Raw genomic sequence first — 56,043 nt, 5'->3', positions numbered from 1 at the left:
TCACACGCCTGCTGGAGCTGCGCACGCAGCTGTACGCCGAGTACTTGATCGCGATGGAGGAGACGGGAAGAGACCTCCTGCGCGTGCTGCGGACCACGCCCGGCGAGGAACGCGCGACGGCCGCAGACGTGGCGTTCACCGGCTTCAACCTTGGCGGCACACGCCAGCGGATCCACGTCCTGGCTCCGCTCGACGTCGTCCGGGCGGCGGACGACGTCTTTCGGGCTCTGCGACGTGCTCGTGACTACGTCGTGACTGCGGACCAGCGGGACACCCCAGGGCTCCTCGCTATGAAGGACGAGGTCGGAACCCTGCGCGACAGGTTCCAGATGGCTGTCCGGCGCGACGTCCGCGGGCTGCTGGCCGGCAGCGCTTCGTGGTCCGCCTGAACTATCGATCAATCTTGTTCGAGCATCCGGTCGGTGATCGCCTGCACACGTGCGACCGCTCGCTGGACGGCCGAAACGACGGCGTCGAGTTCTGCGGGCTGTCCGCCGCTGTTAATGGCACGAGCAACCTGGTTCAGATTGTTGCCGACTTGCCCTAGATGACGGCGCGCGGCGAACAACTCGGCTATCAGGTCTCGGTGGCCGGCGATGACCGCTGCGGTGTTTTCGGAGTCATCGGCGGCGGCGAGACCGGCACGCACGAGGTAGGCCGGCAGGCTCTTGCGCGACGTACGGGCTGCGGCGGTCAGCCGACTCCACTCGTCGTCGTTGAGACGGATGTTGCAGATGCGCGCGCGCTTGTTCTGCTGGGGGGAGCGCTTACGCGCGGTGGATGGGGGAACGGCGTTGGCGTGGCTTCGCTGCTGCTTCTCCACCCCTGGCTGCGATCCGCCCTCGGTCGCCGCCTGACGGTCCAGCACCCCCCGGTGCTGGCCCGCTCCCGCCACCCCTGGGGCGGGAGATGGCCAAGCTGCCTTCCCCAACGGGGAAGAGTAGCTTGGCCGATAACTTGCTCGCCCCGAGACCGAGTTGGAGCCGGGAGCAGGTTCCGCGGTGGTGCCGTTCTGGGCGGGGTTCGTCATCGGGTTTCGGGCCTCGTGGAGCGGGTGCGGTGCTGGATGGTCGCGGCCAGCGCGAGGACATCGGCCGGTCCCGCAAGGATGCGGACAGGGCCGGCAGGGTAGTCCTGGACGAGCCACTGGCCGGTCGGCGTGAGGACGGCGGCGTGCAGGAGTCCCCGGTGGACCAAGACGTGTGCCCAGGCCATGGCCTCGGCAGTGGTTGGTTCGGAGGGGAGAGGGGGATGCGGAATCACGGCGTGTCTCCTTGAGGGGGGGTGGGTGGCCCGGCACAGAGCTGGGCCACCGGTTGCAATGAGGGCGGTTGAGCTGGGGCTTTGCCGGTTCAGCCGCATTCGAGGCAGCGCTCGACGTGTCTGCTGAGCGCCCGGGCCATCCGCTGCTTCGTCGAGGTGGCGGTCTTCGCGCTGGACTTCGCCGCGGGCCTGCCCTCGTGCCGCTGGGAGTGGGCGAGCATGAAGCCGATCTCCCGCACGTACTCCGCGCGGACGGTGTCGAACTGGTGGCAGGTCTTCATCGGTCGGTGCTCCTCGTGGTCGTGATGTCCTCGTTCCGCAGCTCCTGGAGGACGAGGCCGAGTCGGTCGTTCCCGACACCCGTCAGGCCCTGGCGGCGGATGATTTCGCGCAGCTGGACCCGGGTGATCGCTCCGTTGCCGTCCCTTTCGAGCAGGGCGGCAACATGGGGGCGCACTTCGTGGACAAGCTGGCGCTCGGACTCGCCCAGTTCGCGTGCCTGGCGCTCGGTCTGCGGAGAGCGGGACCGAGCACGCTTGCCCTTGTTCTGAGTCCGGGACTTCCTGGCCGGCTTCCTGGGGAGTGGGATCTTGTGTCCTCGGTCCTGGGTGGGCTCGGTCCCGGACTGGTTGGTGGTCGGTCCTCGGTCCTCGGCGCTCTCGGTCCCCGACTTCGCGAGGCCCGGTCCCCGACGAGAATCTCGGCCCTGAGCTGCTACTTCTCGCGCCTTGCTGTCGGTCCTCGTGGCCCTAGCGCCTCGCGCTGCGGCTTCTGGATCGGCGTGTTCGGTCCCCGGGACCGCGCCGTCTCCAAGCGGCCTGGTCCCCGCGGGCGTTCCCGTTCCGTCGCCCTCGGTCCCCGAGCCGACCTTGGCTTCCGGGGCCGCCTCATCGGGGACCGGTCCCCAAGGAGTCCTTGGTCCGCGGTCCGGGACCGGCCCGTCGGAACCGTCGGGACCGGGGACGGGGACCGGCACATTCGATGTCGGCTGGGCGGGGACCGTGGCCGCCGATGTGCTGCTGTGCGCAGGGGACCAGGGAGAAGGGAGCGGGACCGTGGCGAGCGCGAGCGCGTGTCGACGGGCGGCGAGCTGGTCGAGCAACTGTGCCCGCTGGAGGGGGTCGGTGCCGACCGAGGCCCTGCCGACCGCCTTCGACAGGCGTCGGGTCAGCCGCCGGCCGCGACGGTTTTGCTGCTGCTCGGGTGTGCGCTCGGCGAGGCGGGCGGCGAGGGTGACCGCGCGGGCAGTGGCCCGGTCCCGGGTGATCTGAGCGGCGTCGCGGTCACGCGCGGCGATGCCGAGGCGGGACAGCAGCCGTTCGCGTGCCTCCCGGCCCAGGACGGCGATCAGTCCGTTCGAGGCGGCGCCGGGAGTACGCAGGCGCAGTTCGATGCCCATGGCCAGGTGCCACAGCATCGCCGCCATGACCGGTCCGACGAAGGCCCGGACCGTGCCGCCGACGGGGCCGCTCTCGGCGTAGGCGGGGATCACCTGCACCGTGGTGATCACCCAGACCAGCGTGCCCGGCAGGCCAGGGGCGCCCTGGACGGCAAGGTTCTGCCGTGCCATCAGCGCGGTCGCGAACAGGGCGAGTTCGGCTGCGGCGAACATGCTGGCGCGCTCGGCGGTGCCGGCCATGTCGAGGTAGTCGGCGGCGAACCGCCACGAGGTGTCGGCGCTGTAGGCGGTGCAGCCCAGGGCGGCGACGGCGGCGACCTTGACCGCCGGGCCGCCGAGACGTTTCTGCGGGCGGGTTCCCCGGCGCCGGATGGTCCAGGCGGTCAGCACGAGCGCGAGGGCGGCGGGCACGACGGCGGCCAGGAGGAGAGGGAGGTCCGAAGTGGCACCGAAGGCGAGGACTGGGTGGGTCATGCTGCCTTTCCGAGAGGGGCGTGCGCCGGGGGCGACGCTGCCGTGCGGCCTGTCGGCTGCTGAGTGCCGGGAGCTGTGGGCGTGGGGGTGCCCTTGGTCCTGGAGGTCTTCTTTCGCTTCTTCTTGGGGCGGGGCACGCCGTAGTTACGATCGCGGTCGAGGATCTTGTTGGCGGCTTGCCGGAGCAGGTCGCGGGCGTGCTTGTGGCTGATCTGCAGGGCGGCGGCGAGCCGGTCGGGCCGCCAGCCGCGGACATAAGCGTGGTCGATGACGACCTGCCGCTCGGCCTCGGTCAGGTGCACGTCGCGTCCCTGGAAGAAGGCGGTCACGCGCCGGTAGTCCAGGCGCTGGTGCAGGTTGTCGTGCAGCGGGCGCCGCTCGGCTTCGGTCAGGCCGCCCCAGACGCCCTCCTTGAGGACGTTCTCCAGGGCGAAGTCCAGGCACTCGCGGCGTACGGGGCACCAGCCGCACAGCTCCTTCGCCTCCGCGATCTCCTCGTGATCCCGAGGCCCTGGGAAGAACACCGCGTCGGCGTCCTCGACGTCCATGCCGTGGCACGCTCCGTGGGTGTGCCAGCTGGTGTCTCCGATGCCGCGCAGGCCGGTGGCCAGCGCGTCGTGGGTGGTGATGTGGCGCAAGGCGGGTCTCCGATGTGCTGCCGCGCCGACCGGCGGGCGCGGTGCTCGGCGGGTTCGGCGTCGGGTGCCGGCTGCGGCGCGTGGGCGTGCGCCGCAGCCGGTGCGGGACAGGGATGTCGGGTGGCGGTGCAGCGGACGGGGTGCACGCACCGAGTGCGCCGGTCAGGCCAGGGCGGGCTGCTAGGCCTGCTCGGCGCGCTGGGCCTGCCGGGTGGTGGCGAGGTCGAGGCGGCCGGGGTGCGGGGTGGCGCGCGCGGTGGTCGCACGGACCCCGTCGTCGGGGCCGATCCGCCGGCGACGGCAGGGCTCGCCGGGCTGGGCCTTGCACCACTCGCAGCGCACGCTCAGGGCGTCGGGCTGCCCCTGGACGATGGCCGCCTCCCGTGCTGCCCGAGCGGGTCGGTAGGGCGCGAGGGCGGCTCGGGCGGCGGGCGGGATGCAGGAGCCGACCTGGTCCAGCATCGCCTCCAGCCTCGGGTCGGTCCCCTCGCGCCCGCTGGTGATCGCCCGGGCCTGTGCAGGCTCCGCGAGACCGGCGGCGACGGCGCGGCGGGTTCCGGCCAGCTCGGCGGTCCAGGCGGCCTGGTCGTCCGGATCGGCGGACGGCGTCGGATCGGAGTGCCGGGCCAGGCGGTCGCGCCGGTAGCTCTCCCAGGGACGGGCCAGGTCTGCGGGCAGGATCTGGTACGGCGAGGTGCGGATGTGCTGGCGGGCGGCGACGCGGACGTCCCAGCTGTGCGGGGTGGCCATCGGCACGTCGCCGAGCAGCTCGTGCCACTGGGCGAGCTGGTCGCGCGCCTCGCCCTGGTCGGTGCGGATGGTGCGGGGGTCGAGTCGGCCGATGTAGGCCAGCAGGGCGGCGATTTCGCGGCGGTCCACGCTCAGCCCTCCGTTCCGGTCGGCTCGTCCAGGGCGGCCAGCAGGGCGGCGGTGTGGGCCTGCGTCCGCGTCATGCCCCCTGGTGCGGCGGTGTTCTTGCCGGGCACGGCGTACAGGTTCGGGCGGCTGGGGGTGTGCTCCCGCGCGACCCAGGAGCGCCAGTCGGCAGCCCAGGCTTCTGCTGGCCTTGGGGTGTGGGCCGCCCGGTGGGCACGCCACTTCGCGTCAGCGGCTCGCAGACCTTCTTCGCCGAGGCGGTCGAGGTGCCCTTGCTGGCGGGTCCAGGTGTGGGTGGCGGGGTCGACCTGCCACTCGGCAGCCGAGAGGACGGCAGCACCACTACTGCTGTACCTCCGGTTCAAATCCGGTTCACTACGGTTCTGTGTGCCGGTTTCCGGTACATCGCTGTGCCGGTTTCCGGTACGTCGAGGTGCCGGTTTCCGTCGGGACCTGCCGGTTTCCGGTACTGCCGGTTTCCGGCCCCCCACGGGGGATTCCGGCACCTCACGCGGGCGGATTCCGCACCGCCGCAAGGCCGAGATCCGGAGCGTCGAGACGGCCTCGGGCTCTTCCTGGGACGCGTGGCCGGCGTTCTCGTCGCCCTCGGCGGTCTCTGCCACCGCCTTGGCGGCGAGGGGGAGACGGTAGACCGTGCTGCGCTGCGGGCCGGTGAGGTCGTCGAGCTGCTCCAGTTCACCGGCATCGACCAGGCGGTCGATGGCCTCGCGCACCGTGGAGACGGAGGCGTGCGTGCGCTTGGCCAGGCTGGACAGTGAGGCCCAGGAAACGCACTGATCGTCGGCCACCCGGTCGGCGATCGACAGCAGGACCAGGCGCGCGGTGCCCCGGCTGGAGCTGTGCTCCCATACCCACTCGCGGGCTTCGCTGCTCATCGGCCGCTCCCGGAGAACGGGCCGGGTCGGCGGCCCGCCGGGGCCGGGATGGTGTGGTCCGGCTCGGGGCGCTGAGGCGCCGAGGCGGAGGTGGCTGCCGCGCAGGCCAGGCGGAAGGGCCTTTTGCGCAGGGCAGGAGGCATGCGATACTCCCCTTCGCAGTGTTGCCACGCTGACGCGCCCCTCGGAAGGACTCAGCGTGGTGATGGTGGGCAATCTCCGCCCTTGCCGGGGCGGGTATGCCGCTTAGCGTTCGGCGCCCGTGAGTTACCGCTCTCGGGCGCCATCGCTGTATGGGGACCGTCTCGGTCCGGTGGGTGCCTGCTTACTCCTCACGTCCGTCATCCGGGGCGGGCCGCCCGGGGACCACGAACATATGCGCGGAGCCGCGACAAGATCCAGAGTTGGTTCTCAAACTCTGTAGTAGTCGCAGAACGTGACCCCGACAGGGCGCAACGTCACTCTTGTCGCCGTCGGCCTCATGCCGGTGGCCGAGGATCCAAAACGATCCGCGCCTCCGGCATCGTGCGTGATGCAGGTGCCGCGGTGTACGTCAGGCCGGACGGCGTAAGAACTGGTGCGACATCGTGCGGACTTCCTGATGAGGGCGAGGGGGGCACCCGGCGTGGGGCGGGTTTCACCGCCGCCCGGCGGAACTGCGGGCGACTCGACAGGCCGCTGACGTGCAGGGCTGTCGCGTTATCGCTAAGCTGAAGCTATTCTTAGAAGAAGCGAAAGTCAACACGATGTTCCCGCTTCATTTTGGAGAGAATGCGAGGTCAGATGTCTGCCCGCCGCTTCGACCGGAACCTCGCCCGCCGCGTGCGGCGAGCTGCCGACCGCCACCAGAGCGAGGTGGCGACAGAGCTGGGTATGACCGACTCCGCGGTGGCGAACTGGGAGGCCGGCCACACCTCACCCGACCCGGAGAAGCTCCCCGCCTATGCCGCGGCTCTCGGGAGCGATCTCGACGATCTGTTCCCCCGCACCGGCCTTCCTGATCTCGCCGATCTGCGCTGTGATGCCGGCATCTACCAGAAAGAGACGGCGGCGGTGATCGGCACCAAGAGCGCCAGCCCCGTCGCGGGAGCTGAACGTGGGGAGCGCCGGCTCCAGGCCAAGTACATCCCTGTCCTGGCTGCGAAGTACGGCGTCAGCGAGACGGAGCTGCGCCGGGCGGAGGATCGTTCCTTCGTCGCCGCAGAGGCGAGGAAGAACGGCACAGAGCCAGAGCCCGGTACCCAGGCCGCGGCTGGGGACTCGGGTCGGCCGCCGGAGTCCCTCAGCGAGAAAATCACCTTGATCTTGCAGCGCTCCTACCCCGGCTCGCAGGGGCCTCCCTCGGATGAGGAGATGGCGGCCGCGGTGAACGCCCACGCGGGTGCGGATGTCATCACGCAGAACGACTTCGAGGATCTGCGGACCGGTGTCAAGGACGCGGCGGCTCCGGTGGTCCTGGACGCGCTGGCCGCCGTGTTCGGTGTGTCGCGGATGTACTTCGAGCCGGACGAGGCCGTGGCTGCCCAGGTCTATGAAGGTCTGCAGCTGCTGGCCAGCGCGAGGCAAGGCGCTGTGGGCCGGGTGAGGGCCCGTGGCCTGGGCGGGCAGGGTCTGCCGCCCAAGACGCTGGCGCTGATCAACCAGCTGGCGGCGGAGATGGCGGAGCAGGAGGGCGGCTCCCTGTAGTCCGGCCTGCACCCCCGCAAGGGTGCAGGCCGGAAACGGGCTACGACTGCTGCTCGGGCCGCGACCCCAGATCGTGCACCTGCCCTGCGGCGACGACAGCGCGGATTTCCTTGAGCGCACTCAGGTCGGACAGTGGGTCGCCGTCGACGACCAGCAGGTCCGCGCTGAGGCCCGGCTTGATGCGGCCGGTCGACCCGCCGATTCCGAGAGCGTCGGCGGCGTCGGCGGTCGCCATGTCGAGGACCTGGTCGTTCGGCATGCCCAGGTGCGCGTAGAAGCCGAGCGCACCGGCCAGCGTGCCGTCGAACCCGGTGCGCTGCACCCCGGCGTCGGTTCCGGCGATCAGGCGTACACCGGCCTCGGCCATCTCCCGGACTTGCCCAAACAGGACCTTCGTGCGCTCCTCGCCGAAGATGCGAGCTGCCATCTGCCAGTGCGGGCTGACAGCCGGGCAGACGGCGATACCCTGCTCGACGATCTTTTTGAGGACCTCCTGGCGCAGGGCGAACCCGTCCTCCGTCATCCAGGTGCAGTGTTCGATGGTGTCCACGCCCGCGTCCACGGCCGCCGCGATGCCGGCCGCGCTGTGGGCGTGCGCGGCCACTGGCACGTCGGCCTGGTGGGCCTCGTCCACCAGGGCCCGCAGCTCGCCCGCGGAGAACTGGGGCTGCCAGCTCTTCGGCCCGTCCTGGGTCAGACCACCCCCGCTCGCCATGACCTTGATCACGCGGGCGCCGGCCATCAGGTTGCGGCGTACCAGGTCACGGACCGCGGCCTCGCCGGAGACCACGCCACCCAGGAAGTGGCAATGCCCGCCGGGCACCGTCAACGGCGTGCCCGCCGACACGATCTGCGGTCCCCACGTGCGCCGCTGTTCGATCTCCTCGTTCAGGCGCAGGGCCAGGTGGTTGCGATCACCCAGGTCCCGGACGGTTGTAACGCCGCTGGAGACAAGCTGTTCTGCGCGCTGGCGCATGCCCGCGAGAAGGGCATCGTCGTCGGACTCGCGGAACGCGGCCAGCGGATCGGCGCTGCCGTCGAACACCAGGTGGACGTGGGCGTCGATGAGTCCCGGCACGACGGTCGCGTCGGGAAACGCGAGGTGCACCCCGTCCGTTCCTGCGCGCTCGGCGAGCTGCGCGCGCGGGCCCACATCTGCGATCGAATCGCCCTCGACCAGGACGGCACCGTCCTCCAGGTACGTCCCGGAACCGGTCAGGACCCTGCCGGCCGTAATCAGCATGTGTTCTCGTCTCCTTGCTCTGCCCAGGTCACGCGGCCCGCCGGAGGTTCTCCGACACCGCAAGCAGCTGGCGGACGTCTGCGTCCGTGCCGTCCCCCCTCGGTACCGCCAGCGCGACCGCCGGCCCGGGAGCCGGCACCCCCTGCTTGACCATGTCGGCCGCGGTGCGCAGACGCTCGGCCAACTGCGCCGGCCCGAGGTCCAGCACGTTGATACCTTCCCACTCGTGCACCACGTAAGGGCTGATATCCACCAGTCCGTCACGGCACTCCACGATCCGCCGGTGATACCGGCGATGCACACCACGCGAGCGCCACCGGTCCCACGTCCCCTGTGAGGCCGGACGCAGCTCGTTCTCGGGATAGACCTCGATCAGCAACTGCCACAGGGGCGCCAGCCGGCGGTGATCCCGACGCCGGCGCAGCCACAGCTTCGTGGCGGTGATCCTCGCGCTGGCCACGGAGTAGGTGACGCCCGCGGCGAAAGCCAGGCTGGAGACCACCAGCAGCACCGACACGTAGGCGTTGACCCGGATCGGCACAAGACCGCCGGTCCACCGGATGGTGACGAAGACGGCGCGGATCGCGCAGGCCAACGCCATCCCGCCCAGGCCGATCGCCGTCATCCACAACCCGGTGGCGTACGGCCGGCCGGACATGCGGGCGTAGCGGGCAGACCACCACCCCGCCGCACCGACCGCGTACATCATGTACAGGCCGGCGACGGTGTAGAACAAGAAGATCGGCAGCGCGGTCATGTCCACCGTCGCGTACGGCGCGCCCAGCTCCTGATCCGGCACGCTCACCGCCGCCACAGTGATCGCCACCGCGACCAGGCCCATGACCAGGGCCTCACGCCGGGCGCGACTGTACGCGGCCGGCCCGTCGGCTGAGTACAGGTAGAAGCACATCAGGAAGTACATGGCCAGCAGCAGAAGCAGATTCTGGACGAGCCGCGCCATCCCGTGGCCGGCCAGGGTGTCGATGCCGTGGGCACCGCCCGGCATGGCCACCGGGTACGAGAGGCCCATGCTCAGCAGAGCCAGCGCCACCGACCGGGTCGGAGCATCGTGCGGAGCACGCCACCACAGGTAGAGCCGCCACACGACAGCACCCGCGATGATCAGCAGAAGGTATTTAGCCACGGTCTACAACCACCCTCGCCGGTCGCCCAGAGCAGCTTGCACCCGACGCACGCGTGGATCCTCCGACAGCGCCGGGAGCGCGTCGACCACCGAGGACCACTCCAGGATGATGGTGGCCGCCAGCTCGACCGAGCACTCCTCCGCGTCGTCGTACGAACAGCGTGCAGCCACCCGCCGAATCAGCTTGGGATCCAGGACTGGAGTGAGGTCGGACCAGGCCTCGACGAACTCGTCCGTAGGTACCTCTGGAACTTCCTCCCGCTTCTCTCCCCACTCGTCGACGAGGACGTGGAGGACCTCGTGGAGGATGATCTGCCGCTGGTGAAGCCGGGTCGTCTCCTCCTGGTAGAGGATCACGTCCATCTGCGGGTAATCGATCCACAGCCCCGAAGGCCCAGGCTTCTCCAGCGCCCAGGGGCGAAGGACCATAGGCCGGCCCCGCCGTTCGCTGAGCGCCTTGACCAGCTTGTCCACGTCCAGCGGAGGGACGACGCCCAGGCTGCGTAGCTCTTGGCGCAGCCGACGGTGGAGATCGCGTTCCACGGTGCGTCGCTCAGCAGTACGCCACCGTCCCAGCCGACGCAGACTCACCCGAGCTCTCGCCGGCACGGCTGGTTCCGGGCCGCCACGGCGGCTTCCTCCGGGAGACATTGAGCAATCCCTTCGTACCGACTGGGACATGGCTCGCGGTCCGAGCCCTGTGCCAGCCACCACGGGTCAACGTTGTCTGGCACCCCGGCGGTACGCACGAGGGTGATCACAGAGCCCAGGCCGGCACCGGAAGAAGTGTCCGTGTCCGCCTTCGCGAGCGAGTCACGAGGACGCGGAAGCTCCACCCCGTACACCATCGGTCACTGGAGCGAACAGCAATCACCCCGCTAGGAATCCTTCGACGAGGTCCCCGGGGGCCACTCGGACCTTACGTGAAGCCCGTTGGAGACTAAGGCTGGAAAGTACCCTTCGGTAGCTAACCCAAGGGTGCCGACCGAAGTGTAGAAAAGTGTCAAATCTACTTATCGCTACAACGATCATGAGTGTGACCTGGTGCTTCGCCTTGTGTTCATAGTGGTCACACTCCTCTCGCGGACGCACACTTCTGTTACCTCTTCGAGATCTTCATGGGAGAGGTAATCGGGCATGGCGGTAATAACTGCCAAGTTGGCGCCTGCTGTCGATGGAGATGGTGTGGATGTGGGGGTGGTCACCTTCGTGTGGCATGTGCTGGACGGCGCATCGCCATGTCGGTCGCGCGGTGGTGATGTTTTCAGCCACCCTGGCGCGGACTCTGGGTGACTTGGCGAGTGAAGGTATGTCCAGTGCTAGTCGTTTTATCTGGTCATGGTTTGGAGATGGTGGGGGGTCCGCACGGGTCGGTGTGATCGCTCTGACATTTCTCAATCGCAAATAGAGCCAGGGGTAACGGGCGAACGGGTCACATGGGTGGTGTTCGGGCGGCGAGTTACCTCCGGGGCGGCTGGGGCAAGTCGGGTCGGGATGTCCTAGACGGGTGCCCGGTCGGCTCCCAGGCCAAGGCGCATGACGTCGACTAGCCGGCCGAGAGCAGCCTCGTATTCGGTGCGGCCGTGGGCGTAGGACCCGTCGTCCGCGCGGGTGCCGGCCGCGGCGAGGTCACGTACATCGCGGAGGCGGCGGAACGCGTGCTCGGAGGCTGCGAAGACGTCCGGCGTGGCCGTGACTGCCATCTGGTACCGCATGCCGTAACACGGTGCGAAGCTGTCGCGGGCGGCGTGCTCCCGCTCGGCCGGACCCAGGTCATCGGTCCGGGCGAGACTGCGGAAGGCGTTGCGGGCCTGGGAAAGGCTGGCAAGGTACTCGCTGTACAGGATGCGGCGTGCAGCAAGCAGGCGCTCATCTTTGTCCCGGCGCCATCGGGCGCGGTCGAGCAGGGCGGCGGAGGCGGTCGCGATCAGGGCGCCGACGACGGCGCCGGCCAGCGTTATCCACGGCATGGGGCAGACGGTAAAGCGGGGCGTCACGGTCGGTAAATGCGCACTGTTCGGCCATCGGTCCCATAGGGGGCCGTGCGTCGCTTCCCGAATGTCGGGTGAGTTGCTTATGCGCTCTACCTGTGTCATCCGGCTGCCCTGCGCCCGCTCGGCTGCTGGAAGCCGCCGAGCGGTCTCTACTCCTCCTCCTTGGCGGCGTCGTGCTCTCGAATCGCGGTGTCGGGGGCGCCGAGAAAGCCGCGCAGCAGCTCCACAGCCCGGTCCCCGTGCTCGCTCAGCGCCCAGGAGAGGACCTCAATGTGGCCGGCAACCGGCGCGCCGCCGTCGGAGGCGGTCTTGAGGATCTGCGCCACCCGGCCGCGGTTGACGGGCCTGCCCTTCTCTATCAGCGAGGCCAGGTCGGCGGTCGCGGTGCGCAGCCAACCGAGGCCATCGGCAGCGGTCACGGGAGCCGCCTTGCGGGCGGGCGAACGAAGGACGGCCTGGTCCAGGACCTCCAGCTCCAGCCCAGCCGCTTCGCACAGTTCTCGCGCGGCGTCCCGGACTTCCTGTCCGACCGGGCTGACCGAGGCGAGCAGGTGGATGTCGGCTCCGAGCCGCCGGCTCAGCGCGACGTCCCGTCGGAGCTGTGCCTCGTCGAACTCCGAGGCTGAGGTCTTCACCTCTCCGGAGAGGACCTTCCCGTCCCAGATCCCGAAGATGTCCACCTCCTCCTGGCGGCCGTCGTCGAAGGTGACATCAGTACCGGGGAGGAAGTGGGAGCGCGGCTTGCGCCGGCACAGCTCGGCGATGACGAGCAGATGCGGCAGCAGGCCGTTGTCGCTGGCTCGGTCGGTGAAGCTGTTGAGCCGGTAGTGCACGGCGGTCGGCACGCTGTCGGACTGGTAGGCGGACATGGCCCCACAGCCGGGGCACCGAGGGGAGCCGCTGGTCTGGTTGAGCGGCACGAAGGAGCGGCTGGCGCACGAGGGGCAGGTGCTTTCCAGGCCGCGCTCGGCCCAGCCCAGGGCGCACAGCCGTTCCAGAGCAGCTGCCCGGTCCTCTGCCCGGACGTTGGGCAGTTTGTCGGCGGGTAGATAGCGGCGCTCGGAGCGGCCGCCCCATGTGGCGGCCAGTTCGGCGAGGTCGGTGTCCGGGCTGCCGTCGGCCCGCAGTTCCTGCAGCCTTTTCATCAGCTCCTTGGACCGCGGTGTGGTCAGGGCGATGGCCGCCTCGTAGATACCCGATTCGAGGAGCGCGGAGCTGTCGGTGCGCTCGGTCAGGGCCGTGCCCAGGCGGCCGGCCGAGGACAGCTGGTGCGTGACGGTTACGTCGTCCAGCAGCTGCTCGGTGGCCTGCGGCAGCAGGGGGAACGTCACCTGGACGGCCAGCTGATGGCTGATGGGGAGGAGCGCGAGCTGCAGCGTGCCGTCCCGCCACTGGGCGTCGGGGTGGACGAGCCGGGCGATGGACGGGCGTGCGGGCAAGCCGAGCAGGGGCTCGCCCCAGAACCTCACGAGGGCGCCGGCGCGCCCGTTGAACCGGACGGGCTGGGCGAAGCGCAGAGTGCTCGGCCCGTCGGCGAAGACCTGCGCGTCGAAGGACGTCGGGACCCCGTAGTGGCGCTCGAGGCTCACCCAGTCCCACGGGTCTAGGTCCGTCCGGAAGGCGAACGGGGGAGTTCGGGTGGGTGGCGCGGGGATGCGCGCTCCGGCTCGCGGCTCCTCATCGGTGGCGTCCAGGCCGAGCACAGAGGCAAGTTCCCGTAGTTGCCCCGGTGATGCCGAGCGGCTGACGAGGGCGACGTCGGGGGTGAACTGGCCTGGGCGGGACGCGAGGAGATACGCCACCTGCTTGGGGAAATCCAGCCAGTGCCTGACCACGTCGGCGCCGGGCAGCAGGAGCATCGGCATGTCGATCGTGTCCACCGGCCGCAGGGCTCGGGTGTTCCAGAAGTCGAGGCTGTCCGCCAACCCGTCTTCCTCGGCGACCCACAGGACCAACGGGGTGTGCCCCGGGGCGGCGCTCCGGTACTCGCCGAACTGGTCGACCGTGCCCTGGATCCTGGTGTCGCTTCGCAGCTGGTACCGGCCGAACTCGTCCTGCAACCCACTGACTCGGGCGTGCTCACGCCTGCCCGGGTCCACGCCGCCGGCCACAGCCAACTGCCACAGCGGCCCATCGGGGCTCGCCGCGATAGGAGGATACGACGGATCCGTGAACTCCCTGACCTCGTCCGGGGAGCAGGTGAATGCCACCGCGTCCTTCCGCATGTCTGCGAGCGCGACGACGGGCAGCCTCAGACTCTCCGCGATCTCCCCAGCAGCCAGAGGATCAGCATCGACATTGACGAGCGCCTCGACGCCGGCGATACGGACGGCCTGCTCGTGCTGCTCGGAAAGACCCGATGCCGACGCCTCGACGATGGGCTCGGTCATGCCGCCCCACCGACTGCTGGCCTGCGTCACCGCGACCCGGAACCCAGCCTCGCTGCCGACCGCGATCAGGTAGGCCGCCCGGGAGGGGAGGACAGCGGCCTCCATGGCGGCCTGCCCGAGATATCTCCTCGAATTCACGACGCCAAGCCTCCCACTGCCATCGCCGAACGCGGCACGAGTCAGCCCAGAACGGTGCGACTGGCTGCGGCAGTTGTCACCGAGGGCGCTCCACGAGCTGCGGCTCCTCGCGCTGGTCACGCCACCTGTCACCAACTTGCCGTTCACAGGCTTGGTACCGCCCCGCGCCTATCTCACAAGGTGTGCAGATGACGCGCTGGTGCAGACGGCGGACACTCGGCGGTGCACTTGCAGAGACGGCGAAGATAGGTGTCGATCTCGCCGGTTCTTGCGGGGCGCGGTCACGTGTCGAATGGCGGGGCCTGCTGCACGTCAAGGTCGTAGCGCAGCAGCAGGAAGTGGATGGGTGACGGTGCCGGGCCCCGTCGACGCCGATGTCGGTTTGGGACTCCGCACCTAGGTTCAGGAGGACGGGGTGGTACTCCGGTTCGCCGCGAGTGCCCAGTCGGCGTTGAACCGGCGCCGGTGTCAGGGATGGGCGGCCTGGGGTGCGGCCCGTGGCTGGGCCCGCATGATGACGTGTCAGATGTCGATATACGGCTCCCCTTCGAAGGGGGAGCGGTTGGTCCTGATGGAGTGAACGACTACCTCCGCCATGGGGCGGCCGTCCTGGTCTGTCGGGACGTGGGCGATGGCGTCGACGACGTCTTGTCCTTGAGTTACTTCGCCGATGATCGTGTGCAGTCCGTTGAGGTCCGGCGCTGGCCGGGTCGTGATGAGGAACTGTGAGCCGATGGCATCTGGTTCGGTGGCGGTCAAGGCCAGCATGTAAGGCCGCTCGAACGTCAGATCGGGATGGACTTCATTCGGGCGCGAGAACCCTGGGTCGCCGGTCCCGTCACCCTTCCGGTCTCCGCCTTGGATCATGAGTCCGTCGATCACGCGGTGGATGATTGTCTCGTCGTAGATCGAGCCGATGCCGATGCTGCCAGTCCGTGGGTCTACCCACCTCCCGGTTCCCGACGCGAGAGTGTGGAACTGGATGACGGGCTCCCTTACTTCTTCCAGGAACAGCTTCACGAGGATCTGCCCCAGCGACGTGCTAATCGTCGCGGTGAATTCTTGCTGCATGTGATCCATCCTGTGCTGCGACTTGCGATGAAAGCGGTCTCATCGCATCGAAGCAGGCTATTCACCCTCATCGACTTAAAGACACGGCGCCGACAGGTGGAGGTGGAGCAGCCGGTCTCGGCGGCCTGCGAGGCTGGGCAGTCGGCGGCTCGGTGTTGCGATTGCCGGGCGCCATCAGGGCGGGGAGGTCGGCTGGGTGAACGAAGTTGACGCCTTCGATCAGGTGGACGCCCGGTTCCTCCAGCACCCCGCGAGCAGCGGCCTGGGACGGGGCCTCCTTGACGTCCACGCCACCGCCGGGCAGGAGCCGCGTGGTGCGGTAGGTGACGTGCTGGAGCAGGATGCGGCCGGCCGTGTCGGTGATGAGCACGGGCACTCCGGTCCACAGAGTGGTCCGGGAGGCTCTGTACGCGGCGGCCGACATCGCGGTGCCGTGCGCTGCGGAGTCGCTGGGTGGTGGAGAGGTCATGCGTGCTCTGAGTCATCGAGAGGCGTACCGGACTCTGTGGTGCGGGCGGCTGGATAGACGGTGAGGTGGGCTGTTGCCGACCGCAGTCATTCCGCGGCGGCCGTCGTGTCGGCAAAGGGGATGAAGTGCGCGGGCGGGTGGTCGATGGGCAGGTCGGGCCGCCAGGCGGTCAGGACTTGGGCGCTGCACTCGAACAGACCGGACGGCAGGGAGTCCAGGGGCCACCAGCGCCAGTCGCTTACGCTCTCGTCGGGCTGGTCGGCGGGGGTTCCCTGCCAGGCGGTGACGACGGCGGCCACAGTGAGGCGGACGACGTCGCCGACGTGGTCGAGGAGAGTACCGAGCAGGCGTACGTCCGCGGGGAGGGCCGTGAGGCCGGTCTCCTCGGCGAGTTCGCGCACGACGGCCTCGGACAGTGATTCGCCGGGCTCAACCGTGCCGCCCGGCAACTCGACCGTGCGCCGGCGGTGCCGGCCCAGAAGTACGCCGTGCGGTCCGGACAGGATGATGCCGACGCCGAGTGCCGCGTGTGCTGCGGGCGGCCGCGTGGTGCGCGGGCGCGACGTAACACGTACGGGGCGGCGGACCTGGACGAGCCGGTATGAGGCGTGGTTTCCCTCTTCCGGGGCGTCGAGGACGGTGATGCTCTCTACTCGCAGCCCGTACTGGACCAGCAGGTCCTCCCACAGTTCGGGCGTGAGCACCCACATCTGGACGGTCAGTTCCGGGCCGTCGGCCAGCCGCAAGGTTTCCGGTCGCGGGACGAGTGCGGTGGAGGGGCCGTCGCCGTGGGAGTTGGTGTGCAGGACGGTGAAGCACAGCCTGCCACCAGGCTTGAGCGCCGCGTTCAGGGCGGGCAGCAGCCGGTGCGGGTCGATGTAGGGGACGGAGTGGACGGAGTAGATCACGTCGTACGGGGCGGCGGCGTGAAGGTGCTCGACGGCGTCCGCGAGCACCACGTTCAGACCAGGCAGCTGGTCGTAGCGGGTGCGGGCGCGTTCGATCTGGGTGGGTGAGGAGTCCACGGCGTCCACGAGCGCGCGGTAGTCGCGGGCGAGGTGGGCGGCGTGCGGGGCGGGCCCGCAGCCCAGGTCCAGCACTCGTCGGCCGTCGAGGTCGCCAAGGATCGCATCCCCCGGCCCAGTGGCGCCCGGACCCCAGTCGATTCGTTCGACTTCTGGCAGGGGCGTGCCGCGCTGGAGATGGTGGCGGCCGTAGGCGGTCCACGCCTCGGTGTTGGTCTCCTCTGACTTCATTGCGTCGTCCTCGTGGCTGACGTCGACCCGGCGAAGCCCGACTGTGGCTGCCCGGCGTCCAGCTCATGTCGTTCGGTCGTCATCACAGTTCCTTCGGGAAGGGGGAAATCCGAGATCGGTGCGAAGGCGGGTGCCGCCCCGCCCCATGACGGGGTGGCACCCGGGCGGTCATCGGTCCTGTGACAGGGCGAGCAGCCTCGCGAAGGTTCCGCCGCCGGCGGCGAGGTCCTCGTAAGTACCGTGCTCGGTGACCCGGCCCTCCTCCATCACAACGATCTTGTCGGCGATCTTGGTGTTCTCCAGCCGGTGCGTCACCACGATCGTGATGCGGTCCGACGCCATGGCTTTGAGCGTCTCGAACGCCCGGTGCTCGCCTTCCGGGTCGACCTGGGAGGTCGGCTCGTCCATGATCAGCAGCTCCGGGAGTCGGTGCAGACCCCGGGCGCACGCCACCCGCTGCCATTGTCCGCCGGACAGTTCCACTCCGCTGAAGATCTCCCGCGCCAACAGGGTGTCGAGTTGATCGGGCAGGTCCTCGACCGCCTCGCGCAGTCCGACGGCGTCGATCGCCTCCCACACCGGCACGTCGCCGCCGGGACGGGGCTGGCCGAGGTTGACGTTCTCCCGCAGCCGTAGCGGCCACTGTGCGAAGACTTGCGGGACCAGACCGGTCAGTGTCCACACGGTGTCCGGGTCCACTGCGGCAAGGTCGGTTCCGTTCCAGGTCACCGTGCCCTTGTCGGCCAGGAGGATCCCGGCGAGCAGGCGGGTCAGGGTGGTCTTGCCGGAGCCGTTGACTCCGACCAGCGCCAGGATCTGCCCGCGCCGCAGGGTCAGTGACACCCCGTCGACGGCCGGCTTGTCCTTGCCTGGATAGCGGTACACCACCCCCTGCACGCAGACCTCGTCGATGGGTGCCTCAACCGTCAACTCGCCGCGATGAGGGGCCTTTTCCTGGGCTTCGTCGAGGAAGGTGGTCATGTCGCCGAGGTAGAGGCTGGTGTGGAAGACCGCGGCGGCGCTGCGCACCAGTTGGGTCAGTGCGCCCAGGGTGGTCCGCACGGCGAAGACCGCGGTCGCGGCGATCGCCACCGCGATCTGGCCGGTGGCCGCCAGCCAGTACAGCGCCGCCCAGGTGGCCACCAGGAACAGCCCGCCGCACGCCGCCGCCCCCAGGTTGATCCGCAGGATCCGGGGAGCCGCGGCCAGCGAGCGCTCGTCCGCCTGCTGCGACAGGGTCCGGTACCAGTACAGCAGGTAGTCGGCCATTGAGTTGGCGCGGACCTCGTCCCCGTACTTCGGGCTCGTCGCCCACCAGCGCATCATCCCCCTGGCGTTGCGGTTGGCGATGTTCGCGTAGTGGATCTCGTAGTCCACGCGCGCGGTTAGTATCGAGCCGACGCCCGCCGGGAGCACGGCCAGCAGCAGGAACGGCAGCAGCCGCCAGTCCAGCACCGCCAGGACCCCGCACGCCGTGATCAGTTGGATCAGCGAGGACATCAGCTGCTGGGTGTCGGCGACCATCACGTGGGTGCGGATCACGCCCATCTCGGCGGCTTCCTGCCGGTCGTGGAAGCCGTCCTCGCTGTAGGCGGCGGCCTCCACCCGGCACACCGAGGAGACCAGCGTCGTGTCGGCCTCCGTGGTCAGCTTCGGGGTGATCCGCCGGTCACCGTAGGCCGAGACCGCACTCGCGGTACGCGACAAGGCGGCCATCACCGCGACGAAGATCAGCGCTGGCAGCGCCTGATGCAGCCGCTCCTGCACCGTGCCGTCCCCGAGGATCGAGCGCATGACGTCCGACGTGGCGGTCAGCTGTCCGGCCGCCGCCAGGCCGACCGTCACCTGGCAGACCAGCAGCAGGACGACCGCCACCCGGTCCACCGCCCACGACATGCCCGCGATCCTCTTCACCACCGACGGGATCCGGGCGCACAACGCCCTAAACGACACCCCGTCCATGGGGTTGACCGAATACTGCCCGGTGTACTTGATCTCCGCAGGCGTCGGCGGCGCAACCGTCGTTCCAGCGGCCTTGGTTGCGGGGCGGGAGCCCTGCGCGGGCACGGTCGGTTGCGTCATGACGTGCCCCCGCTCGCCGGCACAGTGAGGGTGATGTAAAGCCGCATGGGGGTGAATCCCTCCAGAGCCTCGCGTACCAGGAGAACGATGACGTTTACCGGGCTCATGTACAGCTCGCTCACGCGGTCGGCACCTCCAGCCGGGCCAGCGTCGCCCGTCCGCGCTCGACGATCTCGCGGTCTCCGTTGGGCACGCCCAAGGGGACGGTGCCCGGTTTTAGATTGGGGGCCACTTCACGCAGGGCGCGGGTCTCACGTCCGAAGGACGTCGGGTTCGGGGACAGCTTCGCGAAGGCCCGACCGGTGTCATAGGTCAGTTCCCACACACGGGAGTTGGGGCGGTTGTGGGAGACGTTGCGTTCGGACACGGGGCCGACGATGGCCTGGGCCCATTCCCGCAGTGCGGGTGGAATCGGGGTGGTGGCGCTCATACCCCCCACCTCGGTTCCGGGCGTGATGTATCCGCGATGCCGGCCGAGGCACTGTCGCACATCGTCACCAGGGATCGAGCAGCAGTCGCCCGGACGGCCCCGGGCTGTCCAGGGAGAGGATGGGTGGTCACGAGGGTGGGGTTCATGGAGTCTCCTGAGGTTGACCGGACGAGAGGACGTGCCGGCGGCGGCGCGGACAGCGGTTACCAGCACGCATCACCAACAGAGCGGCCCGCAGGCCGGATTGGGGATGACTGATGATGACCGGGACAACGAGCGGGCCACCGCTTTCGAACACGCGTGTTTGAGTCGCGTCCGTGCCGTGGAAATTCCGGGGCACGTAGGTCGCACACCCCGGCGTTGCGGGACCGGCGGGGCGTCGGCCGTGGCCGAATCGCCGCGACCCGATGCCCCCGTGGCTCACGAGACGCCGGGCGCGACGTCGGACTCCGGCGGCGTCGGCGGAGCGCGGTTCGTGCACGGGACGGCGGTACAGGCGCCCGTGCCCAGATCGTGCGGTGTTGCCGAGACTCTTCGCCGTGCCTCCTCCCGGTCATGCGGCGGTGCGCAGCATCTGCTGCACCGCGGGGTGGCTGAGGTGGGCGATGGCGAGAGCGTGGTCGGTCACCCGTCGTACGTCTTTGGTGGTGATGACCTCGACGCGCAGGAGCGCTCGATTCCAGTCGGGAGTACCGAGGAGCCAGTCGATGCGGTGTGGGGGCCAGGTCCGTGCGTCGCAGGCTGGCGGTGGCGGCCAGGGCGTCCTTCTGCCGCAGGACGGTGCCCGCGTGGTGGGCGAGGTCGGTGAAGACCGCTTTCGGGCCGCCAGTGAGGATTTCGCTTGGCTGGGTGCCGGAGACACGTTTGCCGCCCCGCTCAATGGTGCGCTGCTGGAAGTGAACTGGGTCTTCGACCTGGGCCCAGTCGAGGAGTTCGGTGGTCTCGTCCGCCGCGCGGTGAGGGTAGCTGTTGGTGTTCATGCCGATCAGGGCGGTGCGGCCGTGGTCGGCGATCTGTGGTCAGGTAGGGCGGGCTGTGATGCTGTGTGCGATCACTCATGTGGTTTGCGGTACTTCCTTCAGGGAACTGCCTGGTGCCGCCTTGTCGTCGTGCAGAAGCCGCTTCAGCTCGGCTTCGCCGAGGGCGACAGACTCCGACAGGGACCTCTGGTGATCCGCGGGCAGGGTGCCGGCACCGAGACCTGCGGCCCCGACCACCGAGCAGAGCGAAGATGCCCGCTTGGCGCTGAGGATGGCTCGGGCAGACGGGTCGTCCAGCACTTCACGCGCGGCGTAGGCATCGAGACGGGCCACTGCGACGAGAGCTTCGAGGAGCGCCCTGGACTGCGGCCCGTTGGCGTTGAGTTCCAAAGCGGCCAGGCCCGCCCGGGTCTGGAACACGGCGGTCGAGGGCTCGGGATCGGCCAGGAGCGAGGCGGCTGCGCGCTGGGCCCGGTTGAGGTCGGCCCTCGGCAGCCGTGCCTCGGCGGGGCGGCAGTGGACGCGCAGGAGCTGGCCGACGGCGGTCTCCCAGGGGTCCATGGGCTGGGTGGTGTCGATCAGGTCGCGGGCCTGTTCCTCCAGCCCCTGCTCCATGAGAGCCATGATCTTGATCTGGCGGCCGTCAAGGAGGCGGTTGCCGACGCCGCGGTGCTGGGCCATGGCGTCGGCCGCCTCAGTCCACCGGCCGATGCGGGCGAGGGCGCGGGCACCGTCCACGAGCAGGGTGACGTACAGCTCCTGGCACACCGTGCGGTGGTCCTCGTCCGTGCCGGTCAGAGCAGACAGGTCGATGGTGCGGCCGTCGATGTCGGTCTTGTTCCGGTGTCGGGCAGCGTCGTTGAGGCAGAGCAACAAGCTGTAGGCGAGTTCGCCGTGGCCGGCGCGGGTCTGCAGCCGGGAGAGGTTGACCAGCGGCATCAGCGACATGACGGCGACCCGGCCGCTGAGGCGTCCGGCGTCGGCGAAGACCTGGTGCTGGCGCCAGCACAGATCCTCGGCCAGGTCGGACAGGCCGACGTCGGAAGTGATGAGCGCGGCGTAGTTGAGGACCCCGCAGGCGCGGGCCACCAGGTCGTGGTGGCTCGCACCTGCGGGCGCGACGGTCAGCCCGGTGAGATGGTTGATGCGCTCCTCCAAGGGGAGCGCGGGCGCCTTGGTGCGGCGGACCAGGGGGATGCGGCTGGCTATCGCGGGGATCACCGGCTCAGCCCTTGCGCGCCCAGTCGACGACCAGTCGGCTGCAGGGCTTGTCGATGATGAAGCGCGGGTCGTCCGCCGTCAGCCGGTCGCGGGAGTCGGCGACGGCCATCCGGAAGCCCGGCTCGGGGGCGTCGTTGCCTCCGGTCGCGTCCCAGGCGCGGATCTCACTCACGACGCGCTCGGCGAGGTCGGCGCCGCCCTCGCCGTGGCCGATCACGCCGACCTCCCAGTACCGGCCCTTCTCATCCTCGCCCTCGCGGATGGTCAGGTACGCGAGCGAACCGCCGTCGAGAGCGGCCATGGAGCCCCAGCCGAAGTGGGGGGTGAACCCGGGGCGCTGGCCCGGCAGGCGGGAGAGGCCGTTGGGCAGGACGGCGGCCAAGTACAAGTAGAGCCACTCCCACGCCGAGCCCTGCCGGAACTTCACCGCGGTGTAGAGCTTGGTCTGCTGCTGGTCGAGGACGGAGCGCAGGGCGTCGCGGTCGACGTCCTGCTCGCTGAAGGTCTCCAGACGCACCGTGCCTTCCCCGGCCATGGGCAGGAGGGTGTACACGTCGTCGCAGACGCCCTTGCGCAGGGGGACGAAGGTGGCCATCTCGCAGGAGACGGTCTTCCACGTGTCGCCGTCGCGTTCGAAAGCGAAGGAGCGGGAGACGCTGCCGCGGATGCGCATCGGCAGCACGAGTCGTCCGTTGAGGGCGAGCTGGTCGAGGATTTTCACGGGGACGTCGCCGGCGCCGACGGTGAAGATGATCCGGTCGTAAGGGGCATGCTCGGGCAGCCCGGCTGCGCCATCGGCCATGACCGCGGTGGCATTGTCGACGCCGACCCCGTCGAGGTTCTTGTTCGCGCCAGCGACGAGGTCCTGGTCCACGTCGAGGGTCCACACCTGTCCGCCAGGGGAGACGATCTTGCCGAGGAGCGCGGCGTTGTAGCCGGTGGCGGCGCCGGCTTCCAGGACCTTGTGGCCGGGCTGGGCGCCGAGCTGTTCGAGCTGGGTGGCGACGATGGACGGCGCGGAGATACAGGAGATCATCTCTCCGTGCTCGTCGTGCTTGATCGGGACGGCGTCCTCCTTGTACGCGCTCTCCAGGTCGACGCCGGGCAGGAAGGCGTGTCGGTCGGTGGTGCGGAAGGCGTCGATGGCCGCCTGGCTACGCAGGTGGCCGCTGTCGACGAGCCGCTGGGCGAGGGTTTCGCGCAGCTGGTTCGGGTCGGTTACGGGTGTCATGGTGGTCTCCATTCGAGGGAGGCTAGGGTCCGCCGGGACGGACTTGCGGGTAGACACGTCCGCTCCTTCTCCGGTGGAGAAGGCGACGTGACGGCCGAGCCACGCGGTGGCGGCCTGCGCGTCTGCAGGCACCCCGGCGCGGTTGAACGCGAAGATCGCGTGATGGGCGATGACGCCCCGGATTCCGCGTATCAGCCGGCCGTCGGCGGCGAGCCGACGCAGGCGGCGGCCGGCGTCCTCGAATGCGGCGACGCGCTCGTCCCAGCCCGCCTCCGCGTCGGAGCGCCGGGCGGCGTCCGCGTTCATCAGCCGCCGCATCGCGGAGACGGCTTGCTCCAGGGCGGGCCCGTGGGGCGGGGTGACGGGGGGCCGGAGGGCGGCCCACCGGGCGTACACGTCTCCGGCTTCGAACGGGTCCAGTCCTGCCTCGCGGATCATGGCGGACAGCAGCATCACGCTGCGTTCGCGGGCGCCGGGGGTGCCGGTCTCGGCGAGCGCGGCCGGGCTGTCGGCGCAGAACATGTCGTGCGCCACCTCCATGCCTTCGGAGCCGCCGAAGGCGTGGGTCTCCGGCTCGTAGATCCCGTCCGTCCAGCCGGTGATCACGCGGTCGGCGACGAGCTGGTCCAGCAGGCCGGGGACGGGCTGTTCGGTGCGCAGGCGCACGCCGGCGTCCTTGCGCAGGAAGTGGAAGCGGTGCCCGGCCAGCGCGGTCGCCAGGGCCCGGGCGGCGTCCGCGTGCGGGTCGGGGAAAGCCACGGAGGCGTGCCACCAGGACGTGTCCGGGGGGATCGGAAGGTTCTCGGCGTCGAAGGTCATGGGCAGGAAACTCCTTGCGAGGCGGTGGGGGAGAGGGTCAGGTGAGCAGGAGGACACGGGTCCAGCCGGTGGTGTCGGCGGCGTTCAGGGCAAGTTGGGCGCCGGCGCGGCCTTCCATGAATCCGGGTTTCGGTAGGCGCTCCCAGTCGTCGGCCAGTCGTCGGCGCAGGTCCTGGATGATCGGGGTGAAGCGTGCGGGTGCGGGGCTGTCGGCGGCGACCGCGCGGGTGAGCATCAGCAGCCCAGCCCACCCGTGGCAGAGGGTCGAGTCGGTGATGCGGGCCAGCCGCAGCGGGTCGGTCAGGATGGTCTCCACGGTGTCCTCGGCCGCCCGGCGACGGGCGGAGTCGCCGAGGGCGAGCGCGGCGAGCTGCTGGGCGCGGGCGATGCCGGGCTGGCCGTAGCACCAAGACTGGCGGGCCGAATCCGCTGCGGGCGGCTGGTCGACCTCCAAGTGCGCTGCGGTGGACCAGTAGTGGGTGCCGTGCCGGTCGAGCCAGGTCGCGAACGTGCCGACGGCCTCCTCCTGGCCGGGGACGCTGACTCCAGCGCGCAGGGCGAGGGATAGCACGGACAGGGGCCCCGCGATGCCGTGGGCCATGCCGTTGTTGCCGTGCCCGCCGGCCATCTCCTTCCCGTCAGGGCCGACCGGCGACCACCACCCGGGCAGCATCCGACTGTCACAACGGACGGGGTGAGGGAGCGCGACGAGGCAGGCAAGAACGTCGGGCAGGCGGGGCGCGATCGGGCGGCGGGACAGCAGCAAGGCGGCGAGCCCGGTCAGACCGCGGATGAGGTCCCATTCGGCAAGGCGGGGCAGAACGTCGGCCGCCTGACGGCGGTGGGCGGCGGCGAGCCGGGCATCCACGACGCGGTCGACGGCCGCGCGGACGTCGTCGCCGTCCCCGTGGGCGCGGGCCAGGACGAACTCCAGGGCGGGGGCACCGTGGAAGAGGCTGGCGTTGCTGCCGGTGCTCACCCCCCGGACGGTGGCCTGGGCGAGGTGGCGGCGGGCGGTGGACAAGTCCCGGCGCTCGATGTCGAGCAGGGCCATCCCCAGGACACCCTCGGACAGGTCCTGCGTACGGGGCACGGTCGTCGTGGTCATGAGCGCCTGGCCAGGGGCACGACGATGCTGTGGGCCCGGCCGCCGATCCACCCGTCGGCGTCCGGCGGGGGTGCGTCGTACAGGCTGGCGATGCCGAAGGGGCTGGCGTCCAGGTGCGCCCGCAGGAGGTCCAGGTCGACGTCGCGAGTGAGGTCGAGGGGCAGCTGCTGATCGTCCTCGGCGAGCAGAACCCGCTCGGGAACCCGGAACCGGGCACGCCAGGCGTGGAGTTGGTCCGCCCACTGCTGGAGTGGGGCGGCGCGGGCGGGCAGGGAGCGGCTGCGGATCTTCCATCGGGCGGCGGTGAGGATGGTGCGCCGGTAGGTGAGGGCTGGGGTGAAGGGCAGGGTCCAGGCGGCGCCCCAGTCGAACCAGGTCACCTGCGGCGAAGTGGCCCGGCTGATCTCGCCGAGGAAGCGGGCCATCGGCGGGGTGTAGTGGTTCCACAGGAAGTTGATCGCGGTGGGGGCCAGCAGCTCCAGTCGCTTGCCCGTCGCGGACTCCACTAGCCGGGGCCGACCGTTGGTGACGGTGACCGCGAGGTCGCGGGGGAGGAGGACGTGCGGGCTGGGGTGGCGGAATTCGCCGACGCTGACGATCCGGGGCAGGGCCTGGGGCGCGCGTGTGAGCAGGTCGGCCGGCACTCGCCCGGCGGGGAAGGAGAGTTGCGCGGTTTCCGCCTCCGGGTCGACGGTGGGCAGGTTCGTGTAGGCCGTCTCGGTGCCGGGGAACAGGTGCCAGAACCGGCCGGTCATCGACCCGGCCGAGCGGGAGACGGTCAGCACGCGCAGCCGGAAGTCGCCCCGGTCCAGGGCCGGAACAGAGGCGGCGTGGACCTGTGCGGCCAGTTCGAGGTGGGGAGCCAGGTCTCGGGGCTTGTCGCCCGCTGCTGCTTCCAGTTCCTCGATCATCGCCCCGGTCACCGTAACGATGCGGCTGCCCTCGGTGGCGGCGGTGCCGGCCAGCTCCAGCAGCAGGCGGTCACGCCGGGACATCGGCCGGGGCGGTTCGCTCGCCGTAACAAACCCTGCAGGGAAGCCCACGCCCCGGTCAGGGTCCGTCACCGCTTCCACCGGCATTGCGGTGTTCTCGCCGTAGCGTTCGCAGAAATGTTCGATCCACCGCCGCCAGGGCGGTGTCCCGGTCGGATGGGTGACCAGGCGGGCCAGGACGGTCGCGGCGGTCTCCACTTCGGTCAGCACCTGCTCGGGCAGCCGCACGTCGGCGTCCAGCCGCAGGTCGCACGCTGTCCGCAGGCCGGCGGCCTGAGCGCGCACCGCGGGCGGCAAGACGTCGGTGGGGTCGGCGACGGTGGCGGGCGCGCGCAGCGAGGAGCGCAGCAGCCGCACCCGCAGCAGTTCACCCAGCAGCCGGTTGCGCGCGGTGCCGCTCACGGCGGGGAACTCCGCGGCCAGCTTTCCCGACAACTGGCGGTACCCGATCGGCGATCGGGCCAGGCCGAGGATGAGACGCAGTGCGGGGCTCAGAGCGAGGCGGAACTCGGCGTCGCCCTCGGAGGGCACGTGGATGTGATGGTCGCGCTGATAGATCAGGGTGTTGACGCAGACCTCGGCGTCGGCCATGCGCGCAGCGTCGCTCTCCCAGGCGCTGAGCATCTCATCGAGCCCGACCGGCTCGGGGCGGGTCACGGCCTGGTGCTCGTCGCCGATGCGAACGGACGTGGTCTGGGCGAAGCCGAGCGGGGCGACGCCGGCGAACAGGCCATAAGGGGTGGAGCGGCGGGCGTAGCGGATCGCGTAGCGGGCGGTGGACAGCGCCGCCCGCCGCATCCGGCGCACCTTCGGTGTGCGGCCGTCGATCATGGCCTGTACCTGGTGCGCAAGGTGAAGGCTCGCCTGCGACACGGTATGGCGGAAGTCAGTGTCGGACCACACCGTGCTCAGCCACGCGCGCCACTCATCCACGGGCGCCGTGGTCGCCGGCCAGGGCAGCATGGCGGGCTCGGTCGTGTGGACCGCGGCGCGCAGCATGGCCTGCCCCGCCGCTTCGTACAGGCTGGGCCGGTGCCGTGTCATCAGGGCTCTCCTCATCTTCCGCGTGGCGGGCGGGCCGGGCGGGGAGAGCCCCGTCCGGCCCGCATTGCCGAGTGATCCGGCTTACGAGGTGGTGCAGGCGCTGGGGCAGGAGCTGCCGCAGTTGTCGCCCGTGCTGCACATCAGGACCGTCTCGGTCGCCGGCGTGCCCTCGATGAAGGTGATGTCGAGTCCGAACGGGTCGTCGTCGGTCTTCACGAGGTCCGCCTGCGCGCGGGCGGTCGGCCTCTCGGCCTGGATGGCGGTCATGCATGCCTCCTAGGAGTGATGGATGGTGCGGGATGCCGAGGCCCGGTCGGGCCCCGGGGTCTGCTGCCAGACGGCGATGGGCGGCGAAGTCGCCTGAGGTTCGCGCGTCCGGAAGGGGGGTGTCGTGCCGTCAGGCTGCTGCGGGCTGCGCTTCTTCACGTGGCCCCCGCGAGGACGACGGTCGGGGTTTGATCGGCAGAGCCGTCAGGTGTGTACCGGCGGTGCACCGCCTTCAGTGCGACGGCGATCGGCGGTAGACCCACGGCGGCTCTGCGTGTGTCGACGGACTCCGGCGCACGCAGCGGGCACAACTCGATGCCATCGGCGCGCAGCACGAGCTGGGTGCCGTACTCCTGGTCGCGCCCGCTGGTGATGAGGGCGCGGTCGTGCAGGTGCGCCCAGTGCTGGACCAGCGCGTCGCCAGCCTGGACTGCGCGCCCGAGGAGGGTGGTGGCGGCGCGCTGGAAGTCGGGTTCGTCGTCGCTGTGCAGGGCGATGCTCCATGCGGCACGGGCTGCGTCGGGGCCGACGAGGCGGTGGCCGGGCCAGTCGTGGTCGGCCAGGATGCGGCGCAGCACTTTGGTGTTGGCGTGGTCGGTGTGCCGGCCCTGTCCGAGTTGGACGGCGTCGAGTTGGTCGCGCACGCGCTTGGCCCGGTGCGCGGCCGATTCCGTGGCGCGGGTGATCAGCTCGCGGGCGAGGTCGGGCCGCTGCGGTTCGTCGGTTGTCATGCGGTGCTCCGATCGTCCGGGGCTGGCTGCGGCGCGTGGACCTGGCAGCTGATCAGTGCGCGGAGCCCGGGGCGGTGCTCGGCGGGGAGTTCGAGACGGGCGACTCGATCGCCGTCGCGTCCGGTGCCGGATCCGCGCACGTCCCAGCCGGTGTCGGTGAGTCGATGCAGGAGGGCGGCGAGGGGTTCGGCTTCGAGGGCGTGGCGGGCCAGGGTTTCGGCCCGTACGACGTGGAGGTCGAATCGGGCGGCGAAGTCGGACGCCCACAGGGTGATCAGGCGAGTGATGTCGTCGGACTGGCCGGGCAGGGTGTGGACGCAGCTCAGGAAGAGGCATGGGCCCTGGCCCCATCCGAGGTCGGGGTCGTGCTCGGGGATCATGCAGGCCAGCAGCCTCCCGTCCTCGAACAGCCCGGCGGACACGGTCTGCGCCTCGCGGAAGAGTGCCGGTATGTCAGCGCGGGCGGGTACGGGCAGGCCGTGAAGGGTGAGCCAGCGCTGGCGGTCCTGGACGAGGGCGGCGGCTTCCTCGCGCTCGGCCGCCGTGCGCAGCATGCGCATCTCGTAGATGGCGGCCGGCGGTTTGGGCGTGAACGGGACGGGGGCGGAGCGGTCTTCGCTGGCCGTGGAGGTCGTGGGCCGGATCACTGGCTTGCCCCGCTTCGCGTCGCGTGGGCGGCTTCCTCGGCCGGCAGCAGCTTCCAGCTGTGCCCCAGCACCACCAGTTCGGTGGTGTCCTGTGCCCTTGTGGCGGCGAGGAGTTGGGCGAGGGCGTCGCGCAGGTCGGCCGGGGCGAGGCCGGCGGCTAGGGCGATGTCGCGGGGCAGGGTGTGTTCGGCGGCGGCCTTGAGCAGGCTGATCTGTTCGGGGCTGAGATCCGGAGCGGGCCGCTGCGGTGTCGGGGCGGTGAGCTGGCCGGAGTCGAGGAGGCGGTGGGCGACGACGGCGAGGGAGCAGCGCTCGGGGCAGGCCAGCTTCCAGCGCACGGTGCGCAGTGTGGAGTGGACGGTGTTCGGCTTGAGCTCGGTGGCGGCTGCGATCGCGCGGGCGTCCAGGCCCTTGATCACGTGCTGGGCGATGCGCTGTTCGGACGGGGTGAGGGGCTGTGTTGGGGCGGGGGCGGTCATGGCAAGGGTTCCTCGTTGAGGGCCGGTCAGTCGGTCGTCGTGGGGCGCAGCAGGACGGGGACGCTGGTGTGTCCGTTGCTGATGAGGCTCGGCAGGCGCTGCAGGTCCTCGCGCCGGGTGACGAGCTGGGCGTCGGGGAAGCGCTCGAAGAACAGGCGCAGGGCGGTGGCGACTTCGAGGCGGGCCAGCGGAGCACCGAGACAGAAGTGGACGCCGTGCCCGAAGGCGAGGTGCTCCTTGCTGACCCTGGTGGCGTCGAACTGGTCGGCGTCCTGGTGCAGGCTGGGGTGCCGGTTGGCGGCGGCGTAGGAGGCGAGGATGGCGTCGCCGGAGTGGATGGTCTGTCCGTCGGGGAGCGGGATGTCGGTGAGGGCGTAGCGCAGGGGAAGGTGCTTGACCGCGGGTTCGTGCCGCAGGGTCTCCTCGACGATGTCCTGCCAGGTGGACCGGCCGTCCCGTACGTGGGCGAGCTGTTGCGGATCGGACAGCAGGGTGGTGAGGGCCTGGTCGATGACGTTGACGGTGGTCTCGTACCCGGCGCTGATCATCAGCAGGAGCGTGTCGCGCAGTTCGGCGTCGCTGAGGGTGGAACCGTCGCCTTCCTCGTCGCGGGTGGCGATCAGCAGCGAGGTCATGTCCTCGCCGGGCGTGGTCCGCTTGGTGGTGATGAGGGCGTCCAGCAGGCGGTAGAGGGCGTCGGCGTTGGCTGCCTGTTCCTCGGCGGTGAGGTGGGTGGCGAACACGTTGTCGACCACGGCGCGGAACTCGGCGCGGTGGCTGGCGGGGACGCCCATGAGCTGTCCGATGACGGCGATCGGCAGCGGGTAGGCGAGGTGCTCGCGCAGGTCGACGCTGTCCCCGGCCGGGAGGGCGTCGAGGTCGTCGAGCAGGCCGGTGACCAGGGTCTCGATGCTCGTCTGGAGGGCGGCGGTGCGGCGGGCGGAGAGGGCGGGGGCGACCATGCGGCGCAGGCGGCTGTGGTTCGCGCCGTAGGCGGTGAACATGTTCTCCACCGCGACCCACAGGGCCAGCGGCCAGGTGGGGACGGTCTCGGCGAAGGCCGGCCAGTGGGCGCGGCCATCCTTGGAGACGTCCTTGCTGGTGAGCAGCTGCTTGAGGAGGGCCGGGTCGGAGACGGACCAGGCGCGCACGCCGAGGATGTCCACGAGGGCGGCGGGGCCGCGCTCGCGCAGCGCCTGGTGTTCGGCGTCCGGGTCACTGCCGATGGGGTCGAGGACGAGGATCTGCTGTTCGGGCACGTCGGGGTCTCTTTCAGCTGGTGGGGAAGGTGACCGGCAGGGTCACCAGGGAGCGGTGGAAGGGGCCGGGGCGCCAGGTGAGGTCCTCGCGGCGAGTGGCGAGGTCCATCTCGGGCAGGGCATCGAGGACATGGAGGATGGCGGCCTCGGCGATGAGGTAGGCGTGTGAGCTGGCCGGGCAGCTGTGCGGGCCGGCACCCCACGCGAGGTGGGCGCGGTTGCCCAGCGGCGTGCGCCCGCCGAGGTCGGGGTCGTTGTTGCAGGCGGCGTAGCTGATGACCACCGGCTCGTCGGCTGGGAGCAGGTAGCCGCCGATGTCTGCGGGCCGGGGCGGGTAGCTCATGGAGAAGTTCGCGAGCGGCGGGTCGCGGTACAGGACCGTGTCCAGGGCTTCGCGGACGGAGGCATCGCCGGCGTGCAGGTCCCCGGAGAAGTCGGGGTTGGTGAGCATCTCCAGGAGCGTGTTGGCGATCAGGTTGGTCAGCGGTTCGATGCCCGCGCCGTAGAGGGTGATGAGCTGCTGGCCCATCTCGGTGTCGTTCAGCCGCGCGACGTGGACGAGGAGCCTGCTGGTCACGTCGTCGCCGGGCTGCGCCCGGCGCAGGGCGACGAGGTCAGCGACGGCCTGGGCGAGGATCTGGTTGCCGATGGAGGCGTTGACCCCGTCGAAGATCTTCGACATGCCGTCCGCGATCCGCCGCCCGACCGCGGCGGGGCAGCCGAGCAGGTGGCTGAGCGTCTCGAAGGAGAGCGGCCAGGCGTACTGGGCCAGCAGGTCCGCCTTCCCCTCGGCAGCGAAGGCGCCGATGGTCTGGGCGGCGACCTGCTCGACGTGATCGCGCAGCGCGTGCTGGTCGACGGCCTGCAGCGCGGCGGTGTTCGCGGCCCGGTAGCGGGCGTGCTCGGCGCCGGCGGAGCGCAGGGCGTTGGGCCGGTACTCCATCATCGGCCGGATCGGGCAGGTGTCCGGGACGGTGACCTGCCACCTGCGCGGGTCGGCGGGGAAGCGCTGAGGGTCGCCGAGGATTCGGCGGGCCGCCTCGTAGCCGACGACCAGCGTGGCGGGCACGCCGGGCGCCATGTCCACTGGGACCAGGGGACCGAACTGCTCGCGCATCCGCTTGTAGAAGGCGTGCGGGTCTTGGGCGAAGTCCGGTTCGTACAGGGAGATGCGAGGGGGCGCGGTGCTCACGGTCGGGGCTCCAGACGTGCGAGGTATTCGGTGAGCTGGATCAGGGCCTGCATGCACGACGCCCGCTCGCGGGCGTCGCACACGGTCAGCGGGGTGTGTCCGTCCAGGGCGAGCGCCTCGTGGATCTCGGCGAGCGGGTAGCGGGGTGCGCCGTCGAACTGGTTGACCGCGACCGCGTACGCCACTTCGGCTTCTTCGAGGAGGGTGAGGATCTCGTGGGAGGCGTCGAGGTCGCGGGGGTCGACCAGGACCAGGGCGCCGAGGGCGCCGACGATCAGCTCCTCCCACAGGAACCGGAACCGGGCCTGGCCCGGGGTGCCGAACAGGTACAGCACCAAGTCGTCGCCGAGGTGCTTGCGCCCGAAGTCGACGCCGATGGTGGTGGTGGATTTCTCCGGCGTGCGATCCAGTTCGTCGACCAGAGCGCTGGCCTGGGTGATGGTCTCTTCCATGTGGACGGGCGGCACTTCGGAGACGCTGCCGACGAAGGTCGTCTTGCCCACGCCGAAGGCTCCGGCGACCACGATCTTCGCGGTCGCCGTCACCGTCGGCGCGACGAACCGGTCAGGCGTGACGGCGGAGGCCATGAAGGACCCTTTCGATCAGTGAGGCGGGAGGGCGTTCGTCGTCGTGGCCCTGGGCGAGGGTCATCAGCCCGAGTCCGATGAGATCGGCGACGAGGATGCGGGTGGTCGAGGGCGGCAGGGCGAGTTCGGAGGCGATCTCCGCGACGGCCAGACCACCGCCGCGGGCGCCGGCGAACAAGGCCAGCAGGCGGCGTCCGTCGGCATGGAGTCCGGGGTGGGTGCCGGTCGCGGCGAAGACCACGCTCTCCAGGCGCACGTCCGTGCCGGGGCGGGTACGTCCGCCCGTGCGGACGTAGGGCCTGACCAGGTCGGGATCCTGCCGCGGCCTGCTCATGCTGGCGGTGCTTCCACGCCGCTGGTCACCCGGGTCTTGACACCCAACTGGTCGCCCACGCTGCCCGCCAGCCGCAGGGCGGCCTCGCTGATCACGCCGATGTCGACGTGGGGGCTGCTGGTACGGACGGCGAGCATCGTGTTCTTGCCGGCCGGGATGAGCAGGGAGATGTGGTCGACCGACTCCATGACGAACTGGCGCACGCCCCCGCCGCCCGTCTCACGGTCGAAGGCCCGCGACGCCGCCCACAGCGTCGAGGTGATCGCGGCGATCTTCTCCGCCGGCTCCTTCCGGAGGCGGGGCGTGTAGTCCGGGCTCATGCCGTCGGCCGCGACCAGCACGGCGTACTCCACGCCGTCGGTCTCCTCCAGGCGCTCCAGAAGCCAGCCGATGTTCTTCTCGCTCATGCCTCGTGTCCTTGCTCGTCAGGGGTCAGGGAGGGGGCGGCGTCAAGTTCGGCGCGTGCCGCCTGGGTGCCGCGGGCCCAGGAGGCGATCACGCTCGCGCGTCCCGGCTCCGCGTTGACCGGGCGGCGGGCGGGAGCAGGTGCCGGGGTGCCGCGCCGGTTGCGCCGTGTCAGCCCGCTGGCTGTAGTGCCGGCCGCGGCTGGATCATCGAGGCGCTCCTCTGCCGGCGGGTGTGCAGGGTTGGGGACGGGCTGCGGTTCTCGCACGGGCGGGGCCAGTGCCAGGCGGCTCTCCGGGATGGGTGCGAGCGCGCCCTGCGGGACGCTGTGCGCCGCGGGCGCGGGTGCGGCCTCGGCCACGGTGGTGAGGAGGTCCTGGGGCAGGGTGAGGAGCGCGCGGGTGCCCAGCAGCGCGTTGGGGGCCTGGACGTCGACCCGGAAGCCGTAGTCGCGCGCGAGAGCAGCGGCCACCCGAAAGCCGGTCTTGGGAAGGGCGCCGAGCTGTGTGATGTCGTCGGTGCGCTGGCCGGTGAGGACGTCCCGTGCCTCGTCGAGCTGTTCCGGCGTCATCTGCAGGCCGCTGTCGTCCACGATGACGGTGACCCCGTGGTGGCCCTGCTCGAAGGAGACGTGGACGCGGGACTGCGGCGGGGAAAACCGCAGCGCGTTGTCCAGCAGGAGGGCGAGGGTGTGCACCACGGGCCCGACGACACGGGTCTTCACCGCGAGGGGCAGCTCCTGCGGTGCCACGCGCTGGTAGTCCTCGACGTAGCCCATCGCGGCCCGCACCACATCGGTCAGGGTCGTGGTGGTCCAGTGTCGGGTCAGCTTGCCGCCGGCCAGGACGGTCCAGCCCTGTGCGACCAGCAGCGTCTGCTGGACGGTGCGGTCGATCCCGGTCAGCGTCTCGAAGGTGGCGTCGTCCTGGTGCGCCCGGACCCCCTCGCTGACCCTGCGGCTGGTGCGGGCGGCCATGCCCACCAGCGCCGATGACACGCTGCGCACCGCGGCCTCGGTCGACCGCACGGCGTTCGCCTGCACGCGTGCGATCTCTTGCTGTGCATCGGTGTGCGAACGGCGCAGCTCCTCCGCCCCATGTGCCTTGACCTGTTCGATCTCCTGGTGCGCGGCGTAACGGATGTCACGGACGATGGCCTGGGCGAGGCCGGCAGTGGCCTTGGCCACGAGCTCCAGCCGCTCGCCGACCGCGGTGCCGGTCAGCTCCGGCGGCAGAACAGGCGGAGCAACCCGGCCGCCGGCCTTGTGGATCTGCGGCAGCACCTCGTGGACCAGCCGGTCCAGGGCCTGCTCGGTGGCCTGCTGTTCTCGGGTCAGCAGATGTGCTTGCTGTCGTGCCGCGAGCCAGCGGCGACGGGTGACCCAGGCCATTGCCGAGGCGATGACGGCCGCGAGGGCGAGCAGGACGAGCGTGGTGATGGCGGGCGTCTTCATCGAGCACTCGCCGCCACGAGGATGTCCGTGTTGGCAGTAGGCGCATTCGCGCCAAGCTGCTGCAGCAGGAGCGCGGATCCGATGACCCCGATGTGGCTGTACGCCTGTGGGGAGTTGCCCAGCTGCCGCCCGCTGGTGGGGTCGTACTCCTCGGCGAGCAGGCCGAGATCGGTGCGCAGGGCCAGCAGTCGCTCGAACAGGGCGTGGGCTTCGTCCAGGCGGCCGGTCAGGGCGAGCGCGTCGACCATCATGAACGAGCAGAGGAGGAAGGTCCCCTCGTTACCGGTCAGGCCGTCGATCCCGGTGCGCTTCCCGGTGGTCCGGTACCGGTGCACGAAGCCCTCGGGGGTGGACAGTTCCCGGCGGACCGCTTCCACCGTTCCGACCACGCGCGGGTCGTCCTGTGGCAGGAAGCCCACCCGGGGGATCAGCAGCAGGGCGGCATCAACCTCCTGCGATCCGTAGGACTGGGTGAAGGTGTTGCGCTCGGCATCGAAGCCTCGCGTACACACGTCGCGGTGGATGGCCTCGCGCAGCTCGATCAGTGCGAACAGGTCGGCTTCCATGGCGCCGGCCTCGATCAAGCGGATGGTGCGGTCGACGGCCACCCAGGTCATGATCTTGGAGTGGACGAAGTGCCGCCGCTTTCCGCGGACTTCCCAGATCCCCTCGTCGGGCATCTGCCACCGCTCGGCGAGGTGCTCAACGAGTCGCTGGTGGAGGACCGCAGTGTCGCCGCAGTGGGCGACATCGCTCTCGTGCGCGAGGTAGAGGGTCTCGATCACGTAGCCGTAGACATCGAGCTGCACTTGGTCGGCCGCGCGGTTGCCGATCCGGACCGGTGCGGAGTTCTCGTATCCGGGCAGCCAACCCAGCTCCCGCTCCGTCAGGTCCCGCTGGCCGGTGATGCCGTACATGATCTGCAGGTTCTCCGGATCGCCGGCCACCGCCCGCAGGAGCCACAGGCGGAAGGAGCCGGCCTCCTGGCGAAAGCCCGACCCGAGCAGTGCGCCCAGGGTGGTGGAGGCATCGCGCAGCCAGGTGTAGCGGTAGTCCCAGTTCCGTTTGCCGCCGAGTTCCTCGGGCCGCGATGTGGTCGGCGCGGCGACGATGCCCCCGCTGGGCGCGTACGTCATCGCCTTCAGGGTGATGAGCGAGCGGAGGACGGCGTCGCGGTAGGGCCCGGTGTAGGTGCACTGGCTCGTCCAGTCCTTCCAGAACGCCAGGGTCGCCTCCAGAGCGGCTTCGGGCTCTGGGATCTCGGGCGGGCTGCCGTGGGAAGGGCTCCAGCTCAGCACGAAGGCCACGCTGTCGCCGGCGGTGACCGTGAAGGAGCCGACGATGGCCCCGTTCTTCTCCCGCTGCTCGGTGGCCGTGTCCAGCCACAGTGCGTCCTCGCCGCCCTCGGCCACCATGCGCCCGCCCACCTCGTGGACCCACGGACTGATGCGGCCGTAGCCCGGGCGGGCGCGCAGCGCGGACACCATGAACACCTGACCGGTCGTGCCTTCCACGATCCGGATCACCTGCGGCGCTCCGTTGCGCGGCGGCATGAAGTCGGTGACCGTCACGCTGCCGGAGGAGGTCGTCCACACCGTCTCCAGCACGAGGGACTCGCCGACATAGCGCCGCTCGGCGCTTGCTGCGGAGCCCTCCTGGAAGGCGGCGGCGGGGGCTATGCGCCATGCCCCGTGCTTCTCCGAACCGAGCAGGGCCGGGAACGGGGCCGGCGAGTCGAAGCGGGGCAGGCACAGCCAGTCGATCGAACCGTCATCGCAGACGTGGGCGCTGGTCTGCATGTCGCCGATCAGGCCGTACTGTTCGATGCGCGGAAGCCGTTTCATCGTGTGGATCTCCGTGAGCCCCGTGCGTCCGGGGTGGTATCGGGGCCGCCGCAGCGGCCTGGAACGGTGGGCAGAAGGCAGGTCGGTGGTCACGGGGGTGAGGGGGAGCGTTGCCGGGCGGCGGCAATTCCTCGGCGGTTCGTGCAGGGCCGGCCGCCCGCTCGCCGTGAAGCACCAGCCGGGCCGTCGGCCCGAGGACCAGAGCGATGACGACGGCACCGGTCAGCGTCATGTCCGCGGCACCGAAGCGGCGAAGACCGCGTACCGGAACTCACACCACGTCTCCTTGCCGTTGCTCTCCCACGCGTCTGAGATCGCATCGACAAGCCGGATCCCGCGACCCGATTCACCGTCGAGTCCGGCTTCCTTGAGTACAGCTGGGACCGGATTGTGATCGGTGACCGAGACGCGCACCATGTCGACGGCCGCCGTGATCCGGAGCACGACTTCTCCCTCACCGTGAACCACGGCGTTGGTGACCAGCTCCGAGACGGCCAGTACGACGACCCTCGCCACCGGCTCCGAAACACGGCACCGCCGTAGGAATGCCCCGGCTGTCTGCCGCATCTCCCCAACTCTCGCGAGATCCGGGAGAAAGGCCGACTGACAGCCATGGGATGCCGCCGGTATGCCTTGCCTCGCCGATGCGGTGTGCCGGTCTTCGTGAACCGACCTCGCGCTGGACACGCCTGCCACGTCGGCAAAGCTACGGATGCCCCCGCCGGGCGGGGTCTCCTCTTGGAGCCTGGTCATGGGGGCTATCGCACCGCGTGGGGACACCGTCGACCAGGGGAATCCAGAGGGGGGAAAATCTGTCAAGGGGGAAAGTTGGAGGGGAATTAAGGCCATGATTGGATTCCGCCCACCAACAGAGGTCACACTCATGGCAGATCCGTTCGCCGACCTGCTCCTGCGGCTTCGGCAGGATGCGGGCCGGACGCAGGAGGAGCAGGCAGAGGCAATCAACGCTGTCTCCGGCCGGGACACCATGACCCGCCGTGAGATCAGCCGCTATGAGAACTTCGAGAACATCCCTACCAATCACACAATCGGCCACATCGCGGCGGCCTGCGGTGTCCCCTTCGAGGAACTACAGCGGGAGGCCAAGGCTGCCCGCGCTCGGAAGAGGAAGGGGCATGCCCATGCGGGGGAGGACCAGGACGCCGTGAAGCGTCGCACGCTGCTGGGTGGCGCCGCTGCCGGCGTGAGCGCGGCTGCCGAGCCCTGGGGGCGCCTCGCCATCGCCCTCAGCAGGGGGGCCAAGATCGATTCGTCCTCCGTCGGCGTGCTCATCGACCGTGCTGCTGAACTGCATGTCCAGGAACTCAACCTCAGCGCCCGGCGGCTACAAAGCACGGTCGAGTCGCATCTTGACGCGATCACTGCGGCTCTGCCACGTGCCGGCGAGCACGAGCGGGCTCTCACTATCGCCGCCGGAGAAACCGCCGCCCTTGCCGGTTGGGTGGCCTGGGATCTGGGTGAGCACGATAAAGCCGACGCCTACTACAAGGTCACGTCCCAGTGCGCGACGACCGCCGGGCACCCTCCGCTCCGAGCCCTGGCCCTGACCTACAGCAGCTACGGCGCCTCGACGCCGAAGGCGAAGTTGGAGTTCCTTTCTCAAGCGGCCAGCGATGTGCGAGGCCACGGCAACGCTACTGCTGCCGCCTGGGTTCTCGGGAGGCACGCGGAGGAGGCCGCGGCGGTCGGCGACGAGATGGGGGCGCTCCGGGCGTTGGAGCGAGCGCGTTTCGCCTACGACTTCGCCGATCACACCAGCGAGCAGGCGTGGGTCCGCTTCGTGACCCCGTACCGCATGGACTCGCTGGCCCTCTCTGTATACGGGCAGCTGGGGCGTCCCGAACTCATCGCTACAGCAGACACCGCAGTCGACCGCCTCGGAGACGAGCTCCCGGACGGAGGCGTCGTGGTCCTCGGCGATCTCGCTTCGGCCCTGCTGCGCGGAGGTGACGTCGACCAAGGCGTCTACGTGTCGCGCCAGTTCACGGCGGCGGCACAAGCCAAGCCCAACACGATGGGCAAGGAGCGTGCAGCGACCATCGCAGCGTCGCTTCCGGACAGCGAGCAGGAACTCAGCCGCCATCTGCGGCAGTTCGCATCCTGAGTCCCTATGCGGACTCGGACAAGCCCAGGACGCGAACGCAGTCGTACGGCCGGTCCGTCTTTCCGCAGACCTATGCCGTCTCCTCGACAACCCAGGACAGGTACGCCTCCGACCCGCCGGTCACCGGCAGCGTGATCCACTGGGGGACATCGTACGGGTGCTTTTCGTGCAGCCACGCCTCCAGTGCCGGGAGACGGTCCGTCGTAGTCATGTACGAGATCCGCCACTCCTGCGCCGTCTCGACCTCCCCCTTCCACCAGTAGAAGGCGGTGATTGGCGCATCGATGTGAACGCCCGCTGCCAGCTTGCTTTCGACCGCGCCACGGGCCAGCGCCTTCGCCTGATCCTCGTTGTCGCTGGTCGTCTGCGCGATCACAATCTCGTTGGCCATGCCATTACCTCTCCAACTCGGGTACCGCAACTCTACCGAGCGGTCAAAGGCACACGTCACGCTGCTGAAACAGCTCCATCCCAGCCCGTGCTGGACTTTCCGCTAAACAGACCCGACCCGATCATGTGGGTCGCCGAGCCATCAAGGCGGCGACGCCCCTGTCCGAGGACGATTGGGGGCAGTTACGGCATCCCAAGCGGAACCATGCGATTGGTGGGAGCACAAGCCCGCGGGCACACCCGAGTGAACCGTTCCGGGTTCGGTGAAGAGCTGGGATGTCACGTGCTGACGGGTTCGTTGGCGTGCGTGTGTTGGTGATGGTAGGCGGTTTCGTATTCGGCTGGTGATACGTGGCCGAGAGCTCCATGGAGTCGGCGGTGGTTGTACCAATCGACCCACTCGGCGGTAGCGAACTCGATGTCCGTGAAGTCTTCCACGGTCCGCGGCGGTTGATGAGCTCGGCCTTGAACAGGCCGATGGTGGCCTCGGCGAGGGCGTTGTCGTATGCATCGACGACACTGCCGATCGAAGGGGCGATGCCGGCCTGGGCCAGGCGCTCGGTGAAGGCGATCGAGGTGTACTGCCCGCGTCCGAGTGATGCACCAGCCCGGTGACCTGGTCGTTCGGCCGGTAGCCGCGTTGCCACAGGGCTTGTTCGACCACGTCCAGGACCAGGCTCGTGTGCCTGCTCGTCGATGCCTTCCAGCCCAGGATCCGCCGGGAGAACGCATCGAGGCAGAACGCGACGTAGACGGTGCCGACCCAGCAGGGCACGTAGGTGAAGTCCGCCACCCACAGTCGGTCCTGGCCGGCCGCACGGAAGTCGCGATTGACCCGGTCGCCCGCGCGCCGGCCGTCCTTGCCGGCCAAGGTGGTGCGGACCTTGCGGCCCCGCACCGCTCCGGCCAGGCCCTCGGCCCGCATCAGGCGCTCGACCGTGGAGCGGGCCACCGGTATACCCTCGCGCCGCAGCTGGTGCCAGACCTTGCGCGCCCCGTAGACACCGTAGTTGGCCTGGTGGACCCGCCGGATCGCGGCGGTCAGCTCAGCATCGCGCAATGACCGGGCCGCAGGCGGACGGCGCTTGGCCGCGTAGTACGTCGAGGCGGCGATGGCCAGGGTGCGGCAGATCGGCTCGACGCCGAACCGGTCACGGTGAGCGTCGATGAAACGGATCAGCGCGGCGGTCGAGGGTCGAGCTCCGCTGCGAAAAAAGCAGCCGCGGCCTGGAGGATCTCGTTCGCCGGCCGCAGCTCGGCGTCCTCCTTTTCCAGCTGGCGGATCGGCGCGGACTCGTCACGGGCGGCAGCAGCCTGCGGGGCAGCGTGGGCATCGTGCTTCTTCACCCAGTGCCGCATGGCTTCGGAATGAATGCCGAGGTTCCTGGGGCGGGGCCCCGGTCGCGTCGAGGCTGTACGCCGCGCCGTCTTCGACACGCTGCCCCCTGACCCAGTGAGTCAACGCACGGACATCGGCGACATGATCGGCGCGGCTCTGCGCCGAGCGGACGCCAGGGAAGATGACCCTGAAGTGCTGCCCCGGTGCCGCCGGCGGTGCAACACACGAGATCTTCGGGAGACCGGGGCTGGGGTCCGGGGGGGGTGCCCCTATCCCTTTGGTCAAGGGAAACGAGGGTGCGTTGGGCCGGAGAGCCGGGCAGCATGGCGGGGTGGCTCATCTGCTGTGGGATGACGTGAGTTCCTTCTTCGACCCGGACTTGGTGGGGTCGTTGCCGGACGTCCGTGTCCCGAATACCTCGGTGGAGGACTGGCAGGCGGTCCTCGACCTTGTCGCGGTGAAGGGCTGGAAGTGCCAGTACTCCGAGGGAGAGACGGTGCTTCCGGTGCCCCGGGCGGAGGCTGTGCTGTCTCGTCCGGCGGATGCCGAGTGTCCGGACCTGCGGGTCTGGCCGGCTGCCGGTGTGTTGGCGATCTTCCGTTTTCATGCCGACGATGAAGTCGACTTCGACGTCGACCTGCGGGAGTTGCAGGGGCAGGACCGACTTGATGTGTTCTGTGGCTTCCTTCGGGAGATCGGGCGGCGGTTGGGCAAGCCGGTGCTGATGGATCCGGAAGGCGACTATGGCCGTCCGGTGCTCGGCTTCGATGTCGAGGCTGATCGAGTCGTTCTCCTCGCAGACCCGCAGGTCAGGTGACGGGGGCCGACGACTGCGGTTCGTAGAAGGTTCCGTCACGGAGCATGGCGAACAGGACGTCGGCCCGGCGTCGGGCGAGGCAGAGCAGGGCCTGGGTGTGGTGTTTGCCCTGGGCGATCTTCTTGTCGTAGTAGGCCCAGGACGCGGGATCGCCCAGAGCGGCGAACGCGGAGAGGAAGAAGGCCCGTTTGAGCTGCTTGTTTCCTCTCCTGGATGGTTGTTCGCCGCGGATCGATGAGCCCGAGCTCCGGGTCGCCGGGGCGAGTCCGGCGTAGGCGGCGAGGTGGCCGGCGGTGGGGAAGGTGCTGCCGTCGCCGACCTCGATCAGGATGCGGGCTCCGGTCCTGATGCCGACTCCTGGCATCGACGTCAGGACTTTGGAAAGAGGGTGGTCCTCCAGGAGTTCCTCGATCCGCCCGGCTAAGAGTTTCCGCTGGTCAAGCACGACCGTCAGCGAGCCGGCCAGGCTCGGGACGATCAACGCGGCCACCTCGGTGCCCGGGACCGTCACGGTCTGCTCGTCCAACGCGGCGAATATCTCCTCGACCAGTTGCTCGGCCATCCTCGGCGCCTTCGGTCGCAGCAGGGTGATCAGCCGCCGTCGGCCGGCCTTGCGTATCTGGGCCGGGGACCCGAACCGTTCCAGCAGCGTGAGGACGGCAGGGTGCTGCAACCGTGGTCCCAGGACCCGTTCCAGCGATGGATAGATCTGGGTCAGCAGGCCGTGCAGCCGGTTCGCGACCCGGGTCGCCTCGCTGGCCAGGTCGTCGTCGAACCCGACGATCATCTCCAGCTCGGCGATCGTCTCGTCCTCGCCATCGATCGCGCGCAGTGTGTGCGGCATCGCGCGGGCGGCGTCGGCGATGATGAACGCGTCCTTCGCGTCCGTCTTCGCCTCACCCGGGTAGAGGTCGGCGGTCCGCCGCATCGTCAGGCCCGGCAGGTAGGCGACCGGGCAGCCGCTGTCCCGGGCGACTGCCAGCGGCAGGGCCCCGATGGAGGCCGGCTGGTCGACCACGACCAGCACCGTTCCGTGCTTGGCCTGGAGTTTCGCGAACAGCTCGCGGAGCTTGGGGTCGGTGTTGGGCAGGCGCTTGTCGAAGGCTTTCTTCCCGGCCGGGGTGACGGCAGTGGCGTGGTGTTCGCCCTTGCCGACGTCCAGGCCGAGGAAGACGTCGATGTCGCCGGTGTCGATCACGTGCAGGCCCCTCCATCACGCTTTCGTCCGGCCTTGCCAGGGCACCGAGCTACCACATCCACGTTACGGAGAGCTCTTCCGGCTCGGGTGAAGCCGGTGCTCAAGCCCCTCATCAGCGGCCCGTCGATGCCTCCGGGCCCGGTGACACCACCCCCCGGATCATGAACAACAAGGGGGGAAGTCATGCCGGAACCGAAGGCCGGAGGCCCCATTGCGGAGCCACGAAGACGGTAACGGGGGGCGGCCACCGGACCGGCGTCCCGGTGGCCGGTCATGTCGCTCACGCGCCGATCATGTTGAAGCCGCCGTCGGCGTTGAGGTACACGCCGGTCATGTGGGAGGCGTCGTCGGTGGCGAGGAAGAGGGCGGTGCCGGCGAGTTCGGCCGGGCCCGGGATACGGCTCATCGGCGTCTTGGCGATCATGTCCTCCCGTCGTCCGGACTTCCAGTCCGCGCGGTTCAGGAGGGTGTCGGTCTCGATGAACCCGGGCGCAAACGTGTTGACCCGTACGAAGGGTGCGAACGCCTGGGCGTAGGACTTGGTGATGCCGAGGATGCCGTACTTCGCGGCGGCATACTGCGGGGCCCGCGCGCTGCCGCGTACGATCACGGTGGAGCCGATGTTGACGATCGCGCCGTGCCCCTGCTCCAGCATCCGGGACCCGAACTCGTGCACGCACAGCATGGTTCCCTTGACGTCCACGGCGAGCACATGGTCGATGGACTCCTCGGTGAGGTCTCGCCAGGACATCTGGTCGCCCGCCACGTCGCCGACGTTGTTCACCAGCACGTCCAAGCCGCCGTAATGGCCGAACACTTCCTCGGCCATGCGGATGACGTCCTGGTGGACGGCGATGTCGGCCTGCACGGTGAACGCCTGGCCGCCGATGTCCTTGATGCGGGTGACGGTCTGCTCGGCGCCGGCGGCGGAGCTGCGGTAGTGGACGGCGACCTGGGCGCCTTCCCGCGCGGCACGGACGGCGATCTCGGCGCCGTAACCGGTGCCGGCGCCGGTGACCAGCACGGTGCGGCCCTCGAAGCGACGGGGGATGGGCATGGGTGGCGGCGTGTGCTCGGACATGGGGGTCCTTGTCTGCGACGGTCGGGTGCGGGGTGTACTGGGGCGCTCAGAGGGCGTGCGGAGGCCGCGCCGGACCGGTGAAGCGCTGGCGGATCTCGCCGATGCCCTCGATACCGCTGACGAGTTCGTCGTCCATGGTGAGGTACCGGGGTGGGTTCATGCGGTTGCCGACCCCGGCCGGGGTGCCGGTGAAGATCAGGTCGCCCGGGAACAGCGGCAGTACGGCGGAGAGGCGCGCGATCAGGTCCGGCACCGGGAAGACCATGGACTTGGTGCGGTCGTGCTGGACGGCCGCACCGTTGAGCAGTCCGGTGATCTCTAGGTCGTCCGGGTCCTCGAACTCGTCCGGAGTGACGAGGACGGGTCCGGTCGGGCCGAAGCCGGGGAAGGACTTGCCCAGGCTGAACTGAGCTGGCTTTCCCTGGAGTTGGGTGACGCGTTCGGAGAGGTCCTGGCCCACCGTCAGGCCGGCCACGGCGTCCCAGGCGCGGTTTTCGCTCACCTTGTACGTCTCGCGTCCGATCACGGCGACGAGTTCGACCTCCCAGTCCACCCTGCCGTCGGGGAGGGCGACGGTGGTGTGTGGGCCGGTGATGCAGGACGGGAACTTGGTGAAGACGAGCGGCTCGTCGGGCGGGGTGAAGCCGGCTTCCGCCGCGTGCGGCGGGTAGTTGAGGGCCACGGCGAAGATCTGGCGGGGGCGCGGCACCGGCGCGTCGAGTGCGGTGGGGTCGACGGGGGTGTCGTACGCCTCGTCGGGCAGTCCGGCCGCCCAGTCCCGCACGCGGGGCCAGTCCTCCAGCAGGGCCATCGGGTCGTCCGGCAGTCGTCCTTGCGAAGCCCAGCGGACGCCCGCGGCCCCGTCGCCGCGGACCACCACCGCGCGGCCGTCGAGGACTGCCAGCCTCACCAGTCCACCTTCTTTGGTACGGGGGTGCCGTGGCCCTCTTCCCAGCTGACGATGGGGGTGCGCAGCACGCCGAGGCGCTCGACCTCGGCCTCGACGACGTCGCCCGGCTTGAGGTACATGTCGGGGTCGCCGCTGAAGCCGGCGACGCCCTGGACGGTGCCGGTGGTGATCAGGTCGCCGGCGCTGTAGCCCTGCGGGGAGTGGTACGCGACCAGGTGCGGGATGGAGACGGACATGCGGTTGGTGTTGGACTTCTGCCGGACCACGCCGTTGACGCGCAGTTCCATGTCGAGGTTCTGGGGGTCGGGGATCTCGTCGGCGGTGACGATGTAGGGGCCGACGGGGCAGAAGGTGTCGATGGCCTTGCAGAAGGAGAAGACGCCGGACTCCATCTCGCGGCGCTGGATGTCGCGGGCGGTGACGTCGTTGAAGACGACGTAACCGGCGATGTGGTCGGGCGCGTCGTCCACGCCGAAGAACTTGCCTGGCTTGCCGATGACGACGGCGATCTCCAGCTCGTAGTCCAGCTCGCTGGTCAGGTGCTCGGGGTAGATGACCGGCTCGTCGGGGCCGACGATCGCGTCGACGTTCTGGAAGAAGACGATGCCCTTGTGCATGGGGTGCGACCAGTCGACGTTCTTCGACTCGTCCTCGTGCTCCCGGAAGTTCCCGGAGGTGTGGAAGAACTTCTTCGGCACGATCGGCGCGCGCAGCCGTACGTCGTCCAGCGACAGCCGATCACCGGTCTCGCGGACCTGGCCGTCACGCTCGAAGTACTCCCGGGTGCTCCTCACCTCCAGCGGCAGCACCAGCCGCTCTTCCAGTTCCAGCCTGCCGACACGTCTGTCGTCGAAGGTGATCAGCTTCACGGGGCCTGCCTACTTTCGATGGATGAAAGTGGAATTCGCTGGGTGAATACGGCATGAGTATTGATGGGTCGGCTACGGCCTGTCAAGGCCCCTCACCTGCGAAAACTCGAAGCTGAAGGGCCAGGGTGGCGTAGTAGCCGACGAGCGTCGTCAGTTCGAACAGGCCCCGTTCTCCCACCGCGGTCACGGCGTCGGCGTACTCCTCGTCGCTCAGCGTCCCGTGGTGCAGCATCGCGAAGGTTGCCCGCAGGGCGGCCCGCTCGCCGGGGTCGCCGAACTCTGGGACCGTGCCGGTACGCAGTGCGGCCATCTCCGGCTCGGTCAGTCCGGCGGCCCGGCCCACGGCCTCGTGGGCCTCGCGTTCGAAGGTGCTGTTCCAGTGTGCGGCCACGGCGAGGATCGCGAGTTCCCGTGCCCGGTCGCCCAGGACGGATCCGTATCGCACTGCCGCGCCGAGGGCCTGCACCGCAAGGCCCACCGGCGGACTGAGCAGCATGGCGTTGAACGGGCCGCGCAGCCGTCCTTCCGGATCGGTCAGTGCGAACGCCTGCGACCCGGCCGCGCGCGGGCCGCCGGTGATGGCCCGGTAGACCTCCGCCTGTTCCTCGTCCAGTTCTCCGGGCAGCAGCCCGGTCAGTCGCTCTGCCATGAGTTCCTCGAGTCCTCCTCGTCACGCAAGAGCTCTCTTGCGTGATATCGACTTCCGTACAATGAAAGTTCCTTGTCAGGTGCGCCCATACAGAAAGCGAGCCCCGAGTGCCGCCGCGTGACGAACCGACCTCCCCGTCCTCCGAGGGCTCCGCGTCGAAGCGGAGCTACCACGTCGAGGCGCTGGCCAAGGGGTTGCGGCTGCTCGGGCTGTTCTCCGAACAGCGACCGTCGATGAAGCTCACCGACATGGCCGCCGAGACCGGGGTTCCGCTGCCGACCGCCTTCCGGATGGCCGCCACCCTGGTGACCGAGGGCTTTCTGGAACAGCTGCCGGACGGCGCCTACCGGCCCGCTCCGAAGGTCCTCACGCTCGGTTTCTCGGCCTTGCGCGGTATGGATCTGGTGGAACTGGCCGACGGGCCACTGCGTCGGCTCGCCGCGGCGACCGGTCAGACGGTGAACCTCGGCACTCTGTCCGACGACCGCGTGCTGTACCTGATCCGGCTGCGCAACAACGATCTGGTGACCGCCAACATCCAGGTCGGCTCCCGCCTTCCCGCGGTCGGCACCTCCATCGGCAAGGTGCTGCTGGCCGGTCTGGACGACACGGAGCTTGAACAGCGCCTGACGGAAGCGTCCTTCGCCGGGACCACCGGCCCCAACGCGATGCGGTCGCTCGCCGAGCTGCGACCCGCCCTGGCCGAGATCCGCAAGGAGGGCTGGGCGGTGCAGGACGAGGAGCTCGCCTACGGACTGCGCTCGGTGGCCGCCCCCGTCTTCGACGCGTCGGGTTCGGTGGTCGCCGCAGTCAACGTGGCCGTTCCGGCCATGGAGTTCCCCGTCACCCGCCTGCTCGACGAACTGCGCCCGCCGCTGCTGGGCGCCTGCCGGGAGATCACGCGGCTGCTCGGTGGCAGCTGACGGCCTTGGCGGCCTTCCGGTCCGGCGCGGTCATACGAGGGTGCGGCCGCCATCCACGTACAGGACCTGTCCGGTGACGAACGACGCCCGCTGCGAGGCGAGGAACAGCACCGCTCCCACCACGTCCTCCGGCGTGCCCAGGCGCCCGGCCGGCACCAGCCCGACCATCTCCTCGCGCATCCCCGGCCTGGCCAGGTACTCGCTGGTCAGCTCGGTCTCCGTGTAGCCGGGGGCGACCGCGTTGACGGTCACGCCGTCGGCCGCCCACTCCCGGGCCATCACCTTCATCAGCTGGTCAAGGCCACCCTTGCTCGCCGCATATGGAGCGTGGTGCTTGTGCGCGAGGCGGGAGGAGACCGACGAGAAGAACACCATGCTGCCCCGGCCGGCGTCGCGCATCAGGCGCCCCGCCGCCCTCCCGGCCCAGAAGGCGGTCGACAGGTTCAGTGTGACGATCCGCTCCCACGCCTCGTCCGGGGTGTCCAGCACCGGACGGCGGTCGTTCGTGCCCACGGCGTGCACCAGCACGTCCAGCCCGCCCAGTTCGGCGGCCGCCACCCCGATGACCTCCTCGCACGCCTCCGAGGTCGTCACGTCGGCCGGAAGCACGCGCACGTCGGTGTCCGCGAGGGCGGGATCGTCCCGCAGCGACTTGAGTCTCGCCTCGTCCACGTCCACCACGGCCAGGCGCGCCCCGGCGTCCGCCAGGCCCCGGGCGCAGGCGGCACCCAGCCCTCCAGCCCCCATGACGAGCGCTCGGCGGCCTTCCAGCTCCAACCATCCCATGACGACCCCTCTGCTTTCGTTCAATAAAAGCTGCTTTCAAAAATTGCTGGGACGATAACTCCGACAAGGTGGCGGTGTCCATCACCTCCGGCCTCTTGACCACCGCCTGGCGCCGGTGCTTTGGTTCCTTCCGGATGGAACAAGCCACTTTTATTCAGTGAAAGTGGCTGGATCTCGCGCAGGGCCGCATCCCCCCTGCAAGCTCGACGAGGAGCTGCCGCCATGGCCGTGACAGATGCGCAGAGCACCCAACAAGCCCTGCAAGCCGACCAGTTGATCAGCCGGATGGACCGCGTCCCGGTCTCCCGCTTCCACGCCCGCGTCGTAGGAACCCTCGGGGCGGGAACCTTCTTCGACGCCTTCGACATCGTCTCCATCGCCACCGTCCTCAGCGCCGTATCCGCCACCTACGGCCTCAGCTCCAGCCAGGCCGGCCTGCTGGTCAGCGCCGGTTTCCTCGGGCAGGCGGCGGGGGCGATCGGATTCGGCCTGGTCAGCGAGCGACTGGGGCGCCGACGCGTCTTCCTGGCCGCCCTCGTCGTGATGGGCGTGTTCGCTCTGATCTCGGCCGTGTCCTGGAGCAGCACCAGCCTGGGCGCCCTCCGGATGATCCAGGGCTTCGGCCTCGGCGCCGAAGTACCCGTGGCGTCGGCCCTGCTGGGCGAGTTCGTCTCCGCCCGGCAACGGGGCAGGGTCACCGTTCTCTACAAGCTGGCCTCGCCGCTCGGCAACCTGGCCACCTCGCTGACCGCGGCCGCGCTGCTCGCGTCCACCAGCCCCGAGACCGCGTGGCGCCTGCTGTTCGCCATCGGCGGCGCCCCGCTGCTGGTCGCCCTGGCCGCTTGGCGCCTGCTGCCAGAGTCGCCGCGCGTCCTGATCCGCCGGGGGCAGCTCGCCGCGGCGGAGCGGATCGTCACCGCCATGGAGACCGCAGCCGGTACGGCCACCTCCGCGCCGGTCCCCGACACCCCGGCCGGGAGCGCACCGGGCGCCGACCTGGCCGCGACGCGCCACACGGAGCTGCTGTCGCCGCAGTACCGCAGACGGACGGTCACGGCCTGGGTGCTGTGGTTCACCGTGTTCTTCGCCCTGCTCGGAGGCACCGCCTGGATGCCCAGCCTCTACGTCAAGAGGGTCGGTGTCTCCCCGGCGACCGCCAGCCTCCTGAGCGGTGCGGTCACCCTCGCCTCCATCGCGCTGATCATCGTCGTCGGAGCCACCGTCGACCGAGTGGGCCGACGCCGCTGGTTTCTCACCGGTTACACGATCTCGCTCGTCGGGGCCCTGCTCGCGGTCGCCCTCGGTGTCACCGGCCTTCTCCACACCTGGCCCGCGCTGCTGGTCAGCGGCGGCCTGATGCTGCTCGGCGTGAGCGCCATCGACCCGCTGGTGTACGCCTACACCGCCGAGATCTACCCGACCCGCATGCGCTCCTGGGGCACCCTGAGCGCCAGTTCGTGGCGCGGATTCGCCGCAGTCCTCGCCCCCAGTGTCATCGGCGCCCTCGTCGACAACGGCATCGCCTTCGTCTTCGGCCTCTTCGCGGCCGTCCTGGTCGTCGGCTTGGCCGTCACCGCCCGCTTCGGCATGGAGACCAAGCAGGCGCCACTGGAGGAACTCGGCCAGTAGCCCCCACAGCACCCGGGCAACCGCCGCCTCCCGTGAGGCGGCGGTTGCCCGGGTGCAGGTCGGGCATGTGGCGCACGGTCCTCGGGCCAGGTGTCAGTCGGACAGGGAGGCGGCGTCGATGCCGGCGGCGCTGTCAGGGGCCAGCCGGGCGAGCGCGAGTCGCAGGAACGCCTGTGCTGCGGGCGAGGTCGGAGCGGGGTCCCGGTGTGCGAGCGCCAGGGGCAGAAGAGCCTGCGGGTCGTCGAGCCGCAGCACGCAGTCGGCGTACTCGGCCGGAACGATCGCCGCAGCCACCGGGCGGGGCACCACGCTCACCCCGATCCCCTCCAAGGCCAGCGAGGCGAGATCGCCCGCGTTGCGCAACGCGCACGCACTGCGGCGCCGCGCCCGCACGCGGCCGAACGCCGCGTCCACCTGCGTGCGCAGACCCGTCTCGGGTGTGCAGTCCAGGAATCGGTCGTCGGCCAGCGCTCCGAGGCTCGTGACGCCGGAGCCGCGCAGGCGATGCCGGCGGCCGACGACGGCTACGAGCGGGTGCAGGCGGATCAGGTGGTGAGCGATCCCGGCCGGCAGCTGCTCCTCGTGGAGCGCGAGGACGGCCACCTCCAGCTCACCGGTCAGCAGCTGTGCGGTCGCCGTCGCGCTGGCGGCATCGGACACGATGACCTCGACTGCGGGATGTGACTCCTGGAACTCCCGCAGCAGGCCCAGGATGTCGATGTCCCCGGCCGTGAGCGTCATTGCTCCCAGCAGTAGCTGTCCCTGCACGTCTCCGTCGATGGAGGCGATCGCCGCACTCATCTCCTGCACGGTTCTCAGCACGCTTCGGGCGCCCGCGACGAACGTCTGACCGGCGGGAGTCAGCCGGACGCTGCGGCTCGTACGGTCGAACAGCCGGGTCCCGACCTCTCGTTCCAGCTCGGCGATCTGATGGCTCAGGCCGGACTGCCCGATGTGGCAGCGTGTGGCAGCCCGCGTGAAGTTGAGCTCGTCGGCGATCGCCACCGCGTACTCCATCTGCCGAAGATCCATCGGACTCTCCGATCGTTTCCTGCGCATTCCGCTGTTGGACGCCCCAGGAGCTCCGGCACCATCATCGCTGTTACGGGCAGATGAACGCCAGATCTCGGGCCGCGCGCACGGGTGTCATTTCTCACCGCCGCCCTCTGCCGGAAGGCATCAACGGCAGACATCAATCCGATTCTTCGCTTGATCAGCCATGCCCTGAGGAGGACGCCATGGCCGTTCCGACGCAGCCGGACACGACGCGCCAGCAAGTGGGGACCCAGCCGCCCCCGCAGACCATGCAATGGCCGGACACCCCCAAGTTCCGCGGCTTCTTCGCCTCCTCCCGGATCGAGGCCGACGTCTACGACCTGGAGATCGAGGGCCGCATCCCGCCCGAGCTGAACGGCGCCTTCTACCGCGCCGCCGCGGACACCCAGTACCCCCCACGGTTCCCGAACGACGTGTACATCAACGGCGACGGCATGATCCACATGGTGCGGTTCGAGAACGGCCACGCCGATCTGAAGACCAGGTACGTCCGGACCAAGCGTTTCGAGCTGGAACGCCAGGCCCGCCAGGCCCTGTTCGGTGCCTACCGCAACCCCTACACCGACGACCCGTCCGTGTCCGGGATCGACGACGGCAACGCCAACACCTCGATCATCTGGCACGCCGGCAAGCTGCTCGCGCTCAAGGAGGCGGCCCTCCCGTACGAGCTGGACCCACTGACGTTGGAGACCCGGGGCGTCCACGACTTCTCCGGCCAGATCCCGGGGCGTACCTTCACCGCCCATCCCAAGCACGACCCGCGCACCGGCGAGCTGATTGCCTTCGCGTACAACGCCAGCGGTCTGCCCGACAAGCAGATCCACATCTACGAGATCTCGGCCTCCGGCAAGGTCACGCGCTCCCAGACCTTCGAGGTGCCGTACTCGTCGATGGTGCACGACTGGCTGGTCACCCGGGACCACTTCGTCTTCACCATCTCGCCCATGGTCGCCGATCTGGAACAGCTGAAGCGGGAGGCACAGTACTTCGTCTGGGACCCGAACCAGGAGACGTATGTGGCGATCATCCCGCGCGAGGAGGGCGTGAGCGGCATCCGCTGGTTCCGCAGCGAACAGCTCATGGAGACGCATTCGTTGAACGCCTGGACGGACGGCGACAGCGTGGTCGCCGACCATTTCACGACCAAGTCCGGCTGGTTCTCCCAGTTCCCGATCACGACCGTGGGTCCGCTGCCCGAGCAGCCTCCGTTCCTGCACCGCTGGATGTTCGACCTCAAGGGCGGCGCACCGCACTGGGAGGACGCCACCGACACCTACCGCAGCGAGCAGCTGATCGCTTCTCCCGGTGACATGCCCCGGGTCGACCCGCGCGTGCTGATGGAGCGCAACCGGCATGCGTGGATCGGCGGCATGCACCCCGATGTGCCCAAGTGCGAGGTCGGTCCGATGGGCCCGCCGTTCAACTCGCTCATCCACCGCGACGACCACACCGGCGAGACAACCTTCTGGGCCCCCGGCGAGCACGCCGCACCCGAGGAGCCGGTGTTCGTGCCGAAGTCGGAGGGCTCCGCCGAGGGCGATGGCTACCTGCTCGCGCTGATCGGCCGACGCGACCAGAACCGGCACGACCTGGTCGTCCTCGACGCTCTCGACATCGCCGCCGGCCCCATCGCCACCGTGAAGATCCCCTTCCGGCTCCGGTACGGCTTCCACGGGACGTGGGTCCCGGCCGAGGAGCTCCAGCGGTGAGCTCGCTTCAGCCGGATCTGCGGCTCACCAAATGGGGTCACGCCTGCGTCCGCCTCGAACGACCCGGTGCCGTCATCGTCATCGACCCGGGCGAGTACACCGAGCCCCATGCCCTCGACGACGCGGACGCCGTGCTCGTCACCCACGAACACGCCGACCACTTCGCCGAAGACTGGCTGCGGGCAGCCGCCGAGGCCAATCCCGCCCTGCGGATCTGGACCAACCGGTCCGTGGCGGCCAGGCTCGACGGAATCGGTGACCGGGTCACCGTCGTCGGGGACGGAGACACCTTCGACGTCGACGGCATCGAGGTCGAGGTGCACGGCGAACTTCACGAACTCGTCCATCCCGATCTTCCGCGCGTCCCCAACGTCGGCTTCCTCGTGGCCGGAACGGTCTTCCACCCGGGTGACGCCTTCACCGTGCCGCCGAGCCCGGTGGACACGCTCCTTGTGCCGGTCCAGGGTCCCTGGTCCCGAACCGGCGAAGTCATCGACTACGTTCGGGAGATCAAGCCCCGGCTGGCTGTGGCCGTCCACGACGGCGGCCTGAGCACGATGGGCCACGCCGTGGTGGACGGGATCGTCGGAGCCACGGTGGGCAAGGACGCCGCCACCCGTTTCGTCCGGCTGGTGGCCGGGATGCCGGCGCACCTCTCCCGGCTCCCGTCCTGACACCGCCCCTGCCGCACCCGGTCTCCCAGGCCGTGCGACGCCCCCAACCCGACCGTGCGGCACCCCGTCTCCCCGGCCGTGCGATCGGTGTCCGCCTCAGGGCTTCCGGCGCGCGTTCCGGCGTGCCGGAAGCCCCGAGGCGGACGCCGGAGCACAGCCCCTCACCTCAGCGGAGTCTCCATGACCCTCACCCGTGATTTGCTGATCGGCGGCAAGGAAGTGCCCGCACGGTCGGGCCGCACCACCCAGGACCTCGCCCCGCACACCGGCGAGGTGTACGCCGTGGTGGCAGCCGCCGGCACTGAGGACGTCACGCTCGCCGTGGCCGCCGCGCAGGGCGCGTTCGACGCCTGGGCCGCGGTGAGCCCCTACACCCGCCGCGCGATCCTCCTCAAGGCCGCCGACCTGGTCGAGGAACGTCGTGAGCAGGCCGCCGACCTGATGGCCGGCGAGGTGGCCGGTACCCGGGGGTGGGCGTACTTCAACGTGGGCCTGGCCGCGCACACGTTCCGTGAGGCCGCCGCCGCGGTGACCGCCCCGCGCGGTGAGGTACTGGCCGCGCAGGAGGAGGGCGCCCTGGGGTTCGCAGTGCGCGAGCCGGTCGGCGTCGTCGCCGCCTTCTCGCCGTGGAACGCTCCGGTCATCCTCGGCGTCCGCGCGGTCGCCGCGCCGCTGGCGGCTGGCAACACGGTGGTGCTCAAGCCCAGCGAGGACGCCCCGCTTTCCTGCGGCCTGTTCATCGCCGACGTGCTGCGCGACGCCGGGCTGCCCCCGGGCGTCCTCAACGTGATCACCAACGACCCGGCCGACGCCCCTGAGATCGCCGAGACGCTCATCGCCGATCCTCGGGTACGGGCCGTGAACTTCACCGGGTCGACCGGCGTCGGCCGGATCATCGGCGCCGTCGCCGCGCAGTTCCTCAAGCCCGCGGTGCTTGAACTCGGTGGCAAGAACGCGGTCGTCGTGCTCGACGACGCAGACGTCGACTACGCGGTCGACGCCGCCGCCTTCGGCGCCTTCATGAACTCCGGACAGATCTGTATGTCCGCCGACCGCATCCTGGTGCACGCCTCGCTGGCCGAGGAGTTCACCGCCAAGCTCGCGGCGAAGGCGGCGGCGCTGCCCTCCGGCGAACCGACCGATCCCGCCGCCGTGATCGGCCCGCTGGTCACCCCTAAGGCGGCGAAGCGGGTCGCCGACCTGGTCCGGGACGCCGTCGCCAAGGGCGCCACCGTGCTGACCGGCGGTGGCGCAGCGGACGGCGCGCTCTACCCGGCCACCGTGCTCACCCACGTCGCCGAGGACGCCCTGCTGCACCACACCGAAGCCTTCGGCCCCGTGTGCGTGATCGACACCTTCACCACCGACGACGAGGCCGTCACCAAGGCCAACGACACCGACAACGGCCTGACCTGCGGCATCATCACCGAGAACGGCACCCACGGCCTGGCGGTCGCCCGCCGTATCCGCACCGGCATCGCGCACATCAACGACCAGTCCGTCGCCGACGAACCCCATGCTCCCTTCGGCGGCCTCAAGTCCTCGGGTTATGGCCGTTTCGGCGGCCGCTGGGGCATCGAGTCCTTCACCAGCACCCGCTGGGTCACCCTCGCCAGCCGGCACGCCCACTATCCCTTCTGAGCATCGCCGCCGAGGACACGGCCGTAGCTCTCCGCGGCCGTGCTCTCCCCGCCCGAGCCGTCGAACAGCGGCCCGTCCACGCATCCCCGCAAAAGTCCCCGCCGTCTCGGAACCGGCTGTCCGGCGGGCGGAATCGCAGCCGTTACGGTGACCCTGCGAGCGGCGGCTGCAACCGCCTTGGTCGGGTGGCCCGAGGGGATCGCCCCCGGACTGCCCGGCCAAAGGAGAACCGTTCCCGTCGTGCCGCTCCTACGAGCCGAGTCTGTCCAGGCCGAAGCGTTTACTCAGGATCGCGTCGATCCGCCGGGACGGCAGGAACGGCTTGAACACGGTGTAGGGCCACACTTCGCGGCCGAGCCTCAGCCTGACGGGGGGCTTGTCGGACAGCACGGCGTCCGCGGCCTTCCGGGCGAACTCATCGGCCGGCATGGCATTGCTGGTCTGCGATCCCTGGGCGCGGGAGGTCATCGCGTCACGCAGCCTGAGGTACCGCGAATCCGCCGAGATGCGAGCGGTCAGGCCGGTGGTCGCGGTGTCGCCGAAGCGGGTGCGGATCTGGTTCGGTTCGATGCGTACGACGGCGATCCCGAAGGGCGCGAGCTCCATACGCATGGCATCGGTGAGCGCATGGACCGCCGACTTGGTGGAGCAGTACACACCGGCGAAGGGCGAGGTCAGCACCCCTGAGGTCGATCCGATGTTCACGATGGTGCCGTGACCGGCCTCGATCATGCCCTGCGCCAACCGCTGGGTGGTCGTCAGCAGCCCGAAGACGTTCACCTCGTACTGTCGGCGCACATCGGCGATCGGCATCTCGATCACCGGGCCCATGGCGCCGTAGCCTGCGTTGTTGACCAGCAGGTCCACCACCTCACCGTCCGCGGTGAGGCGTTCGACCAATGCGTTCACGCCGGCGGGGTCGGTGACGTCGAGGGCGGCGACGCGCAGTCCGGCGGCGGCCAGGTCGTCCATGGCCTCCGTCTTCAGCCCGGTCGCGTACACGGTGCGGCCGCGGCGGTGCAACTCCCTGGCCAGCTCCTTGCCGATGCCGGAGTCGCAGCCGGTCACCACGGCCACGCCCCGCATGCCCTCCGCGGCACGGCGCGGACGCGCGCCGAGGGTGTTGGTGACCGTGGCCGGCTCACCGGCCCCCAACTCGAGCTCGAGGCGAACCTCGTCGCCCGGACGGGGGAAGCGGCGCATCTCCAGCCCGCAGCAACCCGGCAGAGTGCCGCTGGACAGTACCTCGCCGGGGCCGAGGGACTCGCCGCGCGCGGCGTAGGCGACGGCTGCTCCCAGGTCGTGCAGGGGGGATGCGGTGCCGCCCTGCGCCCATACCTCCCCGTTGACCAGGACCCGGCCGGTCAGCGCGCGCCACCGGGGTAGTACCTCGTCGGCCGTCACGACGACCGCGGACATGGCACCGGCGAACGTCTTGGCCTTCACCACACCGCCGAACGTGCCGCGGCGGGTGTCGTCCCACTGGGTGTCGCGTGCGCTCCAGTCGTTCATGACCACAAAACCGCCGATGGCCGCCACTGCCTCGGCCGGCGTGCAGTCCCTGACCTCGCGGGCGATGACAACGCCCAACTCCAGCTCGAAGTCGAGGACCTGGGCGAACGACGGCCACGCCACCTCCGCTCCGTCCGGCAGCACCGAGCGGTGATTGCCCATGTAGAACTGCGGCTCGCGGTAGTAGTTGGCCTTGGGACGCAACGGGGGCAGAGCGCGGCCGGTCACCGACTCGAATCCCCGCGCCAGCCGACGGACGCCCGGGGAGCCGAACGCGGCGACCATGCCCCTCGCCCCGTTGACCATGTGGGACTCCCACAGGGCGAACGCGCGCAGCGAAGCCGGCGCGAAGGGCAGCCCGCCCGGCGGCCGGCCCGGAACCCGCTCCGGATCGGTGAACGTGCGCTCGGCCTCACGCACCGCCTCTTCCCCGTCGGCCAGGAAGGCCAGCAGGTCGTGGTTCCACCGCGAGCCGACAACGACCCACTCCTTGCCGTCGGGGTCCCAGGCGACCAGCGACCCGTGGTCCATCCCCAGTTTCATGCGACACTCCCGGTGCAAGCAGGTTACGAGACGTAACTTACGGCTCGTAAGTTACGATTCGTAAGTTGTATTGTCAATGCGCCCGCCGGGCAGAGAAGCATTCGGAGGACATGTGGCCGCCACCGCACGCCGGCGCCTTACCGGGAAGCA

Annotated in this window: 53 protein-coding genes, 1 pseudogene and 1 other annotated feature (1 of these 55 only partly in view); of the genes and pseudogenes, 9 read left to right on the top strand and 45 right to left on the bottom strand. The window is 69.9% G+C overall.

The window, feature by feature from the left end:
- On the top strand, positions 1-389 hold the 3' portion of the coding sequence (locus tag ABT137_RS43190) for a hypothetical protein (RefSeq protein WP_351717793.1). It extends 97 nt beyond the left edge of the window; only the last 389 of its 486 coding nucleotides appear in the window; its start codon lies off the left edge, out of view; its stop codon occupies positions 387-389.
- Positions 390-397: 8 nt separating this feature from the next.
- Here the strand turns inward: ABT137_RS43190 and ABT137_RS43185 are convergent, their stop codons facing one another.
- The 7 genes from ABT137_RS43185 to ABT137_RS43155 form a co-directional block, all read right to left on the bottom strand.
- Positions 398-868, bottom strand: coding sequence for a plasmid mobilization protein (locus ABT137_RS43185; protein WP_351717791.1), 471 nt, complete (start codon positions 866-868; stop codon positions 398-400).
- A gap of 158 nt (positions 869-1,026) precedes the next feature.
- Positions 1,027-1,215, bottom strand: a complete 189-nt coding sequence (locus ABT137_RS43180; RefSeq protein ID WP_351717790.1) for a hypothetical protein — start codon at positions 1,213-1,215, stop codon at positions 1,027-1,029.
- A gap of 137 nt (positions 1,216-1,352) precedes the next feature.
- Positions 1,353-1,544, bottom strand: coding sequence for a hypothetical protein (locus ABT137_RS43175; RefSeq protein WP_351488917.1), 192 nt, complete (start codon positions 1,542-1,544; stop codon positions 1,353-1,355).
- On the bottom strand, positions 1,541-3,136 hold the full coding sequence (locus ABT137_RS43170; protein WP_351717788.1) for a hypothetical protein: 1,596 nt from the start codon (positions 3,134-3,136) through the stop codon (positions 1,541-1,543). Before ABT137_RS43170 ends, ABT137_RS43175 begins: the two co-directional genes overlap by 4 nt.
- Positions 3,133-3,774, bottom strand: a complete 642-nt coding sequence (locus tag ABT137_RS43165) for a WhiB family transcriptional regulator (protein ID WP_351717787.1) — start codon at positions 3,772-3,774, stop codon at positions 3,133-3,135. Before ABT137_RS43165 ends, ABT137_RS43170 begins: the two co-directional genes overlap by 4 nt.
- 180 nt (positions 3,775-3,954) lie before the next feature.
- A complete protein-coding gene (locus tag ABT137_RS43160; RefSeq protein ID WP_351717785.1) occupies positions 3,955-4,653 on the bottom strand; it encodes a zinc finger domain-containing protein in 699 nt (232 codons plus the stop codon).
- Between the two features lie 2 nt (positions 4,654-4,655).
- Positions 4,656-5,546 carry a helix-turn-helix domain-containing protein gene (locus ABT137_RS43155; RefSeq protein ID WP_351717784.1) on the bottom strand — a complete coding sequence of 297 codons (891 nt, stop codon included), beginning with the start codon at positions 5,544-5,546 and terminating at the stop codon, positions 4,656-4,658.
- 783 nt (positions 5,547-6,329) lie between these two features.
- Between ABT137_RS43155 and ABT137_RS43150 the strand changes: the two genes are divergently transcribed.
- Positions 6,330-7,232 carry a helix-turn-helix domain-containing protein gene (locus ABT137_RS43150; RefSeq protein WP_351717780.1) on the top strand — a complete coding sequence of 301 codons (903 nt, stop codon included), beginning with the start codon at positions 6,330-6,332 and terminating at the stop codon, positions 7,230-7,232.
- A 40-nt stretch (positions 7,233-7,272) separates the two neighbouring features.
- Here the strand turns inward: ABT137_RS43150 and ABT137_RS43145 are convergent, their stop codons facing one another.
- The 26 genes from ABT137_RS43145 to ABT137_RS43020 form a co-directional block, all read right to left on the bottom strand.
- A complete protein-coding gene (locus tag ABT137_RS43145) occupies positions 7,273-8,475 on the bottom strand; it encodes an amidohydrolase family protein (protein WP_351717779.1) in 1,203 nt (400 codons plus the stop codon).
- A gap of 28 nt (positions 8,476-8,503) precedes the next feature.
- Positions 8,504-9,619, bottom strand: coding sequence for an MAB_1171c family putative transporter (locus tag ABT137_RS43140; protein ID WP_351717778.1), 1,116 nt, complete (start codon positions 9,617-9,619; stop codon positions 8,504-8,506).
- A 3-nt stretch (positions 9,620-9,622) separates the two neighbouring features.
- Positions 9,623-10,162: a hypothetical protein gene (locus ABT137_RS43135; RefSeq protein ID WP_351717776.1), complete on the bottom strand. Its 540-nt coding sequence runs from the start codon at positions 10,160-10,162 to the stop codon at positions 9,623-9,625.
- A 956-nt stretch (positions 10,163-11,118) separates the two neighbouring features.
- Positions 11,119-11,589, bottom strand: a complete 471-nt coding sequence (locus ABT137_RS43130; protein WP_351717774.1) for a hypothetical protein — start codon at positions 11,587-11,589, stop codon at positions 11,119-11,121.
- A 173-nt stretch (positions 11,590-11,762) separates the two neighbouring features.
- Positions 11,763-14,141, bottom strand: coding sequence for a hypothetical protein (locus tag ABT137_RS43125; RefSeq protein ID WP_351717772.1), 2,379 nt, complete (start codon positions 14,139-14,141; stop codon positions 11,763-11,765).
- Positions 14,142-14,663: 522 nt separating this feature from the next.
- Positions 14,664-15,212 carry a peptidylprolyl isomerase gene (locus tag ABT137_RS43120; RefSeq protein ID WP_351717771.1) on the bottom strand — a complete coding sequence of 183 codons (549 nt, stop codon included), beginning with the start codon at positions 15,210-15,212 and terminating at the stop codon, positions 14,664-14,666.
- Between the two features lie 67 nt (positions 15,213-15,279).
- Positions 15,280-15,681: an NUDIX domain-containing protein gene (locus ABT137_RS43115; protein WP_351717769.1), complete on the bottom strand. Its 402-nt coding sequence runs from the start codon at positions 15,679-15,681 to the stop codon at positions 15,280-15,282.
- Between the two features lie 86 nt (positions 15,682-15,767).
- Positions 15,768-16,937 (bottom strand): bifunctional class I SAM-dependent methyltransferase/NUDIX hydrolase, encoded by a 1,170-nt coding sequence (locus ABT137_RS43110; protein ID WP_351717767.1) that lies wholly within the window; start codon positions 16,935-16,937, stop codon positions 15,768-15,770.
- 168 nt (positions 16,938-17,105) lie between these two features.
- Positions 17,106-19,019 carry an ATP-binding cassette domain-containing protein gene (locus tag ABT137_RS43105; protein WP_502984667.1) on the bottom strand — a complete coding sequence of 638 codons (1,914 nt, stop codon included), beginning with the start codon at positions 19,017-19,019 and terminating at the stop codon, positions 17,106-17,108.
- 118 nt (positions 19,020-19,137) lie between these two features.
- Positions 19,138-19,449, bottom strand: coding sequence for a hypothetical protein (locus ABT137_RS43100; RefSeq protein ID WP_351717765.1), 312 nt, complete (start codon positions 19,447-19,449; stop codon positions 19,138-19,140).
- Between the two features lie 1,055 nt (positions 19,450-20,504).
- Positions 20,505-21,650, bottom strand: a complete 1,146-nt coding sequence (locus ABT137_RS43095; RefSeq protein WP_351717763.1) for a hypothetical protein — start codon at positions 21,648-21,650, stop codon at positions 20,505-20,507.
- Between the two features lie 4 nt (positions 21,651-21,654).
- Positions 21,655-23,700, bottom strand: coding sequence for a methyltransferase, FxLD system (gene fxlM / locus ABT137_RS43090; RefSeq protein WP_351717762.1), 2,046 nt, complete (start codon positions 23,698-23,700; stop codon positions 21,655-21,657).
- Positions 23,701-23,737: 37 nt separating this feature from the next.
- Entirely contained in the window at positions 23,738-24,808 is a 1,071-nt protein-coding gene (locus ABT137_RS43085; protein ID WP_351717760.1) for a lanthionine synthetase LanC family protein, read from the bottom strand.
- Positions 24,805-26,844 carry a lantibiotic dehydratase family protein gene (locus ABT137_RS43080; RefSeq protein ID WP_351717759.1) on the bottom strand — a complete coding sequence of 680 codons (2,040 nt, stop codon included), beginning with the start codon at positions 26,842-26,844 and terminating at the stop codon, positions 24,805-24,807. Before ABT137_RS43080 ends, ABT137_RS43085 begins: the two co-directional genes overlap by 4 nt.
- A gap of 81 nt (positions 26,845-26,925) precedes the next feature.
- Positions 26,926-27,111 (bottom strand): FxLD family lanthipeptide, encoded by a 186-nt coding sequence (locus ABT137_RS43075; RefSeq protein WP_351717757.1) that lies wholly within the window; start codon positions 27,109-27,111, stop codon positions 26,926-26,928.
- A 155-nt stretch (positions 27,112-27,266) separates the two neighbouring features.
- Positions 27,267-27,842: a DUF6624 domain-containing protein gene (locus ABT137_RS43070; RefSeq protein WP_351717755.1), complete on the bottom strand. Its 576-nt coding sequence runs from the start codon at positions 27,840-27,842 to the stop codon at positions 27,267-27,269.
- On the bottom strand, positions 27,839-28,411 hold the full coding sequence (locus ABT137_RS43065) for a hypothetical protein (protein WP_384577191.1): 573 nt from the start codon (positions 28,409-28,411) through the stop codon (positions 27,839-27,841). Before ABT137_RS43065 ends, ABT137_RS43070 begins: the two co-directional genes overlap by 4 nt.
- A gap of 74 nt (positions 28,412-28,485) precedes the next feature.
- Positions 28,486-28,968, bottom strand: coding sequence for a LuxR C-terminal-related transcriptional regulator (locus tag ABT137_RS43060; RefSeq protein WP_351717752.1), 483 nt, complete (start codon positions 28,966-28,968; stop codon positions 28,486-28,488).
- 26 nt (positions 28,969-28,994) lie between these two features.
- The gene (locus ABT137_RS43055; protein ID WP_351717750.1) at positions 28,995-30,227 is read right to left on the bottom strand and encodes a cytochrome P450 family protein; all 1,233 of its coding nucleotides are present in this window, start codon (positions 30,225-30,227) and stop codon (positions 28,995-28,997) included.
- 13 nt (positions 30,228-30,240) lie between these two features.
- Positions 30,241-31,419 carry a cytochrome P450 gene (locus tag ABT137_RS43050; RefSeq protein WP_351717748.1) on the bottom strand — a complete coding sequence of 393 codons (1,179 nt, stop codon included), beginning with the start codon at positions 31,417-31,419 and terminating at the stop codon, positions 30,241-30,243.
- Positions 31,416-32,006, bottom strand: coding sequence for a GTP-binding protein (locus ABT137_RS43045; protein WP_351717746.1), 591 nt, complete (start codon positions 32,004-32,006; stop codon positions 31,416-31,418). Before ABT137_RS43045 ends, ABT137_RS43050 begins: the two co-directional genes overlap by 4 nt.
- Positions 31,984-32,340 carry a DUF742 domain-containing protein gene (locus tag ABT137_RS43040; protein WP_351717744.1) on the bottom strand — a complete coding sequence of 119 codons (357 nt, stop codon included), beginning with the start codon at positions 32,338-32,340 and terminating at the stop codon, positions 31,984-31,986. Before ABT137_RS43040 ends, ABT137_RS43045 begins: the two co-directional genes overlap by 23 nt.
- Positions 32,337-32,747 (bottom strand): roadblock/LC7 domain-containing protein, encoded by a 411-nt coding sequence (locus ABT137_RS43035; RefSeq protein ID WP_351717742.1) that lies wholly within the window; start codon positions 32,745-32,747, stop codon positions 32,337-32,339. Before ABT137_RS43035 ends, ABT137_RS43040 begins: the two co-directional genes overlap by 4 nt.
- A complete protein-coding gene (locus ABT137_RS43030; RefSeq protein ID WP_351717740.1) occupies positions 32,744-34,198 on the bottom strand; it encodes an ATP-binding protein in 1,455 nt (484 codons plus the stop codon). The genes ABT137_RS43035 and ABT137_RS43030 overlap by 4 nt, the downstream gene beginning before the upstream one ends.
- Positions 34,195-36,042, bottom strand: a complete 1,848-nt coding sequence (locus ABT137_RS43025; protein ID WP_351717738.1) for a glycoside hydrolase family 15 protein — start codon at positions 36,040-36,042, stop codon at positions 34,195-34,197. Before ABT137_RS43025 ends, ABT137_RS43030 begins: the two co-directional genes overlap by 4 nt.
- 228 nt (positions 36,043-36,270) lie before the next feature.
- On the bottom strand, positions 36,271-36,795 hold the full coding sequence (locus ABT137_RS43020) for an ATP-binding protein (protein ID WP_351717736.1): 525 nt from the start codon (positions 36,793-36,795) through the stop codon (positions 36,271-36,273).
- A gap of 130 nt (positions 36,796-36,925) precedes the next feature.
- On the opposite strand from ABT137_RS43020, the gene ABT137_RS43015 reads away from it, so the two are divergent.
- A complete protein-coding gene (locus ABT137_RS43015) occupies positions 36,926-38,167 on the top strand; it encodes a helix-turn-helix transcriptional regulator (protein WP_351717735.1) in 1,242 nt (413 codons plus the stop codon).
- Between the two features lie 70 nt (positions 38,168-38,237).
- Here ABT137_RS43015 and cutA read toward each other — a convergent pair whose 3' ends face one another.
- The 4 genes and pseudogenes from cutA to ABT137_RS51145 form a co-directional block, all read right to left on the bottom strand.
- The gene (gene cutA / locus ABT137_RS43010) at positions 38,238-38,558 is read right to left on the bottom strand and encodes a divalent-cation tolerance protein CutA (protein WP_351717733.1); all 321 of its coding nucleotides are present in this window, start codon (positions 38,556-38,558) and stop codon (positions 38,238-38,240) included.
- Positions 38,559-38,836: 278 nt separating this feature from the next.
- Complete coding sequence (locus tag ABT137_RS51155; RefSeq protein ID WP_502984666.1) at positions 38,837-38,995, bottom strand: integrase core domain-containing protein; 159 nt, start codon at positions 38,993-38,995, stop codon at positions 38,837-38,839.
- Between the two features lie 151 nt (positions 38,996-39,146).
- A pseudogene (locus ABT137_RS51150) lies at positions 39,147-39,689 on the bottom strand (IS3 family transposase); the annotation flags it as partial.
- Positions 39,662-39,776: a sequence feature (AL1L pseudoknot), on the bottom strand. Its footprint overlaps the pseudogene before it by 28 nt.
- Positions 39,734-39,994 carry a hypothetical protein gene (locus ABT137_RS51145; RefSeq protein WP_467847293.1) on the bottom strand — a complete coding sequence of 87 codons (261 nt, stop codon included), beginning with the start codon at positions 39,992-39,994 and terminating at the stop codon, positions 39,734-39,736. Its footprint overlaps the feature before it by 43 nt.
- Before the next feature lie 233 nt (positions 39,995-40,227).
- Between ABT137_RS51145 and ABT137_RS43000 the strand changes: the two genes are divergently transcribed.
- On the top strand, positions 40,228-40,713 hold the full coding sequence (locus ABT137_RS43000) for a hypothetical protein (RefSeq protein WP_351717731.1): 486 nt from the start codon (positions 40,228-40,230) through the stop codon (positions 40,711-40,713).
- Here the strand turns inward: ABT137_RS43000 and ABT137_RS42995 are convergent.
- The 5 genes from ABT137_RS42995 to ABT137_RS42975 form a co-directional block, all read right to left on the bottom strand.
- Positions 40,706-41,911 carry an IS110 family RNA-guided transposase gene (locus tag ABT137_RS42995; RefSeq protein WP_502984665.1) on the bottom strand — a complete coding sequence of 402 codons (1,206 nt, stop codon included), beginning with the start codon at positions 41,909-41,911 and terminating at the stop codon, positions 40,706-40,708. The two genes, ABT137_RS43000 and ABT137_RS42995, sit on opposite strands and share 8 nt — an antisense overlap.
- A 280-nt stretch (positions 41,912-42,191) precedes the next feature.
- Entirely contained in the window at positions 42,192-42,968 is a 777-nt protein-coding gene (locus ABT137_RS42990; protein ID WP_351717729.1) for an SDR family NAD(P)-dependent oxidoreductase, read from the bottom strand.
- Positions 42,969-43,038: 70 nt separating this feature from the next.
- Positions 43,039-43,902 carry a fumarylacetoacetate hydrolase family protein gene (locus ABT137_RS42985; protein WP_351717727.1) on the bottom strand — a complete coding sequence of 288 codons (864 nt, stop codon included), beginning with the start codon at positions 43,900-43,902 and terminating at the stop codon, positions 43,039-43,041.
- Positions 43,899-44,771 carry a fumarylacetoacetate hydrolase family protein gene (locus tag ABT137_RS42980; protein ID WP_351717725.1) on the bottom strand — a complete coding sequence of 291 codons (873 nt, stop codon included), beginning with the start codon at positions 44,769-44,771 and terminating at the stop codon, positions 43,899-43,901. The genes ABT137_RS42985 and ABT137_RS42980 overlap by 4 nt, the downstream gene beginning before the upstream one ends.
- Positions 44,772-44,853: 82 nt before the next feature.
- Entirely contained in the window at positions 44,854-45,420 is a 567-nt protein-coding gene (locus ABT137_RS42975) for a carboxymuconolactone decarboxylase family protein (RefSeq protein WP_351717723.1), read from the bottom strand.
- 107 nt (positions 45,421-45,527) lie between these two features.
- Between ABT137_RS42975 and ABT137_RS42970 the strand changes: the two genes are divergently transcribed.
- The gene (locus ABT137_RS42970; protein WP_351717721.1) at positions 45,528-46,343 is read left to right on the top strand and encodes an IclR family transcriptional regulator; all 816 of its coding nucleotides are present in this window, start codon (positions 45,528-45,530) and stop codon (positions 46,341-46,343) included.
- Positions 46,344-46,373: 30 nt separating this feature from the next.
- Here ABT137_RS42970 and ABT137_RS42965 read toward each other — a convergent pair whose 3' ends face one another.
- Positions 46,374-47,129 carry an SDR family NAD(P)-dependent oxidoreductase gene (locus ABT137_RS42965; protein ID WP_351717719.1) on the bottom strand — a complete coding sequence of 252 codons (756 nt, stop codon included), beginning with the start codon at positions 47,127-47,129 and terminating at the stop codon, positions 46,374-46,376.
- 222 nt (positions 47,130-47,351) lie between these two features.
- Between ABT137_RS42965 and ABT137_RS42960 the strand changes: the two genes are divergently transcribed.
- Positions 47,352-48,758, top strand: a complete 1,407-nt coding sequence (locus tag ABT137_RS42960; RefSeq protein WP_351717717.1) for an MFS transporter — start codon at positions 47,352-47,354, stop codon at positions 48,756-48,758.
- 93 nt (positions 48,759-48,851) lie between these two features.
- Here ABT137_RS42960 and ABT137_RS42955 read toward each other — a convergent pair whose 3' ends face one another.
- On the bottom strand, positions 48,852-49,790 hold the full coding sequence (locus tag ABT137_RS42955; RefSeq protein WP_351717715.1) for a LysR family transcriptional regulator: 939 nt from the start codon (positions 49,788-49,790) through the stop codon (positions 48,852-48,854).
- 206 nt (positions 49,791-49,996) lie between these two features.
- Here ABT137_RS42955 and ABT137_RS42950 point away from each other — a divergent pair, with 206 nt between their 5' ends.
- The 3 genes from ABT137_RS42950 to ABT137_RS42940 all read left to right on the top strand — a co-directional run bounded on the left by ABT137_RS42950 (position 49,997) and on the right by ABT137_RS42940 (position 53,838).
- Positions 49,997-51,523 (top strand): carotenoid oxygenase family protein, encoded by a 1,527-nt coding sequence (locus ABT137_RS42950; RefSeq protein ID WP_351717713.1) that lies wholly within the window; start codon positions 49,997-49,999, stop codon positions 51,521-51,523.
- A 17-nt stretch (positions 51,524-51,540) separates the two neighbouring features.
- Positions 51,541-52,197: an MBL fold metallo-hydrolase gene (locus ABT137_RS42945; protein ID WP_351717833.1), complete on the top strand. Its 657-nt coding sequence runs from the start codon at positions 51,541-51,543 to the stop codon at positions 52,195-52,197.
- Positions 52,198-52,377: 180 nt separating this feature from the next.
- Positions 52,378-53,838: an aldehyde dehydrogenase family protein gene (locus ABT137_RS42940; protein ID WP_351717711.1), complete on the top strand. Its 1,461-nt coding sequence runs from the start codon at positions 52,378-52,380 to the stop codon at positions 53,836-53,838.
- 249 nt (positions 53,839-54,087) lie between these two features.
- Here ABT137_RS42940 and ABT137_RS42935 read toward each other — a convergent pair whose 3' ends face one another.
- On the bottom strand, positions 54,088-55,893 hold the full coding sequence (locus ABT137_RS42935; protein WP_351717709.1) for an SDR family NAD(P)-dependent oxidoreductase: 1,806 nt from the start codon (positions 55,891-55,893) through the stop codon (positions 54,088-54,090).
- Positions 55,894-56,043: the final 150 nt, after the last annotated feature.

It is taken from the genome of Streptomyces sp. NPDC001980 (assembly GCF_040296885.1).
GTDB lineage: Bacteria > Actinomycetota > Actinomycetes > Streptomycetales > Streptomycetaceae > Streptomyces.
This window is presented reverse-complemented; position numbering and strand designations above follow the sequence as displayed.

Excerpts from the sequence above, each read along its gene's own strand:
- ABT137_RS43180 (WP_351717790.1), bottom strand. The coding sequence starts at position 1,215 with ATGGCCTGGGCACACGTCTTGGTCCACCGGGGACTCCTGCACGCCGCC.
- ABT137_RS43175 (WP_351488917.1), bottom strand. The coding sequence starts at position 1,544 with ATGAAGACCTGCCACCAGTTCGACACCGTCCGCGCGGAGTACGTGCGG.
- ABT137_RS43170 (WP_351717788.1), bottom strand. The coding sequence starts at position 3,136 with ATGACCCACCCAGTCCTCGCCTTCGGTGCCACTTCGGACCTCCCTCTC.
- ABT137_RS43155 (WP_351717784.1), bottom strand. The coding sequence starts at position 5,546 with ATGAGCAGCGAAGCCCGCGAGTGGGTATGGGAGCACAGCTCCAGCCGG.
- ABT137_RS43150 (WP_351717780.1), top strand. The coding sequence starts at position 6,330 with ATGTCTGCCCGCCGCTTCGACCGGAACCTCGCCCGCCGCGTGCGGCGA.
- ABT137_RS43145 (WP_351717779.1), bottom strand. The coding sequence starts at position 8,475 with ATGCTGATTACGGCCGGCAGGGTCCTGACCGGTTCCGGGACGTACCTG.
- ABT137_RS43130 (WP_351717774.1), bottom strand. The coding sequence starts at position 11,589 with ATGCCGTGGATAACGCTGGCCGGCGCCGTCGTCGGCGCCCTGATCGCG.
- ABT137_RS43120 (WP_351717771.1), bottom strand. The coding sequence starts at position 15,212 with ATGCAGCAAGAATTCACCGCGACGATTAGCACGTCGCTGGGGCAGATC.
- ABT137_RS43115 (WP_351717769.1), bottom strand. The coding sequence starts at position 15,681 with ATGACCTCTCCACCACCCAGCGACTCCGCAGCGCACGGCACCGCGATG.
- ABT137_RS43110 (WP_351717767.1), bottom strand. The coding sequence starts at position 16,937 with ATGAAGTCAGAGGAGACCAACACCGAGGCGTGGACCGCCTACGGCCGC.
- ABT137_RS43105 (WP_502984667.1), bottom strand. The coding sequence starts at position 19,019 with ATGACGCAACCGACCGTGCCCGCGCAGGGCTCCCGCCCCGCAACCAAG.
- ABT137_RS43100 (WP_351717765.1), bottom strand. The coding sequence starts at position 19,449 with ATGAGCGCCACCACCCCGATTCCACCCGCACTGCGGGAATGGGCCCAG.
- fxlM (WP_351717762.1), bottom strand. The coding sequence starts at position 23,700 with ATGACCTTCGACGCCGAGAACCTTCCGATCCCCCCGGACACGTCCTGG.
- ABT137_RS43085 (WP_351717760.1), bottom strand. The coding sequence starts at position 24,808 with ATGACCACGACGACCGTGCCCCGTACGCAGGACCTGTCCGAGGGTGTC.
- ABT137_RS43080 (WP_351717759.1), bottom strand. The coding sequence starts at position 26,844 with ATGACACGGCACCGGCCCAGCCTGTACGAAGCGGCGGGGCAGGCCATG.
- ABT137_RS43075 (WP_351717757.1), bottom strand. The coding sequence starts at position 27,111 with ATGACCGCCATCCAGGCCGAGAGGCCGACCGCCCGCGCGCAGGCGGAC.
- ABT137_RS43070 (WP_351717755.1), bottom strand. The coding sequence starts at position 27,842 with ATGACAACCGACGAACCGCAGCGGCCCGACCTCGCCCGCGAGCTGATC.
- ABT137_RS43060 (WP_351717752.1), bottom strand. The coding sequence starts at position 28,968 with ATGACCGCCCCCGCCCCAACACAGCCCCTCACCCCGTCCGAACAGCGC.
- ABT137_RS43045 (WP_351717746.1), bottom strand. The coding sequence starts at position 32,006 with ATGGCCTCCGCCGTCACGCCTGACCGGTTCGTCGCGCCGACGGTGACG.
- ABT137_RS43040 (WP_351717744.1), bottom strand. The coding sequence starts at position 32,340 with ATGAGCAGGCCGCGGCAGGATCCCGACCTGGTCAGGCCCTACGTCCGC.
- ABT137_RS43035 (WP_351717742.1), bottom strand. The coding sequence starts at position 32,747 with ATGAGCGAGAAGAACATCGGCTGGCTTCTGGAGCGCCTGGAGGAGACC.
- ABT137_RS43030 (WP_351717740.1), bottom strand. The coding sequence starts at position 34,198 with ATGAAGACGCCCGCCATCACCACGCTCGTCCTGCTCGCCCTCGCGGCC.
- ABT137_RS43025 (WP_351717738.1), bottom strand. The coding sequence starts at position 36,042 with ATGAAACGGCTTCCGCGCATCGAACAGTACGGCCTGATCGGCGACATG.
- ABT137_RS43020 (WP_351717736.1), bottom strand. The coding sequence starts at position 36,795 with ATGACCAGGCTCCAAGAGGAGACCCCGCCCGGCGGGGGCATCCGTAGC.
- ABT137_RS43015 (WP_351717735.1), top strand. The coding sequence starts at position 36,926 with ATGGCAGATCCGTTCGCCGACCTGCTCCTGCGGCTTCGGCAGGATGCG.
- cutA (WP_351717733.1), bottom strand. The coding sequence starts at position 38,558 with ATGGCCAACGAGATTGTGATCGCGCAGACGACCAGCGACAACGAGGAT.
- ABT137_RS42990 (WP_351717729.1), bottom strand. The coding sequence starts at position 42,968 with ATGCCCATCCCCCGTCGCTTCGAGGGCCGCACCGTGCTGGTCACCGGC.
- ABT137_RS42975 (WP_351717723.1), bottom strand. The coding sequence starts at position 45,420 with ATGGCAGAGCGACTGACCGGGCTGCTGCCCGGAGAACTGGACGAGGAA.
- ABT137_RS42965 (WP_351717719.1), bottom strand. The coding sequence starts at position 47,129 with ATGGGATGGTTGGAGCTGGAAGGCCGCCGAGCGCTCGTCATGGGGGCT.
- ABT137_RS42960 (WP_351717717.1), top strand. The coding sequence starts at position 47,352 with ATGGCCGTGACAGATGCGCAGAGCACCCAACAAGCCCTGCAAGCCGAC.
- ABT137_RS42955 (WP_351717715.1), bottom strand. The coding sequence starts at position 49,790 with ATGGATCTTCGGCAGATGGAGTACGCGGTGGCGATCGCCGACGAGCTC.
- ABT137_RS42950 (WP_351717713.1), top strand. The coding sequence starts at position 49,997 with ATGGCCGTTCCGACGCAGCCGGACACGACGCGCCAGCAAGTGGGGACC.
- ABT137_RS42940 (WP_351717711.1), top strand. The coding sequence starts at position 52,378 with ATGACCCTCACCCGTGATTTGCTGATCGGCGGCAAGGAAGTGCCCGCA.
- ABT137_RS42935 (WP_351717709.1), bottom strand. The coding sequence starts at position 55,893 with ATGAAACTGGGGATGGACCACGGGTCGCTGGTCGCCTGGGACCCCGAC.